We start from the raw sequence: 57,671 nt of genomic DNA on the forward strand, positions 1-57,671 counted from the left end.
GGCCGCGATATCCCGGTCACCGGCTCGGTAACCGGCGAGTATGCTGCCGGCGACATCGTTACCCTGACCGTCGGCGATCAGAGCTACATCGGTGCGGTGAATGCTGATGGCACCTTCTCGATCAACGTGCCCGGCAGTCAGCTGGCACAGAGTGGCGCGATTCGTGCCGACGTCAGCCACACCGATGCCGCGGGCAATACGGGCTCGGCCAACACTGCAGTCAGCTATTCAGTTGATACAACCATTCCCGTCGTCACGATCTCGCTGGATACCATTGCTGGCGACAACATCGTCAACGCCAATGAGGCCGGTCAGACCATTCCGGTCACCGGTTCGGTCAGCGGCGAGTTCGCCGCGGGTGACATCGTCACCCTGACAGTCGGCGAGCAGACGTACACCGGCTCGGTAAACGGTGACGGCGCCTTCTCGATTAACGTGCCCGGCGCTCAGCTGGCGCAGAGTGATTCGATCCGTGTCGACGTCAGCCACACCGATGCGGCGGGCAATACCGGCTCGGCGAATACCGCGGCCAGCTACGCCGTCGACACGACGATCCCCGTGGTGACGATCTCGCTGGACACGATTGCGGGCGATGACGTCATCAACGCGGCGGAAGCGGCGCAGGATGTGACGATTACCGGTCGTGCCGGCGGTGATGCGGTGGTTGGTGATACGGTTACTGTCTCGGTCGGTGGTCAGAACTACACCACGGTTGTAGGGCAGAACGGCGCGTTCAGCGTCGCCGTGCCGGGCTCGATCCTCGCTGCTGCTGGTGCCAGCAGTGTCTCGGCGTCGGTCAGTCATACGGATGCGGCCGGCAACGTCGGCAGTGCCGAGACCGCCCGTGACTACGGGGTCGACACTACGCCGCCAGATCTCGCCATCCAGCTCGACACCATCGCCGGCGACAACATCGTCAATGCCGATGAGGCCAACCAGACTATTCCGGTGACCGGCTCGGTCAGCGGCGAGTTTGCCGCAGGTGATATTGTCACCCTGACGGTCGGCGAGCAGACGTACACCAGCGCGGTAAACGGTGACGGCACCTTCTCGATTAACGTGCCCGGCAGCCAGCTGGCCTCGGGTGATTCAATTCGTGCCGCCGTCAGCCATACCGACGCGGCGGGCAATACCGGCTCGGCCAACACCGCAGTCAGCTATTCAGTCGATACAACCATTCCAGTCGTCACCATCAGTCTCGATACCATCGCGGGCGATGACGTCATCAACGCTGCGGAAGCGGCGCAAGACGTGACCATCACCGGTCGTGCCGGTGGCGATGCCGTACCCGGTGATAATGTCATCGTCTCGGTGGGTGGTCAGAGCTACTCAACGACCGTCGGTCAGAACGGCGCATTCAGCGTCGCGGTGCCGGGTAGTGTGCTGGCAAATGCCAGTGCCGGTTCGATCAATGCCGCTGTTTCGCATACTGATGCCGCCGGTAACACCGGCAGCGTCGAGACCGTTCGCGACTACGCCGTCGACACCACGCCGCCGGAACTGGCTATCCAGCTCGATACCATTGCTGGCGACAACATCGTCAATGCCGAAGAGGCTGGTCGCGATATTCCTGTGACCGGTTCGGTGACGGGCGAATTTGCGGCGGGTGATCTCGTCACGCTGACTGTGGGGCAGCAGACGTATATCGGTGCGGTCAACGGTAACGGCACCTTCTCGATCAATGTGCCGGGTGCTCAGCTGGCACAGAGTGATTCGATCCGCGCCGACGTCAGCCACATCGACGCGGCGGGTAATACCGGCTCGGCCAACACCGCAGCGAGCTACGCCGTCGATACCACCATTCCCGTAGTGACGATCTCGCTGGAGTCGATCGCCGGCGATGACGTCATCAACGCCGCGGAAGCCGAGCAGGACGTGACCATCAGCGGCCGCGCCGGCGGCGATGCCACACCCGGTGATACGGTGACCATCTCGGTGGGCGGTCAGAACTACTCAACCGTTGTGGGTCAGAACGGTGTGTTTAGCGTTGCCGTGCCGGGCTCGATTCTCGCTGCTGCCGGTGCCAATAGTGTGGCAGCTTCGGTAAGTCATACCGATGCCGCCGGCAACACCGGCAGCGCTGAAACTACCCGCGCCTATGCGGTGGATACCACCTCGCCGGAACTGGCTATCCAGTTCGATACCATCGCCGGTGACAATATCGTCAACGCCGATGAGGCCAACCAGACCATTCCAATCACCGGTTCGGTGACGGGCGAATTTGCGGCGGGTGATCTCGTCACGCTGACTGTGGGGCAGCAGACGTATATCGGTGCGGTCAACGGTAACGGCACCTTCTCGATTAACGTGCCCGGCAGCCAGCTGGCCTCGAGCGATTCAATTCGTGCCGGCGTTAGCCATACCGATGCGGCGGGCAATACCGGTTCGGCGAATACCGCGGCCAGCTACGCCGTCGACACGACGATCCCCGTGGTGACGATCTCGCTGGACACGATTGCGGGTGATGACGTCATTAATGCTGCGGAAGCCGCTCAGGATGTGACCATTACCGGTCGCGCCGGTGGTGATGCCGCGCCTGGTGATACTGTCACCGTCTCGGTCGGCGGTCAGAGCTACTCAACAGTTGTGGGTCAGAACGGCGCGTTCAGCGTCGCTGTTCCCGGCAGCGTGCTGGCTGCTGCTGGTGCCAACAGTGTGTCGGCCTCTGTAAGTCACACTGACGCTGCAGGGAATACCGGCAGCGTCGAGACCTCTCGCGACTACGCCGTCGATACGACGCCTCCCGAATTGGCTATTCAGCTCGATACCATTGCCGGCGACAACATCGTTAATGCCGAGGAAGCCGGTCGCGATATCCCGGTAACCGGGTCGGTCACGGGTGAGTTTGCTGCGGGCGATACCGTCATCCTGACAATCGGCGATCAGACCTACACCGGCGCCGTGAGCGCCGACGGCATCTTCTCGATCAACGTGCCGGGCAGCCAGATGGCGCAAAGTGATTCGATTCGCGCCGACGTCAGCCACATCGACGCGGCGGGTAATACCGGCTCGGCCAACACCGCAGCGAGCTACGCCGTCGATACCACCATTCCCGTAGTGACGATCTCGCTGGAGTCGATCGCCGGTGACGACGTTATCAACGCCGTGGAAGCCGCCGAGGATGTGACCATCACCGGTCGCGCCGGCGGTGACGCCGCGCCCGGCGATACGGTGACCGTCTCGATCGGTGGTCAGAACTATTCAACAGTTGTGGGTCAGAACGGCGCATTCAGCGTTGCGGTGCCGGGGGCAATATTGGCCGCCGCTGGTGCCAGCAGCGTCTCGGCATCGGTCAGTCACACGGATACGGCCGGCAACACCGGCAGTGCCGAGACCGCTCGTGACTACGGCGTCGATACCACGCCGCCGGCGCTGTCGATCACGCTGGATACCATCGCCGGCGACAACGTCGTCAACGCTGAAGAAGCTGGTCGCGATATTCCGGTGACCGGCTCTGTCACGGGTGAATATGCCGCGGGCGACATCGTCACCCTGACGATCGGTGAGCAGACCTACACCGGCGCGGTGAATGCCGACGGTACTTTCAGCATTAACGTACCCGGCGCTCAGCTGGTGCAGAATAATTCGATCAGCCTGGAGGTTAGCCACACCGACGCGGCGGGTAATACCGGCTCGGCCAACACCGCAGCGAGCTACGCCGTCGATACCACCATTCCCGTCGTCACGATCTCGCTGGAGTCGATCGCCGGTGACGACGTTATCAACGCCGCGGAAGCCGCGCAGGATGTAAGTATCACCGGCCGTGCCGGCGGCGATGCGGTGCCCGGTGATACGGTCACCGTCTCAATCGCTGGCCAGAACTACACCACGGTCGTAGGGCAGAACGGCACGTTCAGCGTCGCCGTGCCCGGTAGCGCGCTGGCTGCCGCCGGTGCCAGCAGTGTCTCGGCTTCGGTCAGTCATACCGATGCCGCCGGCAACACCAGCAGTGCTGAAATTACTCGCGACTACGGCGTAGATACCACACCGCCGGCGCTGTCGATCGCGCTGGATACCATCGCCGGCGACAACATCGTCAACGCCGACGAGGCCGGTCAGACCATTCCGGTAACCGGTTCAGTTTCGGGCGAGTTTGCAGCTGACGACATCGTCACCCTGACTGTGGGTGGTCAGAGCTACACCGGCGCCGTAAATGCTGACGGTACCTTCTCGATCAACGTCCCCGGCAGCCAGCTGGCACAGAACGGTTCCATCCTTGCTAACGTTAGTCACACCGACGCGGCGGGCAACGTGGGTTCCGCCAATACCGCCGTCAATTATTCGGTCAGCACCGATCTGCCCGTTGTCACGATATCGCTGGATACCATCGCCGGCGATGACGTGATTAACGCCGCGGAAGCCGCACAGGCTGTGGCCATCACCGGTCGCGCCGGCGGTGACGCCGCACCCGGTGATACCGTTACTGTCAGTGTGGGCAACCAGAGTTATACGGCCACCGTCGGCCAGAACGGCGCGTTCAGCATGGCGGTGCCGGGCTCGATTCTCGCTGCTGCCGGTGCCAATAGCGTGTCGGCATCCGTGACCCATACCGATGCCGCGGGTAATACCGGCAGTGCCGAGACCAGTCGTGACTACGGCGTAGATATCACTTCGCCGGAACTGGTTATCCAGCTCGACACCATCGCCGGCGACAATATCGTCAATGCCGATGAGGCCAACCAGACCATTCCGGTGACCGGTTCGATCAGCGGTGAATTCGCTGCGGGCGACACCGTCACCCTGACGTTCGGCGACCAGATCTATACCGGCGCGGTCAACGGCGACGGCACCTTCTCGATCAACGTGCCCGGTAGCCAGCTGGCCTCTAGCGATTCGATTCGTGCTGGCGTCAGCCATACCGACGCGGCGGGCAATACGGGTTCGGCTAATACTGCGGCGAGCTATGCGGTCGACACGACCATTCCCGTCGTCACCATCTCGCTGGACACGATCGCCCGCGACGATGTGATCAATGCGGCGGAAGCCGCGCAGGATGTCACCATCACCGGTCGTGCCGGCGGCGATGCGGTAGCCGGTGACACCGTCACCGTCGTAGTGGGTGGTCAGAGCTACACCGCAAGCGTCGGTCAGAACAGTACGTTCAGCGTCGCGGTGCCCGGTAGTGTACTGGCGAATGCCGGAGCCGGTTCGATCCGTGCAGCTGTCTCGCATACCGATGTGGCTGGCAACGTCGGCAGTGCCGAAACGACCCGCGATTATCAAATCGATGTTCTGCCCCCGGAGGCGCAGGCCGATACCGGCAGCACCGAGCAGGACGTCATTCTGAGCGTGGATGCGGCCAATGGCGTGCTGGCCAACGACACGGACCCGGATAGTGATAATGCAACCCTTCGCGTGGTGGCCATCAACGGCGATGCCGGCAGCGTCGGACAGCCGATAGCGGGCTCCAACGGCGGGCAGTTTACGTTTGCTTCTGACGGCAGCTACCAGTTCCAGCCGGGCAATGCCTTTGACCATCTGCCGGCCGGACAGACAGCAACCACCCAGGTTCGCTATACGGTCAGCGATGCGCATGGCAATGCCAGTATCACGACCCTGACGGTGACCGTGGCCGGCACCAACGATCTGCCGGTGATTACCGGCACGGCGACCGGCAGCGTGACGGAGGCGGCCATTACGCTGTTGCAGGAGACCGAGCAGGTCACGCATGACGAGCTGCATACGGTGACCGGCTCTCTGAGCAGTACGCTCTCCGGGCTTCTCAACTTGAACCTTCTGCCCAATACGGTGATGCCAGGGGTCGGCACGCTGGGGCTTCTGGAGATCAATACCGATGGCAGTTTCAGCTATCATATTGATCGCTCAACCCTTGGCTCACTCGCAGAGGGGCAGGTCAGGGTCGATCTGTTTCAGTTCACGGATACGCTGGGCAACACCCACTCGGTCAGTGTCAGCCTGGTGGGGACCGCGCAGGGCGCGGTGGCCGGTCAGCCCATCATTGATGGCCTGGTGGGCAGCACACTCGAGCTGTCCGGCGAACTGCCACTTGCGGCAGGCGTGACGCTCAACCCCAGCGCGGCCGTACCGGCACTGGGAACACTTGGGACATTGACCGTCGGCCTTGACGGCCGTTTTGCCTACAGCCTGCTCAGTGGCAGTGCGCCGGTACTGGCGAAGGGCGAAATCCGCGCCGAAGTGTTCAATTACGTCGATGCCTCAGGCAACACGCACAGCGTCACGATTAACCTGGTCGGCACCGGTAGGGTACCTGTACTGGCCGGTCCGGGCGATATCGCAGATGGCGTCACGGGCGGCAGCGGCAGTCAGGGTGTGGAGCATCTGCTCACGGCCTCGGGTGTACTACACGTCACCGATGTCGATACCGGTGAAAGTGCCTTTGTACCGGAGAGCACCCAGGCGGCCCCCGGCACCCTGGGGGCGCTGACCATCACGTCTGACGGGCAGTGGCACTATCAGGTCGATAATGACCAGGTGCGCTATCTCAATGCGGGAGAGACCCGAGAAGAAGTCTTTACCGTTTATACCGTGGATGGCACCGCGCAGACCGTCACGGTCACGATCAATGGCATCAACAATCCTGCCGTGATCGGCGGGCAGGACACCGGCGTGGTCACGGAGATTGTGCCCGCCAGCGATACGTCAGTATTGACCAGCACCGTGGCCTCCATCGGCGGGCTGCTGAGCGGAGTGCTCGGCAGTGTCTCACTGCTGCCCACGGCCGTGCTGGCCTCGACGGGCACGCTTGGGAAACTGTCCGTGGATGTCTCGGGCAATATCGGCTATCAACTGGGAAGCCATCTGCTGCCGACGCTGGCCGTGGGCCAGATAAAGGTAGAAACCTTCCAGGTCATGGACGCCAGTGGCCAGCCCCACCAGGTCACGGTCAACCTGGTCGGGACGAGCAATGGCACCACCATCGGACTGCCCATTGTGGATGGCCTGCTCGCTCAGGGCGGGCAGCTCAATGCCGGGCTCAATGTCTCGCTGGACCCGGGCAGCCTGGTGTCCGGTACCGGCAATCTGGGCAGCCTGAGTATCGATGCCGCCGGTCGATGGGGCTATCACGTCAACAACAGTGCCACGCTGTCACTGGGTGCGGGCGTGGTGAAGCACGAGACCTTTATGGTGACGGACGCGCTGGGCAACGTGCATACCATCGTGGTCAACCTGACCGGGGCCGCCGGCGGGGCGCTGGCCACTCTTCCGTCTACGGACAGCGGCGCTACGGATCCGATGCTGGTGACCAGCGGCGCGCTCACCATTCGCGATGCCGATGTCAATGAAGCGACCTTCAATCCGACCAGCGTGACGGCGCCTGCCGGAACGATTGGCCATCTGACGCTGGCCGCCGATGGCCAGTGGGTCTACAGCGTGCCCAACAGCGCCATCGCCTATCTGGGCGCCGGCCAGACGAAGGTGGAAACCTTTACCGTGTCGGCGCTGGATGGCACGACGCACACCATCACGGTCACCGTGATCGGCAAAAACAGCTCGGTCAGTGCCACACCGGATACCGGCCTCATCGATGAAGACCATTCACTGGTCGTCGATGCCACGCACGGTGTTCTGAGCAACGACCGCGATCCGGATGCGACCGCGCACCTGAGCGTCAGCGCCGTGAACGGTTCGTCCAGTGGTGTGGGTCAGACGATTGCCGGCAGCCACGGCGGCAGCTTCATTCTCAATGCCGACGGCAGCTACACCTTTAACCCGGGGCAGGACTTCCAGAAGCTGGCCGAAGGTAGCCAGCAGACCACCTCCGTGACCTATACCGTCAGCGATGGCCAGGGCAGTACCGCTTCGACCACGCTGACCGTGACCGTCACCGGCAATGTCGATGCGCCGACCATCCAGGTGGTTGATCAGAGCATCGGCAGCGGCGGCATACTGGGCGGCTCGCTGGGGCTGATCGCTGATGTGTATCAGGGCGGCGCGGCCACCCTGATGGAAACGCTTGGCGGGGTCATCAGTGGCCTGGGCGGGGTCGTAGGTGGACTTGGCACGGTGCTGGGGGGGGTCGGTACAGCGCTGGGCGGCAGCGGTTCTCTGTTGGGCGGTCTCGTCGGTGGACTGGGCGGAACACTTTCCGGCACCGGTTCCACGGTCAGCAATGTGGGCGTGGGGATAGGCGAGCTGGACCTGCTGGGCTCTCTGCTTCCTACCAGCTCAACGACCGCCGCCACCGGTCTCGATACCACCATTGGTGCCGGCAACGCCTACGCCAGCCAGGGCATGATCTATCTGGAGGCGGGGCATACCTATACCTTCAGCGGCAGTACACAAGGGGCGGCGCTACTTTCGGTGGGCGGGCAGGCGCTGCTGGCCGGTACGGAGCTGGGCGGTACCTACAACGCCGTTGCCTTCAAACCCACGGTCAGCGGCTACTATCCGGTCGAGCTCTATGCGGCCAATACCTCGACGAGCGCTCAGACCTTTTCGATCGGGCTGAGCGTCGATGGCGGGGCACTGCTGCCGCTGTCCTCGCTGAACTTCGGTCTCTACGGCAGCCCGTCCACGCTGATCGGTGCGCAGTTGTCCTTCTCGCCGCTGACCGTCAATGCCGGGATCAGCTGTTACCCGGTCCATGAAAACCAGGGCATGAGTGGCACCCGCATCGAGCTGGGCACGCCGAAAGCGGCGCTGACCGACACGATTGGCAGCGAGACCCTTTCGATCTCGGCCAGCAAGCTGCCGGTCGGCTCGGTACTCAGCGATGGGGCCGGGCACAGTGTCACGATCAGCTCGGCTACCCAGTCGGTGCCTCTTGATGGCTGGTCCCTGCCTGATCTGAAGCTTTTGCCGCCGGCAGGCTTTGTGGGCGTGATTCCGATGGTCTTCACGGCCACGGCTACCGGTATTTACGGCGGTCAGGCGTCGAGTTCGGTGACCCAGAACGTCGCTGTTTTTGCGGTCGACCCCGGTCGCGGCAGCGTCACGGAAGACCAGACTCCCAATACGCTGACCACAACCAACACGCTGCTGCTGGTAGACAGTCAAAACCATCAGATTGCCATCGATCCGGCAAGCGTTACGCCGGCGCAGGGCAATCTGGGCAGTCTTGCCATCAATGCTCAGGGGCAGTGGCAATATAGCGTTGCCAACTCGGTCACCCAGTCGCTGGGCGAGGGCCAGACGAAGATCGACACCTTCACGGTGAAGGCAGCCAACGGCTCGACGCAGACCATTCGCGTCACGGTCAACGGCGTCAATGATACGCCGGTTGCTGTTGCCGACAGCGCAGCCAGCCGTATGGATGCCGCCACCGATGGTGTGCCCACGGCGACCGGTAACGTGTTGGCCAACGATTACGATGTCGATAGCGGCGACAAGCTGACCGTGACCGGCGTCGGCAACACGCTGGCCGGCAGCTCGGCGGCAGTGACCGGCGCCGGCAACGTGGTGATCCATGGCGTCTACGGCACGCTGACGCTGGGAAGCAACGGCAGCTACAGCTATACGCTGGACCCCAATCGGCCTACCAGCCGGGCGCTGCTGGGCGGCAAGACGGCCGATGATACCTTCAGCTACACCATCAGTGATGGCAGGGGCGGCACCGCCACGGCAACGCTTGCCGTGCATGTCACCGGCAGCACGCATGACAGCGCGCCAACGGCGTCGAGCTTCACGGTGATGCTGACCAAGACCAGCATCAAAAACGACGTGGTGTATCTCGACTTTCCGCGACTGGGCAACTTTCACGATGCGGAAAGCGGTTCGAACCCGGGCGTGGTGATTACCTCGATGCCCGTTAACGGCGTGATCTATTCCGGCATGACGGCGGTCACGGCCAATGACGTGCTGTCCGGCAAGGTGTTCGACCCTACCACGCTGACTTACAACCCGACGGATCGGACCACGTCTGTGCTGGGGCTGTTACCGAGTGATGCAGGGCCAAGGGCGGACAGCTTCACCTTTGCCACCGTCGATGGCAGCGGTCAGCACAGCAGCGACCAGACCGTCACGCTTAGCAACAATACGCTGCTGGGACTGGGTAGCGGTACATCCATCAACGTGACCTCTGCCAGCAGCGGTACGGCCGGAGCGGATCTGATGATGGGCACGACCGGCAGTGACATTCTCACCGGCGGTGACGGCAACGACATCCTGTTCGGCTATGACGGCGATGACACGCTGCGCGGCGGTGCCGGCAACGATCGTCTCTATGGCGGTGCCGGCAACGATCGTCTTGAAGGCGGGCTCGGCAACGACTGGCTGGTAGGCGGCACCGGCAACGATATTCTCTCCGGCGGGGAGGGCAGCGATACGTTTGCCTGGATGCGTGGTGACCAGGGCACAAGCGCCGACCCGGCCATTGATCGGGTCACTGACTTCTCGACGGCCAACGTCAAGACGAATGGTGGTGATGTGCTTGATCTCTCCGATCTGCTCGATCTTGGTGGCAGCGGCAGCACTGCGCAGGATGCCAGCCTGGCCTCTCAGTACCTGCACTTCGTCAGGGGCGAGAGCAGCGGGGCACCGGGCACATCGGCCTCCGGCAGCTCGACACTTGAGATCAGGACCGAGGGCCCCGGCGGTGGCGTGACCCAGAAGATCGTCTTCAGCGGGGTGGATATGACCACGCTGGGGAACTCCGATACGGAGATCATCAAGGCGCTGCTGGACAACGGCAACCTCAAGACGAACCTGGATGGCTAGAACGTTTTCGGCGTCACCGCGACCTGTGTTTTGACGCCGGAAATAGGCCCATAAACCATCGCTATTTTTGGCAGGAGGCGAGACAGGAGCACCTCACAATAGGGCCCGGGCATTCATGGAGCAGTGTCCCTGTCACATAGTAAAGACGGGAAGCCCTGTCTATCAGGTCGAACCAGAAAAGGGGCAGTAGCTTGGCAGAAGAACCCACACCACTTCGTCCGGAACCCATTGCCGGGAAGGAGAGCGACCCGCTGCTGCAGTCGCTGGTCTTTCTCTCGCGCTATCACGGCGCGCCCCGTTCGGGTGAGGTCATCAGCGACGGCCTGCCGCTGGATGACGGCCGGCTGACACTGTCACTTCTGCCACGTGCGGCCCAGCGTGCGGGTCTGTCGGCCAAACTGGTCAGTCAGCGGCCCGATCGGGTCGCCGATATCCTGCTGCCCTGCATCGTAATCCTGAAGGGCCGCCGGGCCGCGATCATGCTCTCGCGTGACAGCGACCGGCAACATGCCACCATCTATCTGCCCGAAGCCGACGGCACCCAGGAGATCCTTATGGATAGCCTGCGTGAGGAGGCCACCGGCCAGATGGTCTATATCCGCCGCGAACACCGCTTTGACGAGCGTGCGCCGGAGACTGTCAAACTGGCCGAAGGGCACTGGTTCTGGTCGACGCTGAAGCTTTCAACGCCGATCTATCGTGATGTCCTGATTGCCTCGCTGCTGATCAATCTGTTTGCGCTGGCCGCGCCTCTTTTCACCATGAATGTCTATGACAAGGTGGTGCCCAACATGGCGTTCAGCACGCTCTGGGTGCTGGCCAGCGGCATGGGCATCATCGTGGCGTTTGATCTGCTGGTGCGCCAGGTGCGGGCCTTTTTCCTCGATACGGCCGGGCGCAAGTCAGAGGTACTGCTCTCCTCGAAGATCTTTGCCAAGGTCATGAACCTGCGCATGGAGGCACGCCCCGTGTCGGTTGGCGCCTTCGTCAAGAATCTGCAGGAGTTCGACTCGGTTCGCGACTTTTTCACCTCCATGACCATGACCACCGTGGTCGACATGCCCTTTGCCATCTTCTTTCTGGTGGTGATCTGGATTGTCGGCGGCCCGCTGGTGTGGGTGCCCATCATCGCGCTGTTGATTCTTCTCGGATATAGCATCCTGGTTCAGTGGCCGATGAAGCGCTCGATCGAGCTCGGCTCGCGGCTGGCGACCGAAAAGCATGCGCGGCTGGTCGAGAGCGTGGCGGGGCTCGAGAGCCTGAAGCTGGCCAACGCTCAGGGCGAAACCCAGCGTCGCTACGAGCGCGCCGTCGGCGAGATCGCCAAATGGGGCGTCAAGAGCCGCAACCTGTCCACGTCCGTGTCGTCGCTCACCATGAGCGTCAACCAGCTGGCCACCGTGGCGCTGGTCATTTACGGCGTCTATCTGATCGGCGATGCGCAGCTTTCCATGGGCGCGCTGATTGCCGCCGTCATGCTGACCGGCCGGGCGCTGCAGCCGCTGGCGCAGATGGCGCTTTTGATCACGCGCTTTAGCCAGACCCGCAGCGCCATGGCCGCCATCGATCAGATCATGCAGATGCCCGAGGAGGTGGAAGAGGGCAAGAACTATGTGCACCGTGATCGGCTCAACATGCGCATCGAATTTGATCACGTCGGCTTTCAATACTCGCCCGAGTCTCCCGAGATCCTGCATGACATCTCCCTGGTCATCGAGCCGGGCGAGCGGGTCGGCATCATCGGGCGCATGGGGGCCGGCAAGAGCACCCTGCAGCGCATGATGACCGGCCTTTACCGCGCCACCAGCGGTAGCCTGCGCATCGACGGGCTGGATATCAATCAGCTTCATCCGGCCGATGTGCGGCGCCATATCGGCCATGCCGGCCAGGACAGTGCGCTCTTTTTCGGCTCCATCCGCGACAACATCACCCTGGGGCAGCCCCATGCCAGCGATGAGGCCATACAGCGCGCCGCCGACGTGGCAGGCGTGGCCGAATTCACCCGTCACGATCCCGACGGCCTGGACCGCCAGGTGGGTGAGGGCGGCCGTCTGCTGTCCAGCGGTCAGCGCCAGTCCGTTCTGATGGCTCGGGCGCTGTTGACCCATGCCCCGCTGTTGCTGCTCGACGAGCCCGGCGCGCACCTGGACAACCGCGCCGAGGCCAGACTGCGGCGCGTGCTGATGGAGATGCCGCGCAATCAGAGCGTGGTGCTGGTCACCCACAAGAGCTCGATGCTGGAAGTCGTGGATCGTCTGATCGTGCTCGACAAGGGCCGCATCATTGCCGATGGGCCCAAGGCAAATGTGCTCAAGGCGCTTAACGAAGGGCGAGTGCATGCCCCGGGTACCGGGCCGGGCCCGGGTGCGGCCGGTGCCGATGCGGAGGTGCGCCATGGCACGACGGGCTAGGAAAGGACGCTGGCCGCGCCCCGGCAGCCATGAGCTTGAACTGGCTGACGATGCCAGCGCCGCCATGCTGCTCGCCACGCCCTGGCGCTCGCGCATCCTGCTGTGGGTGCTGGTGGCGGTACTGGGCGCCTTTATCAGCTGGGCGGCGCTGGCGCATGTCGAGATCGTCACCCGCGGCAACGGGCAGGTGGTGCCCTCGACCCGGCTGCAGACCATCCAGAACCTGGAAGGCGGTATCGTGCGCGAGCTCTATGTGCGCCAGGGCGATATCGTCGAGCCCGGTCAGCCACTGGTCCGGATCGACCCGACCCGGGCCAGCTCCGATCTGGCCGAACGCGAATCCACCCTGGCAGGGCTTGTATCGATCATTGCCCAGTACCAGGCCGAGCTTGCGTCGGTGGCCATCAATACCGAGGCCGACGGCTGGCAGGACCAGGTGGTGATTACATCGCAGCCGCCCGAGTTCGAGGAGGCGTTTCGCTCGGTCAATCCGGAGCTGGCCACCACGGCGATTGAAAGCTACCGCGATCGCATCAATGGGCTGCGCACCCAGCTCGATCAATCCCGGGATCAGATTGCCCAGCGCAGCCAGGAACTCAGCGAGCTTCGTTCTCGGGTCGCCAGCCTCTCTCGCAGTCATCAGCTGGCCAGCCAGCAGCTGGCGATTACCACGCCGCTGGTCCAGGAAGGCGTGGTCTCCCGGGTGGATCTGCTCGAACAGCAGCGTCAGGTCAACGATCTGCGCGGGGAGCTTGAGTCGGCGCGATTGTCGATCCCCTCCAAACAGTCCGAGCTGCAGGAAGCCATCAGTCGGCGCCGCGATGTGGCGGCCCAGTTTCGGGTGCGCAGTGTCGATGCCCTGAGCGAGGCCCGCGGCCGGCTGGAGAGCCAGCAGCAGGGGCGGGCCAGCCTGCAGGATCGGCTGGACAGGACGCTGGTGACCTCGCCGGTACAGGGCAGCGTGCGCACCATCAACGTCAACACCGTTGGCGGCGTCATCGAGCCCGGTGCCAGCCTGATGGAGATCGTCCCCCTCGAGGATCAGCTGCAGATCGATGTGCGCATTCCGCCACGCGATATCGGCTTTATTCATCCGGGGCTGCCGGCCACGGTCAAGCTTTCCGCCTATGACTTCACCATCTATGGCGGGCTCAAGGGCACGGTGCAGCGCATCAGCCCCGACACGGTGCAGGACGAGAAGGGCAACAGCTTTTATGAGGTGACCGTGGTGACCGATCAGAACCACCTGGGCGGCGACAGCAATCCGATGACCATTATCCCCGGCATGCAGGCCAGCGTGGATGTGATCACCGGTGATCAGACCATTTTGCAGTATCTGCTCAAGCCGATATTGAGAGCGCAACAGGGTGCCCTGCGTGAGCGTTGATGCGGTCATAAAAAACGAAAAAGGGATCAGGGGGTTCATGATGAGAAAGTGGTGGGCCGGGCTCTATGTGCTCTCACTGGCAGGGGCGGCGCAGGCGCAGTCGCTTGATGAGGCCGTGACGCAGGCCATCATGGAAAACCCCATCACGCGCACGGAAGTCGCGCGTTATGAACAGTTTAGAGAGGATGCCCGCGCACAGCGGGGCGCCTGGCTGCCGTCGGTGGATCTCGAGGCCCGTGCCGGGCGAGGCCGCAACGAGAGCGAGGTCAACGGTATCGACCGCTCGAGCGACGCGCACGACTATCGCCGCGGCTCCATTACGCTGTCGCAGCTGATCTGGGACAACAATCGCACGCTCGAGCGCGTTCGCAACGCCGACAGTCAGATCGACTATCAGCGCTGGGAAGTGGCGGCGGCAGCCAGCCGGGTCGGACTTGCCACGATCGAGACCTACCTGGACGTGTTGCAGACTCAGCGGCTCGTGGCGCTTGCCGAGCGCAATGTGGATACCCATCAACGCATTGCCGCTGATATCCGTCGCCGCAGCGAACTGGGCGCCGGGACAGCCACCGATACCAGTCAGGTGGACGGGCGCCTGGCCCGGGCCCAGTCCAGTCTCGTGGCGGCCTATAACAACCGTGAGGACGCCATCTCCTCCTTTATACGTCTGGTGGGCGAGCCACCTCGCGATCTGGTCCCTCCGGAAGAGGTGGATCTTGCGCCCGTACCCGATGAGCTTGACCAGGCCCTGGCCATGGCCACTGAAAACAATCCCATCCTGATGGCGGCGCGCCATTCGGTGACGGCGGCCGGTCACGAGATCGGCGTCGAGCGCAGTGACTTTTTGCCCGAGCTGCGCTTTCAGGCCAGCCGGATGACCAGTCAGGATTATGACTTCGAGGGCAGTCGGGCCAACGACTGGAACGCCGAGATTGTGATGTCATGGAACCTTTATCGCGGCGGCAGCGACGTGGCTCGGCTGCGTTCGCGCCAGCACTCGCTGGAAGCCGTGCAGTACGACAGCGATCGCGCCCTGCGCGAGGTGCGCGATGAACTGCGGCTGGCCTGGAACGCCCGCGATTACGTGACCAGTCAGCTGCCGTATCTGGCGCGACACGTCAGCGCCAGCGAGCAGACCAGGGTCAACTACCGCAAGCAGTTTGATATCGGCCGGCGCAGCCTGCTGGACGTGCTGGACAGCGAAACCGAACTCTACAGTGCGCAGCAGGATCAGGTGCAGGGGCGTTTTGCCCTGACGCGTGCACGCTATCGCCTGCTGGCCGTGACCGGCCATCTGCTCGATACCCTTCAGATTCGTGTGAATCAGGACGATGTTGACGGGAACCAGCTGCTCGGGATGGGCAGTATTGCGCAGGGAGTCGGGCCATGAGTCTCTTTCATCGTCTTGTGATTGGAGTAGCCGGGCTGTTGCTGCTCTTTTCGATCGGTATCTTTGCCATCAACGTCAATCACGCCCGCCAGTCGCTGCTCGACAGTCAGCGGATGGAAACGGCCAACATGACCCAGGGGCTGAGTCTGGCGCTGGTGCAGTTCATCGAAGAGGAGGACTGGACCAGCGCCCGAACGCTTTTGCAGGCCACCTCGGATGGCAGCTTCGTCAATACGCTCAGGCTTGAGGCAGTGGGTCTGGACGAGCCGCTGGTGGTACAAAACCCCGGCAGTACCCGGGCGCCCGCCTGGTTTCAGGCGCTGGTGGCACTGCCGCAGCTGTCCACCCAGCGTGAAATTTCCGGCGGCTGGTCGCCGCTGGGCGCCATCATGCTCGAAGCCGATAACAGCCTGCCCTATAACCAGCTCTGGAAGCTCGGCCTGAATCTTCTGCTCTGGCTGGCGGTCGGCATGGTACTGACGCTGGCAATTTGCGTTGTCGGTTTCCGGCGGCTTCTGACACCGCTGCACCGCCTTTCCCGATATCTCGAAACCCTGCAGATCGAAGGCTATGCCCAACCGATCGAATCGACCCGCGTTCGGGAGCTCCAGGGCATCACCCTGGCGGTCAATCAGCTCAGCGCCAGGCTCAACGATCAGTTCGAGGCGCAGACCGCACAGGTGATCCGTCTGCAGCGCATGGCCGAGCAGGATGCCGTCTCTCGACTGGGCAATCGCGCCTATCTGACCCGCATTCTGGATGAGTGGCTGGCCGCGCCGGAAAGTGGCGCGTTGGTGATTCTGCGCATCGATCACCTCAGCGAGATCTATCGCCGCGACGGTTTTGAGGAGCGGGACAACGCCATTCGCGCCGTCGGTCATTACCTGTCGGGCATCAGCGTCCAGGGCACACCCATTCAGGCCGCCAGACTCTCGGCTGAAGAGTTTGCCCTGATCGTGCCCGATGACAGTGATGATCACCGTGAAGAGCTGTTGCTGACCCTGCTGGATCGGATCGACGACATCGTGGATATCAATCCGCTCGATGAGTCGCGCGTGCATCATGCTCGGGCCGGCGTTGTACTGCGTGAGCCGGGCCTTCAGCGAGTGCCGATGCTCTCCAAGGCTGACAGCGCGCTGCGTGAAGCCATTGAATCCGATCAACGGTGGGTTACTGCATCGCGCGAGGCGCGCCACAACGAACGCAGCCGCGGTGAATGGCGTATGGTGATCGACCGCGCCCTGGCCGGTCACGCGGCGACGTTCGTGGCGCAGCCGGTGTTGCTCAATGATGGTCAGGAGCTGCATCGAGAACTTTTCATGCGGCTCAGGGAAGGCGACGAGGTGCATATGGCCTCGACCTTTTTGCCCATCGCGCGGCATTTCGGCATCGGTGCGCAGATGGACCGCTACGTGCTGAACTGGCTGAGCCGTCATGGTCATGACACCAATTATCGTCTGGCAGTGAACCTGACTCAGGATCTCATCGGCAACGATGCAGAAGTGGATGGCCTGATCGAGTGGTTGAAAAAGTATCCGACGCTGGCCTGTCGTCTGGACCTGGAAGTTACCGAAGATAGCGTTTTGCGCCATATCGACAACGTACAGCGCCTGTTCCGCGTGGCGTGGAACCTGGATGGGCGGGGCGGTATTGACCGATTTGCCCGTGATCTGAACTCCTTGCCGATTCTGAACAGGCTGCGGCCGGATTACGTCAAGATTGACCAGACCTTTTTCGTGCGTGATGACGTCGATAACGAGTTTCTGCGCAGCCTGTGCATGGCCGCCCATCAGATCGAGGCACTGGTGATCGTCACGCGCGTCGAGTCCGAGGCGCAGCGTGCGCGGGTCAGCGAGATCGGTGCGGACGGTTATCAGGGGTATCTGGCACCGGCCGTGGCATTGCCGCCCGGCATTCATTGAGCTGTCCGTTTGCCGATAAACAGGCATGATCTTCTGACAGGGAAAGTCCGATGATGATGGGGCGATGGTGCCGGTGGGGCGTGACAGTACTGCTGGTGGTCGCCCTGCCGGCCCCGGGCGGCATGCTCTCGAGCGCCTCCATTCCTGCCCCTGCCGCCATTGCGAGCCAGTATGGCGCCGACGGAGCTGCCCGGGTGCAGCGCTGGCAGGCGCTGATCACGCGGCTCAGGGGGCAGCCGGTGGCCGTACAGCTGGCCGGGGTCAACGACTTCTTCAATCAGCTGGCCTTTGTGGATGATATCGACGTCTGGCACATGGAGGACTACTGGGCCACGCCGGTCGAGTTTCTGGGAGTCGGGCGCGGTGACTGCGAGGAGTTTGCGCTGGCCAAGTATCTGACTCTGCGCGAGCTGGGCGTGCCCGATGAGCAGATGCGCCTGCACTACGTCAAGTACGTGCCCTATGACCAGTTCCACATGGTGCTCTCCTGGGCGGCCGATCCGCGACAGATGCCGGTGATTCTGGACAATATCGACAAGCGCATCGTGCCGGCCGCCTCACGTCGGGATCTGGTGCCCATCTACAGCTTCAACGGCAGCAGCCTCTGGACCGCGACCGCTTCGGGCCAGGAGGCGCCGGTAGGCGATGCCAGTCGCCTGAGTCGCTGGGAGAAGTGGCAGATGCGCGTACGCAATGGCGTCACGCATACGCCGTAATCCCGGCGACCGGGGCCCATGAACAATCCCGGCACGGATCCTGTCTGCCCCCTGCCTTTTGCCGGTCTCCTCTGCGTATACTGATACGTCTGTCAGCGACGTCCCTGTCGCTTGATGTGTTTTTCAATGGAGACCCGTCATGAGCTGGACCCCCACCCGCGAAGCCTTTGATCAGTACATGCTGCCCAATTATTCACCCCAGAAGGTGATACCGGTGCGCGGCGAGGGTAGCCGCCTGTGGGACCAGGAGGGTCGCGAATACATCGATTTTGCCGGCGGCATCGCGGTCAACGCCCTGGGGCACTGCCATCCGGCACTGATGGAGGCGCTGAAGGCACAGAGCGAGAAGGTCTGGCACCTCTCCAACGTCTATACCAACGAGCCCGCGCTCAAGCTTGCCCGTACGCTGGTCGAGAAGACCTTCGCCGACAAGGTGTTTCTGTGCTCCTCGGGCGCCGAGGCCAACGAGGCTGCGCTCAAGCTGGCACGGCGCTACGGCCATGACACGGCGGGCGAACACAAGCACCGCATCGTCTCCTTTCGCCAGTCCTTTCACGGCCGCACCCTCTTTACCGTCAGCGTCGGCGGCCAGCCCAAATACTCCCAGGGCTTTGGTCCGGTGCCCGGCGGCATTGTGCACGGCACCTACAACGATCTGGAAAGCGCGCGCGAGCTGATCAACGACGACACCTGCGCGGTCATCGTCGAGCCGATGCAGGGCGAGGGCGGGGTCACCCCGGCCACCCCCGAATTCCTCGAAGGACTGCGCAAGCTCTGTGACGATCACCAGTCGCTGCTGATCTTTGATGAAGTGCAGTGCGGCGTCGGTCGCAGCGGTCAGCTCTATGCCTACATGCACTACGGTATTACGCCCGATATTCTGACCTCGGCCAAGGCGCTGGGCGGCGGTTTCCCGATCGGCGCGATGATGACCACTGACGAGATCGCGCGTGTGTTCGTGGTCGGCACCCATGGTTCGACCTATGGCGGCAACCCATTGGGTGCGGCGGTGGCACTCGCCGCGGTGGAAACCATCGGCTCGCCCGAGGTGCTCAAGGGCGTGGAGACGCGCTCGCAGCGTTTCCGCGAGCATCTGGAAAGGCTTAACGAGAAATACGACTGCTTCAGCGATATCCGTGGCATGGGCCTGCTGCTGGGCGCGGAGTTCAAGCCCACCTTTGGCGAGCGCGGGCGTGAAGTGCTGGCTGCCGCCACCGATGAGGGGCTGATGATGCTGGTGGCCGGCCCCAACGTGCTGCGTTTTGCGCCGTCGCTGGTCATCGAGCCGGAGGTGATTGACGCCGGCATGGCGTGTCTCGATCGCGCTCTGGCACGAGTCGTGGCCAACGACTGACGGAGGCGCTGGCATGTCACTGATTGCACGCAGTGCCACCACCGCTGACATCGACGCCATCATGGCCATGGCCGAGGCGGCCCGGCCGGCGCTGACCAATCTGCCGGCCGATCGTGAGCGTCTGACAGCGCGCCTGGCCGCAAGCGAGGCGGCGCTGGCGCACAGCGTTGATCGCCCCGGCGATGAGCAGTATGTGCTGGTGGTGGAAACCGATGAAGGCGAGGTGATCGCCACGGCCACGATCAAGGCGCTGGCGGGCGCTCGGGAGGCCTATTACACCTACCGCCGCGAGACGCTGATTCATGCCTCCCAGCAGCTCGATGTACGCCGCGAGGTGGCTATTCTCTCCATCTCGCACGAGATGTCGCACGCCTCGCTGCTGTGCGCGCTGGCCACCACCGATCATGCCCGGGTCGATCACGCCCGGCATCTGCTGCGCGCGGCACGTCTGGCCCTGATCGCCCGGTTCCCGGAGCGCTTTGCACCGACGCTTTTTGTGGCGCTGTCCGGCTATCGCGACGCCGGCCGCACGCCGTTCTGGGACGGCGTGGGGCGCCATTTTTTCTCACGGGATTTTGACGAGATCCACCGGGCGGCCAGCACGGGGTCGAGAAGCTTTATCGGTGAGGTCATGCCGCCGTTTCCGCTTTATCTGCCGCTGCTGGACGATCAGACGCGCGAGGCGATTGGTCGGGTCGGGGACAATCATGTCAATGCACTTGGCGCCTGGCAGCAGCAGGGGTTTAGCCTGTCGCGCCACGTCGACCTGCTTGATGGCGGCCCGCTGCTGGAGGCCTCACGTGATTACCTGCCCCGCGGTCAGTGGCTGACCGTGCAGATCGGTAACCCGCCGGGCGACGGGGCGTGTTCTGACGCACTGCTGATCGTTAGTCAGCGCTCGGGGGATTTCAGGGTCCGGGTCGTGACGAAACATATCAACGAGCGCGGACAGTGCGTGCTGGATGACGCCTGTGCCCGATCCCTGTCGGTGGCGGTCGACGAACCCGTGCTGGTGATTCCCTTCGCCGGAACCAATGACGTGGAGGGCCTGTCATGCTGATTCGACCCATCGAGGCCGGCGACATTGATGCCCTGCAGGCGATCGCCGTCGAGACCGGCCCGGGATTTACCTCGCTGCCGAACAGTCGCGATTTTTTGATCGACAAGATTGCCCACGCCCGCGAGAGCTTTCAGCGCTCGCATGATGCTTCAGAGACTGCTCCCGAGGCGGCGCTCTACTTCTTTGTGCTCGAGGACGACAGCCAACCCGTGAATAGCGCCGAGCGGCTGGCGGGCTGCTGTGCCATCGAGTCCCGCGTCGGGCTTGAAGCGCCGTTTTATCACTACCGCATCGGTCAGCTGGCGCACTCGTCCAGCCATCTGGAGCTGCACCGCACGCTGGACACGCTCTTTCTGTGCTCCGATCACACCGGCTCTGCCGAGGTGTGCTCGCTCTATCTGCGTGAGCGCTGGCGCGGTGAGGCCCAGCGCCCGATGCGCAACGGCACACTGCTGTCCCGGGCGCGATGGCTGTTCATGGCCGGCTTTCGCGAGCGTTTCCCGCAGCGCGTACTGGCCGAGATGCGCGGGCGCTTTGACGACGACGGCGAGAGCCCGTTCTGGGAGGCGCTGGGCCAGAAGTTTCTGCCCATCGAGTTTCAGCGCGCCGATCACCTCACCGGCATGGGCGAGAAGGGCTTCATCGGCGAGATGATGCCGCGTCACCCGATCTGCATCTCTTTTCTGCCGGCGGCGGCGCGCGACTGCATCGGTCAGGTGCATACCCGGACCCGCCCGGCGCTGGCGATGCTCAATCGGGACGGGCTGCGCTTTGAAGGCTACATCGACATCTTTGACGGCGGCCCGACCGTGGAGGCCTACATTGATGATGTGCGCTCGATTCGCGACAGCCACACGGCCCGGGTCACCATCGAAACGGCCCTTGAACAGGACGAGCGACCGGGCTGGCTGGCGGCCACGACCGGTGCGGCGATCGACTTTCGTGCCGGCTGGGTCGGGCGCGGCCCGCGTGAGGGTGTGATCGCCCTGAGCCCTGAGGAAGCGCAGCGCCTGAACGTTGAGGAAGGGGACACGCTCAGGCTGCTGGCTACCTGAGCGCACCATGTTCATGGAGGAAGAGATGAGTATCGAGATCACACAGCAGCTGTTGGTGGGTGGGCAATGGACGCCGGGCGAGGGTCAGCGCCTTGAAAAGGACGACCCGGTCAGCGGCGAGCGACTGTGGCAGGGCAGTGGCGCCAGCGCCTCTCAGGTGGATCACGCCGTCGCCGCCGCCCGCGCCGCCTTCCCCGGGTGGGCGCGCTCGCCGATCGAATCACGCATCGCGCTGCTGGAAGCCTTTCGCGAGCGTCTTGAGCATCACCGCAATGTGTTGGCCGATACCATCGCCCGGGAAACCGGCAAACCGCGCTGGGAGGCCGGCACCGAAGTGCAGGCCATGATCGGCAAGATCGCCATCTCGATCGCTGCCTGGCATGAGCGTACGCCGACGAAGGTGCGAGAAAACGCCGGGGTACGCGCGGTGGTCCGCCATCGCCCGCATGGGGTCATGGCGGTCTTCGGCCCTTATAACTTCCCCGGGCATCTGCCCAATGGCCATATCGTGCCGGCGCTTTTGGCCGGCAATACGGTGGTGTTCAAGCCCAGCGAGCTGACCCCGGCCACGGCCGATCTGGTGCTCGCCTGCTGGCAGGAGGCCGGGCTGCCGCCGGGTGTGATCAACCTGGTGCAGGGCGGGGTCGAGACCGGCCAGGCGCTGGCCGGTCACATGGGGATCGACGGGCTGCTCTTTACCGGCAGCGAGGGCACCGGCCGGCGGCTGCACGAGGGCATGGGCGGGCGGTTGGATACGATGCTGGCGCTGGAACTGGGCGGCAACAATCCGCTGCTGGTCCATGACGTGCCGGACGATCTCGAGGCGACGGTGCTGACCATCGTGCAGTCGGCCTATCTGTCCGGCGGGCAGCGCTGCACCTGTGCCCGGCGTCTGCTGGTGCCCGAAGGCGCGCCGGGCGATCGACTGATCGAGGCCCTGCGTCGGAGTCTTTCCACCCTGGTGGTCGGGCCGCAGTTTGACGGTCTGGATGGCTTTGGTGAGCAGGAGCCCTTCTATAGCGGGCTGGTGTCCCCCGCGGCGGCACAGAAGATGCTCGATGCTCAGCAGCAGCTCGAGGCGATGGGCGCGCGGGTGCTGTCGCGCATGACGTGTGTGAAGGAAGGCACCAGCCTGGTCTCGCCGGGGCTGATCGATGTGACCGGACTCGAGGTGCCGGATGAGGAGTATTTCGGCCCGCTGCTGAAAATAACCCGTTATCAGGACTGGGAAGCAGCCATTAATGAGGCCAATAACACCCGCTTTGGCCTCGCCGCCGGGCTGATCGGTGGCACCTCGACGGTCTGGGAAGATTTTGTGCTGCGCATCCGCGCCGGGGTGGTCAACTGGAACCGTCAGACCACCGGGGCCGCCAGCGATGCGCCCTTTGGCGGTGTGGGCGCCAGCGGCAATCATCGCCCCGGCGCCTGGTATGCGGCGGACTACTGCGCCTGGCCGGTGTCCTCGATGGAAAGCGATACGCTGGTGCTGCCCGATCAGCTGCCGCCGGGCATCACGCTGGACGGGCTGGATGGCGAGCAGGCGACATGAGGGGGAAGCAACATGAGTGACGCACTCGAGATCAATTTCGACGGCCTGGTCGGGCCGACACACAACTACGCCGGGCTGGCCCGCGGTAATCTGGCCTCAAAGCGCCACGCCGGGCTGATTTCCAACCCGCGCGAGGCGGCGCTGCAGGGTCTTGAGAAAATGAAGGCCTCCCGCGATGCCGGCTTCCCCCAGGCGGTACTGCCGCCGCAGCAGCGCCCCGACATGCGGCTGTTGCATCAGCTTGGCTATCGCGGTGCACCGGAAGAGGTGCTGCCCCGGGTCGGCAGCGAATCACCGGAGCTTTTGTACGCGGCCTGCTCGGCGGCGGCGATGTGGACGGCCAACGCCGCCACCGTGACGCCATCGCGGGACACGCTGGATTCGCGCGTACATGTCACGCCGGCCAACCTGCAGTCGGCGCTGCACCGCTCGATCGAGTCCGCCCAGACCGCGCGAACGCTCAAGGCCATCTTCGCGGATGATCATTACTTTGCCCATCACCCGGCGCTGCCCGCCACACCCTGGTTTGCCGATGAGGGCGCGGCCAATCATACCCGGCTGTGTGCCGACCATAATGGTCCGGGCGTGCATCTGTTCGTCCACGGTGATCCGGCGCCGGACACCATGGCCGCTCCGCAGCACCATCGCCCGCGCCAGACGCTCAGGGCGTGTCGGGCGCTGGCGCGCCAGCACGGCCTGAGTGATCAGCAGACCGTGTTTGCCCAGCAGCATCCTGAGGCCATCGATGCCGGCGTGTTTCATAACGATGTGATCTGCGTCGGCAACGGTCCGGTGCTGCTCTATCACGAGCGCGCCTTTTTTGATGAACGCGCCGTACTGGAAGCGCTGCGCGACCGGCTGGCGGCGCGCGCCGATGGCCAGCCGCTGATTCCTATCCGGGTGCCCGAGGAGGCCGTGTCGCTGGAGACGGCGGTGGCGAGCTATCTCTTCAACTCCCAGCTTCTGAGTCAGAGTGATGGGAGCATGACGCTGGTGGTGCCGGGGGAGTGCGAGGCCGATGAGTCGGTGTGGATGACGATTCAGAGCCTGCTGCTGGGCGGTAATAACCCGATCGGCGAGGTGGTGGTGCGCGACGTCAAGCAAAGCATGCGCAACGGCGGCGGCCCGGCCTGTCTGCGCCTGCGCGTGGTGCTTGCTGATGCCGAGCGTCAGGCCATGAGCGGCCGGGTCATGCTCGATGACGATCTGTACCAGGATCTTGCCGGCTGGGTCGAGCGCCACTACCGCGACCGCCTGACGCTTGAGGATCTTGCCGATCCGCAACTGGCGCATGAGTCGCTGACGGCGCTGGAGGAACTGACAAGGTTGCTGAAACTGGGGGCGATCTATCCCTTTCAGCGGGAAGGCATGGCGGAATAAATTCAGCTTTATAAGACCATGGTGGTAACGCGCCAGCGTCCGCCAACGCTGACACTGCAGGAAGTCCATCAACGCTGTAGAGAGGTCATGACATGAAGGCGAAGGCACTGGTACTGGAGCGTCAGAACGAGCTGGCCCTGCGCGGGATCGAGCTGCCTGACGAGATCGGCCCGGAGGACGTGCGCATCAGTATGCACACCGTGGGCATCTGCGGCAGCGACGTCCACTTCTATACCCACGGCCGTATCGGCCCCTTTGTGGTCGAGGAACCGATGGTGCTGGGCCACGAGGGTTCGGGCACCGTGACCGAGGTGGGGGCCAACGTCACGACGCTCGCCCCCGGAGACCGGGTCTGCATGGAGCCGGGCATTCCCGACCCGACCTCGCGCGCCTCAAAGCTCGGGATGTATAACGTCGACCCGGCGGTGCGCTTCTGGGCCACGCCGCCGATCCACGGCTGTCTGACGCCCGAGGTGATTCATCCGGCGGCGTTCACCTTCAAGCTGCCGGACAGCGTCTCTTTTGCCGAGGGCGCGATGGTCGAGCCGTTCGCGGTGGGCCTGCAGGCGGTGGTCAAGGCAGGGCTTCAGCCGGGCGATACCTGCGTGGTGACCGGCTGCGGCCCGATCGGGCTGATGGTCGCGCTGGCGGCACTGGCCTCGGGCGCCAGCCGGGTGGTGATCTCTGACGTGGTCGATGACAAGCTCGAGATTGCCGCCGGCTACGAGGGCATGATTCCCGTCAACGTCGCCCGCGAGTCGCTGACCGAGCGTGTCGCCGAGCTGACCGGCGACGGTTGGGGCGCCGATGTGGTGTTTGAGGCCAGCGGCAGCCCGCGCGTGTATGACGATGCCCTGGGCTGCGTGCGTCCGGGCGGTGCCATGGTGCTGGTCGGCATGCCGGTCGAGAAGGTCAGTCTCGATGTGGTGGCGGCCCAGACGAAGGAAGTGCGCATCGAAACGGTCTTTCGCTACGCCAATGTCTATGACCGCGCCATCGAGCTGATCGCCTCCGGCAAGGTCGATCTCAATCCGCTGATTGTCGAAACCTTCGATTTCGAGCAGAGCGTGGCGGCCTTTGACCGCGCCGTGGAGGCGCGCCCGACCGACGTCAAGCTGCAGATTCGCATTGCTCACGACGACCAGCGGTAGGCGGACGCCCGGGGAGGCCGGCCGCTGCGTCGACGGCCACGACGTCCGGGCGCGGGTGCGTTAAGCTTGTGCCCTTTGTGAACTGTTGTGGAGAAACCCGATGTTTCTGGTCTGCGGTGAAGCCCTTTTTGACTTCTTTTCCGACGAGGGGCAGGTGGCCCCGGACGCTTCATCGCTGTCGTTCACGGCCGTGGCCGGCGGCTCCCCCATGAACGTGGCCATTGGTCTGGCACGCCTTGAGCGTTCGTCGGCGTTTTTTACAGGCCTTGCCCCAGATGCGCTGGGCGAGCGCCTGCGTACGGTGCTTGGCAGCGAATCGGTCAATACCGACTTCATGGTCGAGATCCCCGGCAGTGCCACCACCCTTGCCATGGTCACCCTTGATGACAACGGCTCGCCGCGCTACGTCTTCTATAACCAGTGCGGCGCCGATCGCATGCTGGAGACCTCGCATCTGCCGGCAACCCTTGATGACGTGCATGCCATCCACATCGGCTCCTACGCGCTGGCGGTTTCGCCCACCAGTGACACGCTGGAGACGCTGGTCGCGCGTGAACGTGACCGCTGCCTGATCTCGCTGGACCCCAACATCCGCCTCAAGGTCGAGCCCGACGTGGCGCGCTGGCGCGAGCGTATCGACACCTTTGCCGCTCATGCTCATCTGATCAAGATCAGCGACGAGGATCTCGACGCCCTCTATCCGGAGAAAGATCCCGAAGAAGTGATCCGCGGCTGGCTCAGTGAGCGCTGCCCGATGGTGATCATGACCCGGGGCGGCGAGGGCGTGACGCTGTTCACGCAGGGCGGTGCCGAGTCATTCACGCCCGAGGCGATCAGCGTGGTGGACGCCGTGGGCGCCGGCGACAGCTTCATGGCGGCGCTGCTGGCATGGCTCGATGAGCAGGGGCTGGCCACGCCCGAGGGGCCGGGGCAACTGACGCCGGATCAGCGCCGCGAGATGGCTGAATTTGCCATGTGTGCGGCGGCGCACACCTGTCAGCAGCGTGGCCCGGATCTGCCGCGCCGTCATGAGATCGTGACGTAAATAGCGTGCACGGTGATCAAAGAGAAAAGGGAGGTTCTCAATGTCATATCGTGTCATTTTAATTCTCGGACTTTTGTTGCTGTCCACGGCGGCACTGGCGGATGCACCGGCCTCACACGAAACCCATGTCTCAAAAGACGGGGACGCCGACCAGGCGGCGCAGGCCTTTAGTGATGCCAATCAGCGCATGCATCACGACATGGCGATCGACCCCAGCGGCAATGTCGATATGGACTTTGCCCGCGGCATGCTGGCCCACCATCGCGGCGCGGTCGACATGGCACGCATCGAGCTCGAACACGGCAGCGACGAACAGATGCGCACGCTGGCCCGCGAGGTGATCGATGCCCAGCAGGAAGAGATCGAGCAGCTTGAACGCTGGATCGCCGAGCATGACGCCAGGCCGCAGGAGTAAATCACCACCAGGGCGCTGGCCTCTCGATCCCGGCGCCGGAACAGGGCATGATGACAGGACGTTCCGGGTTGCCCTGAGGGGTGCCCGGGATACGGGATCGTCTGCAGGCGACCCGTTACAACGCGACCTATAACAACAATCGCGAGGTGTCGTCATGACACAGGATACGAAGCAGGACAGCGGTGTTCGTCACGACGCCGTGGCGCAGGACTATCTGGACCGACGCCAGCTCAAAAAGGGCGCCGCCGGCTGGGTTCTGCTGGCAACGCTTGGGGTCTCCTATGTGATCTCCGGCGATTTTGCCGGCTGGAACCTGGGCATCGGGGTGGGCGGCTTTGGCGGCATGCTGATTGCCACCGTTTTGATGGCCCTCATGTATACCGCCATGGTGCTCTCGCTGGCGGAACTCTCCTCCTCCCTGCCCACCGCCGGCGGCGGCTACAGCTTCGCCCGCCGCGCCATGGGCCCCTGGGGCGGCTATATCACCGGCACCGCCATTTTGCTGGAGTACGCCATTGCCCCGGCGGCGATCGCGATTTTCATCGGCGGATACATCAACTCCCTGATCGGCCTCGACGGCCCGCTGGTCTACGCGGTCTTTTATATCGCCTTTGTGGGCCTGCATCTGTGGGGTGCCGGCGAGGCGCTTCGCATCATGATGGGCGTCACGGCGCTGGCCGTGGTCGCGATTCTTGTGTTTATCGCCGGCATGCTGCCGCATTTCGACAGTGCTCGCCTTTTCGATATTGCCCCCGGCGATGCGGTGGGGGCCTCTGCCTTTCTGCCCAACGGCTATATGGGCATCTGGGGTGCCATTCCCTTTGCCATGTGGCTTTTTCTGGCGGTTGAGGGCGTGCCGCTGGCCGCGGAAGAGTCCCGCCATCCGGGGCGCGATATGCCGCGCGGCATCATCGCGGCCATGGCCATACTGCTGGTGTTTGCCTTTTGCATGCTGCTGCTGGCGCCCGGCGGGGCCGGTGCCAGCGCCATGAGCACCTCGGCAGCGCCGCTGGTAGACGCACTGGCGGCGGTGTATGGCCCCGGCAGCTGGGCCGCGGGCTTTGTGAACGTGATCGGGCTGTTCGGTCTGATCGCCTCATTTTTCTCGATTATCTTCGGCTATTCGCGTCAGGTCTTTGCGCTCTCCCGAGCCGGCTATATCCCCCGGATACTCTCGATCACCAGCCGTCGCGGGGCACCGGTGATGGCGCTGGTGGTGCCCGGGGTGATCGGGTTTTTGCTGTCGCTGACCGGGCAGGGCGATCTGATGATCACCATGGCGGTGTTCGGCGCCACCATCTCCTATGCCATGATGACGCTGTCGCACTGGCTGCTGCGCGTGCGCGAACCCGACCTTGAGCGGCCCTATAAAACGCCGGGCGGGCGCTGGACCTCGGGGGTGGCGCTGGGGCTTGCGATCATCGCCTTTATCTCGACGTTTGTGGTCAGCCTGCAGGCCGCGCTCTGGGCGGGGCTTTTCTACGCCATCATGCTGGCCTGGTTCGGGTTTTACAGCCGCAAGCGGCTGGTGGCGCAGGCACCGGAAGAGGAGTTCGACGCCATTGCCAGCGCCGAGGCGACACTGAAATGACAGGGTTCAATGACGAGAAGGGGTGAGAGTGCACATGAAAGTCGGTCTGCTGCAGTGTGATGATCTGGCCCCGCACGTGGCCCGCGTGCATGGCAACTATCCGGCCCTGTACGCAGGGCTTTTACAGGCGGTGGATTCAGCCATCGAGTTCGTCACCTGGCGGGTCCACGACGGGGAAGTGCCCACTGATTTCGACGGCGTGGATGCCTGGCTGATCTCCGGCAGCAAGGCCGGCGTGTACGAAAATCATGCGTGGATCACGTCACTGCTTGAGCTGATCCGCCGTCTTCACGCCGACCACCGAACGGTGGTCGGCATCTGCTTTGGTCATCAGGCGATGGCGCAGGCACTCGGCGGTCACGCCGGCAAAAGCGATCGCGGCTGGGGTGTGGGGGTGTCGTTCAATACCGTGGTAGGACGCAAGTCGTGGATGACGCCCTGGCAGGATGGGCTGGATCTGATCGTCAGCCATCAGGATCAGGTGCTGGCACTGCCCGAAGGCGCCGAGGTGCTGGCCGAAAGCCCGTTCTGCCCCTTCTATCTGCTGCAGTACGGCCCGCGTTTCATGAGCGTTCAGGGTCACCCGGAGTTCTCGAAGGCGTGCAGCGCGGACCTGATGGCAGACAAGAGCGAGAAACTGCCGGACCGGCGCCGCCGCGAGGGTATGGCCTCGCATCATGCGCCGGTCGATGATCACCTCATGGCGCGCTGGATCGTCAACTTCATGCGCCAGGCGGGATCGGTCGCGTGACAGCGTGAAAACGCCTGCAGAGGTGGTCCGGTCAGCCGGCGGTGCTTGCCGGCCCGGGCGGTTGTCTGCGTCAGCGCCTCATTTAGCCCTGTTTCTCTCCTTTGCTTTCAGCTTGCCATTGACGCTTTTCTGATATTCTCCCCGGCAAAATCGCGGCGCCCGGTGGGGTACCACCCCGGGCGGTTGCTGCGACGACCTGCAACGAATTGAGCACATGCTGATGTCATTATCAATGCTGGGCAGGACAGCGGCTCCTTTATGTCTCGGGCTGCTGGTATCCGCCTGCACGACGGTGCACCGGCCCGAGCAGACCCCGCTGCCGGTCGAACTGCCGGGCGCCTTTCTGGCCGTGTCCGGGCAGGAGGCCTTTGTGTCGGACACCTGGTGGCGCGAGTTTGACGACACGCAGTTAAACCGTTTTGTCGAGCGCGCTCTGGACCATAACCCGGGGCTTGCACAGGCCATTGCGCGGGCGCGCATTGCCGAGGCGCAGTCCCGGGGTGATCGCGCCGATCTCCTGCCTCAACTCAGCGCCGGACTGAACAGTTCTCGACAGCGTCGCCCCGGCGTGGGGATACCCGGCGGTGAGGGGGAGGGCTACTCCATCACCAACAGCCATAACGCCACGCTGGATGTCAGCTGGGAAGTCGATCTGTGGGGGCGTCTTTCTTCCCTGTCGGCGGCGGGCCAGGCGGATTTCCTCGCTGCCAGCGAGCAGCTCAGGGGGATGCACCAGTCCCTCGTGGCCGATGTCGTGTCGCTGTATCTTGACGTCGTCCAGGCCCGCGCCCAGGTGGATCTCTCCGAGCGTACGGTCAAGGCGCTCAGCGAGTTTGCCCGTCAGGTCGAGAACCGCGTTAACGAAGGGATCGTCTCGCCAACCGATGTCACCCTGGCCTATGCCAACCTCGGCTCTGCCCGGGCAGGGCTTGAACAGCGTCGTGAAAATCTGGCCCGCGTGACGCGTCAGCTGGAAACCCTGATGGGCGACTATCCCGCTGGCGGGCTGGTCACCACCCGCGAACTGCCCGCGGTGCCACCGCTGCCCGCCGCCGGTGTTCCTGCGGAACTGCTGGCCCGTCGGCCCGATGTGCGCAGCGCCGAGTGGTCTTTGCTGGCGGCCGACTATCGTCTGGGGGCGGCCGAGCGCTCCTTTTTGCCGTCGCTGTCACTGACCGGCAGCACGGGCTCGACGGGCAGCGAACTGTCGGAGCTCTTCAGCAGTGGCTCCTTCATCTGGACGATTGCGGGCAACCTCGTACAGCCGATATTCCAGGGCGGGCGGCTGCGTGCCCAGGCCGATGTGGCGGAAGGCCAGCTCGATGAATCGTTTTATGCCTATGTCGAGGTGGCGCTTACCGCCCTGTCGGAAGTCGAAACGGCGCTTGCCGTGGACAACCTGCTGGCACAGCGCGTCACCCAAACCGATGAATCGGCCGGCTACGCCGAGGAAGCGGTACGTGTCTCGTTTAACCGCTACAGGCAGGGCATTGAGCCTTTTTTGAACGTACTGGAGAGCCAGCAGCGTGCACTGGACAGCCGCAGTGCGTATATCACCGCCCAATATGATCGGCTGGAAAATCGTATTGCCCTGCATCTTGCTCTGGGAGGCGGTTTCGACACCGTCTCGGCGCTTGATCCGTCTGTTACAGGAACTTCTGCGTTATGAAAATGATCCTCATGGCCCCGGGCTTGGCCCTGTTGCTGATGTTAAGCGCCTGCGGCGGTGGCGAAGACGAAAAGGCGCCGGCACAGGAGGCGCCAGCGGTCAGCGTGCGCGTACAGCCCGCCGAAATGACGTCCCTGCAGGGGTGGGTCTACAGCCAGGGTACCGCCCGCTCCATGCAGCGTGAATACCTGAGTTTTACCGAACAGGGCCGGGTCTCTTACGTGGATCAGGACCTGCGCGTGGGTGCGCCGGTCAGCAAGGGGCAGCTGATTGCCCATCAGGCCCCGGAGCGACTGGAGGCGGAACTGGCTTCCGCGCGTGCGGCCATGAGTGAGGCAAAAGCCAATCTGTCGCTGGCGCAGGTCACCGAGAAACGGTATGAGCGACTGATCGAGCAGCGCTCGGCGTCTGCCCAGGAACTGGATCAGGCGCGAGTGGAGGTCGAGCAGGCGCGGGCGACGCAGGGCAGTGCCCGGGCGCAGATCGCCCAGGCCGAGGTCATGCTCGATGAATCCCGGCTCGTCTCGCCCATCGATGGGGTTCTGGCCCGCCTGAACATCGAGCAGGGACGCTACTTCATGCCCAGCACCGTGGATTCCACCTCCGAACAGAGTGCCCTGCAGACAGTGCCGGCGCTGGTGATCGATCCCACCCGGTTCGAGGTGCGTGTGGATCTGCCCGCCTATAATTTTGACCAGATCGAGGTGGGGGCGCGCGCGATCATTGGCGGGCGGCCACCGCAGCGCATGGAGGGTGTCGACCCCGAAGGACTGGAAAACCAGGTGTCAGGCGAGATACATGCCATCAGTCCGTCACTGGACCCGCAAACGCGGACCTTTGAAATCATCATTCACACCACCGAGGATCATCCGCGCCTGCAGGATGGCGCCTTCGTGGCCACCTGGATGGCCGAGCCCGAGAAAAGGGATGTACTGACCGTGCCGGTGGATGCCCTGCGCTTTTTAAACGATCAGGCCTTCGTTTACGTGTATGACGAGGCCGAGGGCCGCGTTCACGAGCGCAGCGTGCAGCTCGGCCAGCAGGCCAGCCAGCGTCGGGAAGTGGTGGAGGGCCTATCACCGGGAGAGCGGGTGGTTACCGATGGACGGGCCAGACTGGCCGACGGTGAGCGCGTCAGACTCATCGAGGCGCAGCCATGACCACACCGACGCCACCGCCGGCCAAACCGGAACGCAAAAGCGAAACGCCCGAGGTGCGAAGCGCCCACCCGCTGATGCGCTTTTTCTTTCTCAAGCCGATCTTCGCGGTCCTTTTGACCCTGACCCTGCTGATGGGCGGGCTCTTCGCCTACTCGGCACTGGTGCAGGAGGCGCTGCCCGATCTGGACATTCCCCAGGCCAGTATCACCACGGCCTGGCCCGGTGCCGACCCGCGCTCGGTGGAAGGGCAGATCACCGATCCCATCGAGGACGAAATCACTACGCTCAGCGGCGTCAAATCGGTCAACAGTGCCTCGTTTGATTCGCTGTCTACCATCTCCATCGAGTTTGAGGCATCAAGCGATACCGTGGATGCCATGACGCGGCTGCGCGCCGCCGTGGCCGATGCCGAATCTTCCTTTCCTTCGGATGTCGAGAGCCCTCGGATCCGTCAGAGTTCGGTGGATGACCGCCCGATCATGAGTCTGGCGCTTCACGGCAATGCCGGCGCCGCCACGCTCAATCAGACCGCCCGTCAGATTCGCGATGCGCTGGAGCGCGTTCAGGGCGTCAACGAGGTCAATATCGGCGGGGAGCGGGAGGATATCGTCCAGATCCTGCTCAACCCCGAGCGATTGCTGGCGCTGGGGGTGTCGCCTACCGCGATACGCGACGCCGTACAGCAGGCCAATATCGAGCAGCCCTTTGGTGAAGTGCGCAGCCAGGAGATTGGCGCCGTTGTGCGCCTTGAAGGGCGTTTTTCGGATATCGAGGATCTGCGCGCGCTGCCCATCTCCCGATTGGAGAACAGCAATAGCTCCCGGGCACTGACCCTGGGCGAGGTCGCCACCGTCAAGCGCATGCAGGAAGCCGAGACCTCGCGGGCGTTTTTCAGCGAACGCGGCGATGACTATCAGCCCTCGCTGGATATTTCCATCACCAAGTCACCGGGGGCGGATACGGTGCAGCTGGTGGCGCGTATCCGCGCCGCACTTGCCGATCTCGAGGCGTCCAACGCCTGGTCCGACCAGGTGCACTACTCCATTTTGCAGGATGGCGGCGTTCAGATTCAGGACTCGCTGTCGGAGGTGTTCGGCAGCGCCCTGCAGACCATGCTGGTGGTCTTCGCCATCCTGTTCATCACGATTTCGTGGCGCGAGGCGATCGTGGCCGGTCTGGCGGTGCCCGTGACCTTTGCCGGTGTGCTGCTGGTCATCCTGATGTTTGGCTACTCGCTCAACGAGCTGGTGATTATCGGTATGGTGATCGCGCTGGTGATGATCATCGATATCTTCATCATTCTGATGGAGGGCCTGCACGATGAAATCCACCGTAACGGGCGCACCTTCGGCCAGGCGGCGCTGATCACCGTCAGGCGCTACGCGGTACCCGTGTTTGCAGCCCAGATCACGACCCTGCTGGCGCTGGCGCCCCTGATGTCGATCGGCGGCACCATGGGGGCCTTCGTCCGGGTACTGCCCACCACCATCATCATCTGTCTGGTGCTCTCGTTTATCGTGGCGATGCTCTGTGCGGTGCCCCTGTCCCGGGTGCTGCTCGGCAGGCAGACCCGATCAAGCGGAGAGAAAAAGCCGGGGATGGCGGATCGGGTGACCCAGCGGGCCGTGGACGGGCTGGAGCGCTGGAGCAGTCGCTATATTCTGGCCAGCCGCCGGCAGTCCTGGCTCTGGGTAGCGGGCGCGGCCGCCCTGTTTTTAGTGTCGATCGTGGCGTTTAGCCAGGCGCGCCTTGAGCTTTTCCCGGCGTCGGATGGCGAGCGGCTGGGGATCAATATCGAGCTGCCGCCCACTGTGCCGCTGGAAACCTCTCAGCTGATTGCCGATGAAGTGGGAGACAGACTCCGCGAGAAACCTTTCTTCGAGAGCGTGACCAAGCTGGTCGGACTCAAGAGCCCCTTCGCGGGTGGCTCGGCGGCTTCCTCGCTGCAGCCCAGTGAGGCCGAGAACTTCATCGGCTTCTCGGTGATGTTCAAATCCCGCGATCAGCGCGATGAAGATTCCTGGGTGCTGGCGGACACCCTGCGGACCGAGCTGGCCGACTATCTGAGAGATAACGTGGCGGGGGCGGAACTGCTGGTCGTGCCCGAAAGCAGCGGTCCTTCTGCCGGCGATCCGATCGAGATGCAGCTCATCGGCGGCAGCATGGACACCCTGAAAGCGCTGTCGCTTCAGGTACAGGAGGTGCTCTCCGAAACGAACGGCGTGGTGGATGTGCGTGACAATCTGGGCGCACCGCAGCCGCAGCTGGCGCTGCAGCCCAATCGGGAGGCGCTCAGTTTCTTTGGCATCACGCATGACGAGCTGGCCGCTCAGGTCCGTATTGCGTTCAGCTCCGATATCATCGGCACCTTTGCCACTTCGGATGACCAGGATGATATCGATATTCGCCTGGGCACGGAGTGGCCCAGCCAGCAGGGCGAGGCGGGCGGTCCCGGCAGTGTCGAGGAGTTTTCCCGCGTGCGCGCCTACCAGCAGGATGGCCGCTCCATTGCCATGTTCCAGCTCATGACGCCGGTACAGTCGGAGGGGGCAATTGCCATTTCCCATGTTAACGGCGAGCGCGCCCTGACCGTGATGGCCAAGAACCAGGGCCGCACCGTGACCGAAATCATGAATGATGTGGCGCCACGGCTTGAAGCATTACAGCGTGACTGGCCGCCGGGCTATCGGGTGGCGATCGGCGGTGAATCCGCCGAGACCTCCGACACCGTCGGCTCGATCGGCATTGCGATGCTGGTGGCCATTACCCTGGTGGTGGGCGTGCTGGTGATCGTATTCAGCAGCTTTCGCCAGGCGCTGATCATCTTTGCCACCATGCCGCTGGCGATTATCGGCACTGCCATCGGCTTCTGGGCGTTCGGCATCTCGTTTTCGTTCTTTGCCATGATCGGGCTGGTGTCGCTGATCGGGATTGCGATCAACAACGGCATCATCATGGTCGACACCATGAACGGCTTCCTTCGGGAGGGCATGAGCGTGGCCGAGGCCGCCGCCGCAGGAGCCGCGCGCCGATTGCGCCCGCTTTTGACCACCGCCTTGACCACTATTGTCGGGCTGATTCCGCTGGCCATAAGCAGCGCCAGCTATCGGCCGCTGACGCTGGTGATCATCTTCGGACTGGTCTCGGCCACGCTGCTGGCGCTGTTCGTGGTGCCGGCGCTCTATTACCTGCTGACCCCGGCCGATGCCAGCGAGGCCGAGGTGCTGGACTAGGAAACGAAAAACCGCCAGCCTGGAGAGGGCTGGCGGCTTGATCCGGCCATGGGTTGATCCGTACGTGAGTTGATTAATAGACGCCGCGAGGGCCCAAAGCCCCCGCGGCGTATTAACGTCTCCGGTACTTAGCCGGCCATCAGCCAGTCACCGGGTTCTGTCACGCCGGCAAGCGTGGCGCCGGCCTGCTCGCCGAGAAGGCCAAGGGCCTGAGCGCCGCCGGGCAGTGCGGCGATATCGCCCAGCAGCGAGGCCAAGATGGTGGCGGGGTGGAGCGCTGCTGGCAGCAGGCTGAACGTCTCGTCGAATGCCGGTGGGGTGGGTTCGTCAGCGCCCGCTTCATCAAACGCCAGCGCAAGCGCAATGAATTGAGTGCTCTGGGTGTCGCTGAAGTTGTCATCCGAGGTCAAAATCAGGCTCTGGCGGCCATCGGCCAGTGCCGGGCCAAACGTCATGCCTTCGACGTTGTCCGGCTCGAACCCGTAGTCGTTGAGACTGGTCAGCAGCGTTTTCTGCACCGGACGAATCATGCCGGTGGCCTCTTCAAGGCTATCGAGGTGGCTGATGTCGGTGGCCCGTGAGAGATCGATCTCGTAGAGGCGAATATCGTTGCCGGCGCCTTCGGCAAAGCCGCGCTCCAGCGTCAGCAAGTGGTGCTCATCAAGGGCGAGCATTTCAACCAGCCCGTTCGTCGAGAACCCATCTTCCTCGACAGGCGCCTGCGGCGTGGGCTCGACCGGATAGAGATACTGTCCCAGCGCCTCGCCGCTGTCAGGGTCAAAACTCAGAATGCGCGACGGACTGCCGGTATCCAGCGCTGCGGCCGGGCTGTCCTGGGCCAGGGCGTTTTCGGTGGCGGTGAACAGGTGCTCGCCGTCGGGCGTCAGGGTGACGCTTTCCAGCGCCAGGTTGTTGCGCACGCCCCAGCTGCCGTCGCCATCGGGACTCAGAATCTCCGGCAGGTCGATGGCATCGATCTGCTCGCCGTCGCGGGCAAACAGATTAACGAAAGGATCGATGCGCTGGTTGCTGTCGCCCTCGGAGGCGATATAGAGCGTGCCGTCCGCTGTGATGGCGATCGCTTCGGGATCGATCTCGCCGGCCGCCCAGGGCTCTCCGCCGGGCTGGCGCAGGGTGGTGACATCGGTCAGGCGCACATCGCCATCATTGAGCGCGCCGTCGTCCAGATCGATGCGCAGGCTGTAAAAGCGGGCATCGTCGTACTCGCTGCGATCATCGGAGATGGCCAGGTATTCGCCGCTGACCGGATCGCGGGTCAGTCCCGACAGCCCGCCCAGGGTGGTGTTCTGGAATTCGGTGCCGCTGTCAAAGGCGGTCTGGCCGATGAACTCGATGTCCTGTACCTGTGTGTCATTGTCATCAATGGCGAGATCGGCCCACACCAGACGGTGATCGGAAGCCTCGACGCGCTCGCTTCCGGTATCACCCTCAACCGGCCAGAACACGCCGCCATCCAGCCGGGTCAGGCCCTGGTCCGAGGGCAGCACGTAATCCACACGCAGGTTGCCGGGGGCCTCGTCGTTGAAGTCGGCGGTATCAAAGCGCGGGTCGCCGCGGTGGGTGGCATTCGCGCCGCCCTGTTCAAGTGCGGCAACCACGCCGCCCTCACTGTCCGGTGTGAGACCGGCGGCAATCAGCGGATGCCCCAGCAGCTGCTGGGCGGCGCCCGGCAGGCTGTCGCCATCCAGCGGGTCGACGTTCTGATCGCCGGCAATCACGAAGCGCGCGTTGGCCTCCAGGCCACCACTGCGCCCCTGGTCGTCCACGAGGTAGTCACCCTTGCCGGGCGTGACGTAGTCGGCCCACAGGCGGATCTCGTCGGCGTTGCGCAGGCCGTTGCGATTCTCCGGGCCGTCAAAGCTGGGCGGTGTGGGGTGCGAGGCAAGCAGGTGCATGATCTCGCCGTCGACGTTGACCGGGATGTCCCAGTGGCTCTTGGAGGAGAGCGGCAGCACGTCCAGCGCGGCATCCGAGTAGTAGTCGCCCGTGTCAGCGGTCTCCGGGTTGTCCGGCAGTCGCGCCCCCGGCATGTCCTTCCAGAGAAAATCACCGAAGGTGCGGATGTCCTCGGTCTCAAGCGGGTAGCGCGACAGCACCAGCATGCCGTACTGCCCGGTGAACTGACCAAACCCCAGCGCATCGTCGGCGTAGCCCGGTGCCCCGGGGGTGGCCTCGCCACTGCCGTCCAGATCCACGCCGGAGGCGACGCCGGTGTTGACCGGCGCGCTGAAGGCGTAGGGGTAATCGATCCCCGGCGCGTCACCCTGAGACGTGCTCAGGTAGTGCTCGCGAAAGAGCTCGGCCGCAGCGGGGTCGTAATCCAACTCGTTGATCAACAGCACATCGGGGCGGGACTGCTGGATGACAGCGGCGATGTCGCGTGCCTGGCTGTCACCGTTGATCAGGTCGTCACGCAGCGCACCGGCGCTGTCACGGTTGAGCGAGGCATTATAGGTGGCAACGCGGATATCCGGGGTCGAGGCGGTCATGAGAGCTCCTGGCAGTGGCGGGGCAGAAGGACACCGCTCGAGTATTGGCAGGCCTCATGACAGTGCGATGGCGATCCGGTTATCGGTGGGTAACGCGATGCGGCGTTTGCGTTACCCACTGATCGGCTCTGGTGCTATTCCAGCGTGAGTTGTTGGCTCTGCTCAAGGGCGGCCGTGCGGCTGTCGGTGAAGTCGTTGTCGCCGTGGCGTTCAATGAGATAGACCGGCAGCCCTTCGCGGTTGGCCACCAGGGTGCCTTCCTCGCGCCCCAGGCACAGCATGGTGGTGGCCCAGGCATCACTGACGGCGGCCTCGGTGCCAAAGACGGTGGCCGAGACCAGATCATGCGTGGCGGGGGTGCCGCTGCGCGGGTCGAGAATGTGGCCGTAGGCGTGGCCGCTGTCATCGAAGTAGCGGCGATAGGTGCCGGAGGTATTGAGAGAGAGCCCCTCGCGGTCGTTGACGGTGACGATATTGCCGGCCCGGCGCTCGCCCGGGGTGGGCGCCTCGATCCCCACGCGCCAGGGCTCGTCGTCGGGTTTGGCGCCGCGGATGCGCATGTCACCGCCCAGCTCGGCCAGATAGTTGTCGATGCCGTGGGATTCCAGCATCGCGGCGATACGGTCCACGCTGTGGCCTTCGCCCATCGAGGAGAGATCCAGCGACAGCTCGGGAATCGTCTTGCGAATCCGCCCCTGGTCGGCATCGATGTCGAGATGTTCAAGGCCCGTGTGGGCCATCACCTCGCCAATCTCATGTTCTGACGGCACCCGGAAGTTTTCATCCTGAAAGCCCCACAGGGTGAAAAGCGGTGCCAAGGTCGGGTCGTAACAGCCCTCCGAGCGCTCATGCACCTGTCGGGCAACCTGCAGCAGATGAATGACCTCCGGCGGGGCGTCCTGCCAGTCGGTGCTGCGGCTGGCGTTGAAGCGCGAAATCCAGGAGTCGTCGCGATAGGTCGAGATCTCTTCATCGATCCGTGTCAGAACGCCGGCCAGATCTGCTTCGATGTCGTCATGGGCCGGGGCATCCTCGGCCCACCATTTGACGTGATAGGTGGTGCCCTGCGCCTCGCCCTGGGCCAGTTCAATCTCGGGAATGCGGTCGCAGCCGACCAGCACCAGGGCAGCAATAATGGAGGTGGCGGGGAGAAGCGCGCGTGTGTTCATGAGCAACCATTGACAGAAATGAGTCCGTATTCACCCTCAGGGCGATGGTGAACAAATCATCCATTGTGCGTCATCGCGACGCGCAGCTCCATTCAGGTTACGCTGAGGGCTTGTTGCCACGTCATGGGAGGGGAATATGCCACTGGATTCGCAGTTTGGACGCTGGCTGCAGGAGGCGGCCGACAGGGCGCCGGATGTCAGCGCCATGAGTGTGGCCCAGCGTCGCGCCGCCGCCGACCAGGCCAACCTGAAAATCCAGCGCCCGCCGCTGGCCTATCCGGTGGCGGAAATCCGGGATATCAATATTCCCGGACCGGCCGGGGCCATGACGCTGCGGCTCTATTATCCCATCGTGCATGGTTCGAGCGGGCCACGACCGGTGACGGTGTTCTTCCACGGCGGCGGGTTCGTGACCGGCTCGCTGGCCACCTATGACGTGATCTGTCGCGCACTGTGTCGCGCCTCAAAAACCATTGTGGCCTTTGTCGACTATCGCCTGGCGCCCGAGCACCCCTTTCCGGCCGCACCGGACGATGCGCTGGCGGCGGTGCGCTATATCGGGCGTCATGCCGGCAACTTCGGCGGTGACAGCGAGCGCCTGGCGCTGGCCGGTGACAGCGCCGGCGGGCTGCTGGCGGCGCTGACGGCCCTGCGGGTGCGTGATGAGGGCGGCCCGGCGCTGCGCGGGCAGTGTCTGCTCTATCCCATGCTGGATCTGCAGCGCGAGGGCGTGGCGTCGCTGGCGCGCCATGCCAGCGGTTACGGCTTCACCCGCGATGCGCGTGACTGGTACATCGAGCAGTACCTGCCGGATGAGGCGGCACGCGCCCACCCCTTTAATATGCTGCTTGAGCGTCGTGATCTGGCCGAACTGCCGCCGGCGCTGGTCATGACGGCGGAGTTCGACCCGGTCTGTGACGAGGGCGTGCGCTACGCCGCGCTTTTGGCCGAGCAGGGCGTACTGACGCGCCACAGTCACTACTACGGCATGATCCACGCCTTTATCCGCCGGCTCGGCCAGCACGTTCAGGCCGACCAGGCCATCGATGAATGTGGCGCCTGGCTGCGTCGGGTGCTGGTCTCTCCTGCCGCCTGAGTTCGTTTTCGCCTCTTGCCTGCCGACAGCGCGCCTGGCTTTTATTTTATACAATGCCAGGCGTGCTTCGTTACGCACTTCAGCGTCCATGAAAGGCTGAGCAGAGTGTCGTTAGCGTCTACGACCTTTGTTTATTCCACCAAGGTCCATCTGTCGACCTCTCCGGCAGGTGAATAAGCTCTGCGGGTTACAAAAACCTCACAGGCGACCGTGGCCGCACTCACCGGATCGGATCGATCCGGGATGTCGCGTGCGCAAGGGTCAAGGAGCATATCGATATGGTGACCTTTCTGGCAGGAATCGTGCTGCTGGTAGTGGGGTATTTCACCTACGGCAAGTTTGTGGAACGCGTTTTCGAATCCAATCACCGCCGTCCCACGCCGGCACACACGCTGCGCGATGACGTCGACTATCTGCCCATGGGCACCAAGCGCAATGCGCTGATCCAGCTGTTGAATATTGCCGGCGTCGGGCCAATCTTCGGGCCGATTCTGGGCGCACTGTATGGGCCGGTGGCCTTTATCTGGATCGTGGTGGGCTGCATCTTCGCCGGCGCCGTGCATGACTATCTCACCGGCATGATCTCGATTCGCAATCATGGCGCGCATCTGCCGCAGCTGGCCGGCAAGTTTCTGGGCCGGGTGATGAAGCACGTGGTCAACTTCTTCGCACTGCTGCTGTTGCTGCTGGTAGCCACCGTGTTCGTCACGGCGCCGGCGACGCTTTTGGCCAACATGCTGCCGGTGTCGCTGACCGTCATTACGCTGGCGATCTTTGCCTACTATCTGCTGGCCACGCTGTTGCCCATCGACAAGGTGATCGGGCGAATTTATCCGTGGTTCGGGGCGCTTTTGGTGTTCAGCGCCGCCGGGATCGGCCTCATGATGATCGTGCGCGGCGCCCCGATTCCGGAGCTCAATTTCTCCAATATGCATCCGGAAGGCGCGCCGATCTTCCCGCTGTTGTTCCTGACCATCTCCTGCGGGGCGCTGTCGGGCTTTCATGCGACGCAAACGCCGATCATTTCGCGCACCACCGGCAATGAGAACAACGGTCGCAAGATCTTCTACGGCATGATGATTACCGAAGGCGTGATCGCCATGATCTGGGCGGCGGCGGCCATGAGCCTGTTCCACGGTGACAGCAGCCTCTCCCAGGTGCTGGCGCAGGGCGGGCCGGCAGCCGTGGTGCAGAGCGTGTCGGTCAATCTGCTGGGCGCCGTGGGCGGCACGCTGGCGGTGCTGGGCGTGATTGTACTGCCGATCACCTCGGGCGATACCGCCTTTCGCAGCGCGCGCATGATCATTGCCGACTATCTCCACATCGGTCAGCGTCCGCTCGCCAAACGCATCATGGTCGCCGCACCGCTGTTCGTGATCTCCTATGGTTTGACCCATATGGATTTCACGCTGCTGTGGCGCTATTTCTCGTGGGCCAATCAGACCACGGCGGTCATCGCGCTTTGGGTCGCGACCATGTATCTGATTCTGGCCAAAAAAACCTACTGGCTGACGCTGTTGCCGGCGCTGTTCATGACCATGGCGACGTTTACCTACATCGCCTGGGCACCGATCGGCTTTGGGCTGCCCTTGAGCGTGGCCTATATCGTGGCCGCACTCGGCACCGCCGTGGCGCTGGCGCTGTTCATCAAGCGGGTGCGCCGGCTTTCGGGCGGCATCTTTGCCGTCGATGAACCTGCAGAGCCCGGTGCACAAGGCGCAACGCTTGCCGGCGCGGTCTGATCGGCAGTACAACATGCTGTAAAGGCGCATAAAAAAGGCCCCGTCACCGACGGGGGCTTGTTCGTTCAATACACAATATACACGATGGCCGCGGGGCGCAGGTTACTCCTGATCCGGCTGCGGGGCGTTGGTGCCGTCTTCGTTGAAGTATTTATCGTGAATCTCGTCATAGGTGCCGTTGGACTTCAGCGTGGCAAGTGCCTCGTTGAATTTCTCGGCCAGCGCCTCGTCGCGCTGGCGGAAGGCCATGCCGAAGCCGTCACCGAAGTACTCCTTCGGCTCGGTCATCATCTCGCCCAGGGTCTTGTACTCGCCGCCTTCAAGCAGCGCGGCCTGACCGGTGGGGTAGTCCAGAAAGGCGATGTCCAGACGGCCGGTTTCCATATCCACGGCCACGTCATCGGCGCTGGCGTAGCGCTGGATATTGGCCACGTCGCCAAACTCATCGGTCACGTAGTTGTCCTGGACGGTGCCGCGCTGCACGCCGATGCTGCGATCCTTGAGATCATTTGAGTCAACGCCTGCCAGATCCGTCGAGGCAGGCGCAAACCAGGCAGAGGGCGGTACCAGATAAGGATCGGAGAACAGTACCTGCTGGCGGCGCTCATCGTTGATGGTCATCGAAGACATGATGGCGTCGAACTTGCGCGACATGAGTCCGGGGATGATGCCGTCCCAGCCCTGTTCGACCCAGTTGCACTTGAGCTCGGCCTGCTCACACAGCGCATTGCCCAGCTCGATGTCAAAGCCTGCCAGCTCGCCGGACGGCGTGCGGTACTCCATCGGGACGTAGGGAATATCCACGCCGATACGGACCGTATCGTAATCACGCGCCTGCGCCGAGCCGGCAGCGATCGCTGCCCCCAGCAGTGAAACCGTCAGTAGTCTTTTCATCATTGTCTCTCTTTTAAAAGGACCGCCCGGTGACCCGGGTCGACGCTGGATTATCACCATGATCCCCCCTTTGGATGCAAGCGCTGTAACAGCGTGTAAGGGGGTCATGGTGGTCTCGGAGCGCCTCAGCGCGGCTTTAAATGGGCCAGCATGCGCTTTTCCAGCAGCCTGAAGATGCCCTGGATGGCAAAGCTCAGCACCATGTAGCACAGCGCCACGAAGATGAACGCCGAGAAGGGGGCGTAATAGCGCGAGTAGATGTTGTAGGCCACGCCGGTAAGATCGGCAATGGTCACAACGCTTGCGATCGCGCTGGCGTGCAGCATGAAGATGACCTCATTGCCGTAGGCCGGCAGGGCGCGACGCAGGGCGCTGGGCAGGATGATGCGGCGATAGGCCAGCATGGGTGACATGCCGTAGGCGCGCGCGGCTTCCAGCTCGCCCCGCGGCATGGCCTTGATGGCGCCATAAAAGATCTCGGTGGTATAGGCCGCCGTGTTGAGCGTGAACGCCAGCAGGGCCGGATAGAGTGGGTCCTTGATCAGTGGCCAGACAATGCTGCCCTGCACGCCCGGAATAAAGGCCAGGCCGTAGTAGGCAATATAGAGCTGGATCAGCAGTGGCGTCCCGCGAAAGACCCAGGTAAACAGCCAGATCATTCTGCTGATGACCCGGATCGGGCTGGCACGGCCAATGGCCAGCGGCACGGCCAGAAACAGCCCGAGCAACAGCGAGATAAAGACCAGCTGGACGGTGTTGACGAAGCCGTCCCAGTACTGCGCCAGCGTTGAGGCTGTAAAGATGGCATTGTCATCAAGCCAGGGGGCGAGGGACTGCAGCAGTTCCTGCATTACGGCGTCTCCTCGAATCCGGCGTTATAGCGCTTTTTGAGCCACTGCATGACAATTTCCGACACGGACGTGATGGCGAGATAGCCCAGCGCCACCGGAATCATGAACAAAAAGGTCTGGTGGGTCGCCCGCGTGGCTTCTGCCGCCACGCGCACCATGTCGGACAGTCCGATGATCGACACCAGCGCGGTGGTTTTCAAAAGCACCATCCAGTTGTTGCCAAGCCCCGGCAGGGCGTGGCGCATCATCAGCGGAAAGCGGATGCGGCGAAACAGCAGCCAGCTGCTCATGCCAAAGGACTCGGCCGCCTCGACCTGACCCTGATCAACCGCCAGAAAGGCGCCGCGAAAGGTTTCGGCCATGTAGGCGCCAAAGATCAGTCCGATGGTGATGACGCCGGCCACAAAGGGGTCAACGTTGATGAAAATGTCCCAGCCCCAGCGGTCGTAGATCATGTCGGTGACCGCATTGATACCGATCTGGGCGCCGTAAAACAGCAGCATCATCAGCACCAGGTCGGGCACGCCGCGAATGATGACGGTGTAGACAATCGCCGGCAGACGCAAAACGGCCAGCCGCGACAGGCGGGCGCTGGCGGTCAAAAGCCCCAGCACGACCGCCAGCAACAGCGACAGTACGGCCAGTTCAAGGGTCAGCAGGGCGCCCTCGAGAAGACGGGGGCCATAGCCCTGAAAATCGATCATGGCAGTCTCCCTGGGGTTAACGTCCGCGCGGGGCGAGGAACTGGCGCAGGCGAGGCGAGCGCGGGTGGGTCAGCACCTCCGCCGGGTTGCCCTGCTCCTCGACCATGCCCTGGTGGAGATAGACCACCTGATTGGAAACGTCGCGGGCAAAGTCCATCTCGTGGGTGACCACGATCATGGTGCGGCCCTCGTCGGCGAGCTCGCGCATGACCCTGAGCACATCGCCGACCAGCTCCGGGTCAAGTGCCGAGGTGGGCTCGTCAAAGAGCATGACTTCGGGTTCCATCGCCAGCGCCCGCGCGATGGCGCCGCGCTGCTGCTGACCGCCGGAGAGCTGGGCCGGATAGTAATGGGCCCGATCGGCAAGGCCGACTCGCTCCAGCAGCGCCATGCCCTGTTCCCGGGCGCGAGCCTTTGGAACACCGCGCACGTGGATGGGCGCCTCGATGACGTTGGCGATCAGTGTCATGTGGGCCCAGAGGTTGAAGCTCTGAAAGACCATCGACAGCCGCGTGCGGATACGCTCGAGCTGGCCCCGGTCAGCCGGTTCGCGCCCGTGGCGGGTCTGGCGAAAGCTGATCGGCTCGCCGTGGACGGTAATCTCGCCGCTGTCCGGGCGCTCGAGCAGGTTCATGCAGCGCAAAAAGGTGCTCTTGCCCGAACCGGAGGCACCAATGAGGGTGATGACATCGCCCTTTCTGGCTTCCAGCGAGATGCCCTTGAGTACTTCATTGTCGCCAAAGCGTTTATGGATGTCGCTGACGATCAGCGGAATGGAGGCGTCGGCCAAGGCACTCTCCTGAAGGTTGTCATTCGTGGTATGAAATCATGCGACAGGCCGTTTTTGATGCGGCGACCCGAGGTGTTTGGCGGCGCATGTTAACAGGCCCGACCGGCGTGCGCCCGTCCGATGGGATCATTGGCTTTCGGGCAAGGCCTGCGTCACGGGCCGGGCCAGCAAAAGGGCACGCGCCCCACGTTCGACACGGGCATTGGGGAACACGATATGGGCCGGAGTCCCTTCCACGATCCACTCGCCGTGCGCGCCATCAATCGCCAGACGGCTGCCCGGGGCGAATTCAGTAAAGTTGGCGATATCCTCGGCAAAACAGAGGCGGAAGTCATCGCTTTCGCGCATGATTTCATCGGTGACCTCAAAGCGCACCAGCGTGGCACTGCCCGGGGCGCTGACCGTGGCGCCGGCGATGCGCGCGCGCAGCAGGTCCAGCATCGGCGCGAGCGGTTCCAGGTCGTTGCCGCCAAAGGGGGCCACGCGCCCCAGTTCCAGCGTAAAGCTCATGGCGCCGTGATAGTGGCGCGTGTAGTGCGAAAAGGTCCAGCTGTGCTGATGCTGGGAGAGCCCTGCCTGAATGCCGGCATCGGCCAGCTGCCGCCAGAGGTTATCCGGCGTGGGTGTGTCGCTGAAGGGCTCGACGGCAAAGCGGGGATAGCGACTGTCGCGGATGGCGGTATGCATGTCCAGATGCAGCACCGGCCCGGAGACCTCTGCCATGAACTGATCGACGGCCTGCATCAGCTCCCGGGCGCGCTGGCACTCGAAGCGCTCGTCATCGCGCAGCAGGGTGTCACGGCGAAAGAGCCGATTGAGGTTGGTATCGACATGGCGCTTGCCGGCCATGATGGCGCGCCGATTGCCCAGCATCAGCAGGGTCGGGGCGCCCACGCGCAGCTGTCCGGCATCAAGTGCCGCCACAAGCTCACCGAGGAGCTCGATCGGGGCGGTCTCGTTGCCGTGGATGCCGGCGGAAATGATGGTGGCCTCGGCGTCGGGCGCGGTCGCCCCGGGCATCAGCGCCAGCACCCCCGGGGCATGCTCGGTCACCGAGATCCCTGGCAATGCGTCACGATTCGACCAGACTGTCAGCTCATCGGCCTCAATGAAATCAGCAAAGTAATCGCTCAGCGACATGTTCGCCCCCCGTCTTTTGTGGTCTGCATCGTGTAGTGTACGTCAAAGGCGCCGTCTCAATGCGTGACACCGGGGGTGGTGGCGACAATTTCGGAGAATGACCATGGATGCCCGGCTGGAGCAGCAGACCCTTAAACGCTCGATCTTGGCGACCCTGTGTGTGTCGCTGCTGGGGATCGTTTTTGGTCTGATCTCGGGGTCGGAGTCCATCCTGTTTGATGGCATGTTCTCGGCGATCGATTCGGTCATGTCGGCGCTGTCGCTTTTTGTGGCCCGTCTGGCCATGCGCGAGAGCAGCGACCGGTTTCAGCACGGCTTCTGGCATCTGGAGCCGCTGGTGGCGGCGCTCAACGGCGCCATCCTGACGCTGTTGTGTCTCTACGCCTTTCTCAACGCCGTGCAGGGCATCATCAAGGGCGGTCATGCGCTCGATTTTGGCCCGGCGCTGGGCTATGCCGTGGTGGTGACCGTGATCTGTCTTGCCATGTATCGCATGGAGCGGCGCGTCAACGCCCGTATCGATTCGGTCTTCATTCGCATCGATGCCCAGAGCTGGCTGATGGCCGGGCTGATCACCTCGACGCTGATCGTGGCCTTCACGCTGTCGCTGATCATCGAGCAGACGGTCTGGGCCTTCTACACGCCCTATGTGGATGTGGTGTTGCTGGCGATCCTGACCCTGTGCTTTCTGCCCGTGCCCATCGGCATCGTGGTGCGGGCGATGAAGGAGGTGCTCTTGATCGCCCCACGCGAGCTGGATCAGCAGGTCCATGAGGTGATGGCAACGATCATGCAGCGTGAGGGGTTTCGGCACTACTACAGTCATGTGGCCCGCACCGGACGCGGCCACTTTATCGAGATTCACATCCTGACCACGCCCGAATTTGCCGCACGCGAAGGCGTGGCGAGTCTGGATGAAATACGCGCCCGGATTGGCGCGGCGCTGGACATTGATCCGCAGAATCGCTGGTTCACGGTCTGCTTTACGGCCGATGAGCGCTGGATGTAATCCGGATACTCAGGCACGGCGTGGCCTTCACGTCACAACGAAGGCGTCAGACACGAACGCCTGAAAGGAGTCACGTTGATGAGAGAACGAGGCAGAACGCGCCGAATGCTGGGCATGGGCGCTCGCACCGGGGGCGCCGTGTTGCGCTCGCGCATGGGCCGTGACGCCGGCTGGGACGTGCTCGGCGAGCAGCTCTTCAACGAGTTGTCCGAGCTCAAGGGGCCGGCCATGAAGCTGGCCCAGATCATGGCGCAATGGGATGACCTGCTGCCGCCGGCGCTGGCCGAACAGCTGGCCCGGCTGCAGCGCCAGGCCCAGCCCATGCCGTGGGACGAGATCCGCCGCACCCTGGTGGAGCAGTTCGGCGACCTTGAGGTCGCCTTCGCCGAGATCGAGACCATCCCCTTTGCCAGCGCCTCCATGGGCCAGGTACACCGCGCCACCACCCATGACGGCGAGACCCTGGTGCTCAAGGTGCAGTATCCGGGCCTGGATCGCGTGCTGGAGCAGGACCTGGTACAGGTACGCCGCATGATGCGTCTGATGCGCTGGATGAAGGTGCCCCAGGCGCGCCTGGATGCCATGTTCGACGAGTTTGCCGACAGCCTGCGCAAGGAGCTCGACTACCAGGCCGAGTTCGAGGCACTTACGCGCTACCGGGAACGCTACGCCGATAATGACGGCCTGCGCTTTCCCGAGCCGCTGGCGGCGTATTCCGGTGATCGGGTGCTGGCCATGCGCTATCTGCCGGGCATTCCCATGCGCGAGGCCGAAACGCTGGACGATACCGTGCGACAAAGGCTGGCGGCCAATCTGGGCGACTGGCTCACCGAGGAGCTCTTTACCCATCGGGAGCTGCACGCCGACCCCCATGCCGGCAACTTCGCCACTGATGATGAAGGGCGGCTGATCGTCTATGACCTGGGGGCGGTGATCAGCGTGCCCGAAGCGCGGCTGCGCTCGATGATGCGACTGCTGGGCGCGGCGATCGAGGATGACCCGATGGGCATGGACGAGGCGCTGCGCTCGATGGGCGGACGTCAGGGGGAGGGCGCGCCGCTGGCGCTGTATCGCGAATCTGCCGCGGCCATGCGACCGCTGTTCGAACCCGGCGAACAGGATTTCAGCGACGCGCGCATTCACTATCGTCTGCGCGAAATCAGCCCGAAGGTCTGGTCGGCGATGGACCGGCTGCAGCCGCCGGCCGACACCATGCTGCTGTCACGCACGCTCAACGGCCACTACTGGAACATGGTGCGGCTCAAGGCGCGGCTGGACATGCATGCCCGCACCCGGCCGCTGCTGGCCTGGGCGCGAGAGGGAAAGTGACGCCCGGGTCGCGTCATTAACCGCCCGATACCAGCTTGAGCCCGACCACCGAGGCAATGATCAGGGCAATAAAGCCCAGTCGGATCGGGCTTTTCGACTCACCCCAGAAGAACATGCCCAGCAGGGCACTGGCGACCGTACCGATGGCGGTGAAGACGGCGTAGGCGATCCCCAGGCTGATCTCGCGCATGGCAAAGGAGATAAACCCCAGCGACAGCCCGAAGCCGACCACCAGCATGGCAAGGCCCCGCTGGCGCGAACCGCGGTTGAATTTTTCGATGCCGGTCACGCCGACCACTTCGAAAAGCCCCGAGACGATCAATGCGAGCCAGTACATGTTGCCTCCTTGTCGCTGTCGCTGGAAGAACCGCTGGAGGGGCCGCTGGAAGAGTAGAGCTTGAGCCCGATCACGCCCACCAGCAGGGTAATGACCAGCATCAGCGTCAGGATATTGAACGGCGCGCCCAGAAAGAGGATGTCCACCGCCACGGTACCCATGGCGCCCAGACCCACAAACACGGTGTAGACCGTGGTGGTCGGCAGGGTACGGGCCATCCACGTGGCCAGTCCCAGACTCAGGGTGACCAGCGCCAGGGTGGCCAGCCACTCCACAGCGCCCTGGGCGTACTTGGCGCCCAGCGCCCAGCCAATCTCACAAAGCGTGGCCGGCAGCATCAGCCACCATTTTGATGCCATTGAAAACCTCTCTTCTGCGAGGGAGTAACCTGCAGGGTTGTTAAGCTAACGATCGTTAGTTAGTCTAGTCCTGTCCGCACGTTGCAGCAACCCCCGGACACATCACTTAAAGGGGCATTGTCATTAATACCGAAACGCGTATCAGGGAAGCCGGCCTCAGGCTTTTTGCCGAACAGGGCTACGAGGCCACGCCGCTGTCGGCCATTGCGCGGGAAGTGGGCATTCGAACGCCGTCGCTGTATAACCACTTCGTCAGCAAGGAGGCGCTCTTTCTGACGCTGGTGGAAGAGGTCGAGGCGCAGATGCTCGAGGTCATTGAGCACAGTCTTGCCGGTGAGGAAAGCGTCGAGCATCGCCTTCAGGCCTTATTGCACGCCTGTAGCGACTTCATCTTTGATTCGGGCAAGGGGGTGTTCTACAAGCGCTTTTTGCTGTTTCCGCCGCCCTCGCTTGCCACATCGCTCAAGCAGATCAGCCGCGACAGCGAGACCGCCATCGACGCGCTGCTGAAACGGGCCTTTCAGGAGGGCATCGCGCAGGGTGTGCTACGCGATGATCTTGCTGAAGCCGATTTTATTGCCATGACCTACTGCGTTATTGACGGGCTTTTCAGCGAGAGCTTCCTTTATGATCGCCAGACCTTTGACCAGCGTCTGAACAGTATCTGGCGCGTCTTTCGGGTCGGTATTCTCGCCAACCGATGAGCAACGCCAGCATCGGGAACGGTTTACGAGACCGAGTGCGAGACCGTCATCAGCGCCTGCGTATCGAAGCCGTTGGCCTGAGCGATCTGATACATTCGGTCCAGCATGACCTGGCCCACGTCAGGGGTGCGCGCCAGCAGCCACAGATAGTGATGATTGGGGCCGGCCACGATGGCATGCTCATACGCATCATCAAGCCAGAGGATGTTGTAGCCGGCGTAAAACGGGCCGAAAAAGGCCACGCGCAGCCGGCCGATTTCCGGGCCCTCTTCAAAGTACGCCTTGCCTTCGGCCTCATCCCACTCGTTGTCATCCGGGTTGAAGCCACGATTGGTGACCGCCACGCCGCCATCATCGCGCATCGCGTAGTGCGCCGTGACCTGTGTCAGGCCCCGCTCGAAGCTGTGATCCAGTCGCGCGATTTCATGCCACAGGCCCAGGTAGCGATCCAGCTCGAAACCTTCCACGGCCCGGCATCCCGTCGGGACGCCCGTTTCACCGCCCATGGCGCTCGCCAGACTTCCCAGTAACCCCTTCAGATCGGCCATATCAGGCATGTCATGCTCCCGCCGGTAAAATTGATGTGGCATTGGTTCGAATCACCTCAAGTCTAGCCATTACCGGCCGATGTTGTGCATGAGTCGCGCCGTTACGGTGCAAGGAAATGGGCACGAGGCCCGCAGGGAGAGAGACATGGCGTCGCAGGCAGGCTGGACGGATATGACACCGGAGGAGCACACCGCTTCTCAACATAACGTGAAAGCGACACAGCGTGGTCGTGCCGGGTTCAGTCTTGGCAACTGGACGCTGAAAAAGAAGATGTTCGCCATTCTGGCCCTGATGTGGGTCGGGCTGCTGGTGCTGGTGACCAGCATGGCATGGAACGCCCGCAACATGATGTTTGACGAGCGCGAACGGGGGCTGGAGGCGACCGTCGGAATTGCCGAAACCGTGTTTCATCGGTATCAGGAGCGGGCCAGTGCGGGCGAATTTACCCAGCTCGAGGCCCGGTCACGCGCGCTGGATGCGCTGGGCGGCATGCGCTTTGGCGATGACCGTCAGAACTATATCTTTGCCTTTGATGACAGTGCTCGGGTGCTTTATCACCCCCGTCGTGAGAAGGGTGAAGACATGTCTGGTTATACCGATCCCAATGGCGTTGCTGTCTATGGTGAGCTTTTGAAAAAGGCGCTGGCCAGCGGTAGCGGGTTTGTGAACTACGACTCCCGTGCTGCCAACGGTGAAGAGCTGTTGCCCAAGCTGGGCTATGTCGAGCGCTTTGCGCCCTGGCAGATCAACCTGGCCGCCGGAGTCTATACCGACGATATCCGAAGCGCCTTCATGGTCAAGCTCCTGCAGTACATCGGTCTGCTGGCGGCCGTCGGTGCGGCCCTGACCGTGGCGTTTTTGCTGGTCATTCGCAGCATCTACCGCGGTCTGGGCGGCGAGCCTGCCTATGCCATCGAGTGTGTGCGTGAAATCTCGGACGGCCGGCTGGGCACACGTCTTGACCTGCGCAGCGGTGATCAGAACAGCCTTCTCTACCATATCGAGCACATGCGCGCCGAGCTTGGCGACACGATTGCCAACATCCGCCAGGCCAGCGAGTCGATCGATGTCGGTGCGCGTGAAATTGCCGCCGGCAACAATGACCTGTCTGCCCGTACCGAGCAGCAGGCGGCGTCGCTTGAAGAAACGGCCGCCAGCATGGAAGAGCTGACGGCCACCGTACGTCAGAACGCCGACAACGCCGCCCAGGCCACCCGTCTTTCCCAGACGGCCTGCAGCGAGATGGACGGCGGCCGTGAGGTCATCAAGCGTGTGGTGTCGACCATGGGCGAGATTCGCGAAAGCTCCAGCAAGATCAGCGAAATCATCACCATGATCGACAGCATCGCCTTTCAGACCAATCTGTTGGCACTCAACGCTGCCGTTGAAGCGGCGCGTGCCGGTGAGCAGGGTCGTGGCTTTGCGGTGGTGGCCGGTGAGGTTCGCCAGCTCGCCAGTCGCTCGGCGACCGCTGCCAGCGATATCAAGGCACTGATCGAGCGCTCGGTGACCCAGGTTGCCAGCGGTACCACCCTGGTGGATGAAGCCGATAACACCATGGCGACCATTACCCAGAGCTCGCGTCGGGTCAACGACCTGATGGCCGAGATCGCCGCGGCCTCCAAGGAGCAGACCAGCGGTATCGAGCAGGTCAATCAGGCCGTCAGCCAGATGGATCAGGTGACCCAGCAAAATGCGGCGCTGGTCGAGGAAGCCGCGGCGGCTGCCTCGTCGCTGGAAGAGCAGTCCGGGCGCCTGTATCAGTCGGTGGTTCGCTTCAGGATCTGACCCGTACGGGCATGACAGCAGGGCCGCATCACTGTCGTGATGCGGCCCTGCTTTTTATGGCACCTTTTCATGGCGTCATGACAGCGGTGGCGCTGTTATGACGGCAGCCGATCAGCCGGCCTTGATCGCCTCGGCGATGGCCTCACCCAGCTCACTGGTGGTGCCCTTGCCGCCCAGATCCGGCGTCAGTGGCGTATTCTCCGGGCCCGCTGCCAGCACGCGCTCGATGGCATCCACCACCGCCTTGCCGGCATCGATATGGCCCAGATGCTCCAGCATCATCGCCGCCGACCAGATCTGACCGATCGGGTTGGCAATGCCCTGGCCTGCGATATCCGGTGCGCTGCCGTGGACCGGCTCGAAAAGACTCGGGAAGTGACCTTCGGGGTTGATGTTGGCCGACGGCGCCACGCCGATGGTGCCGGTGCAGGCCGGGCCCAGATCGGAGAGGATATCGCCAAAGAGGTTGCTGGCCACGACCACGTCAAACCAGTCCGGGTGCAGCACGAAATTGGCCGTCAGGATATCGATGTGAAACTTGTCCACGCTGATGTCCGAATAACCTTTGGCCATCTCCGCCACGCGCTCGTCCCAGTAGGGCATGGTGATCGAGATGCCGTTGGACTTGGTGGCAGACGTCAGCTTTTTGCGCGGGCGGGTCATGGCGAGATCAAAGGCAAACTTCAGCACGCGATCGATGCCGGTGCGGGTCATGACCGTGTCCTGAATCACCACCTCGCGGTCGGTGCCTTCAAACATCCTGCCGCCAACGCTTGAGTACTCGCCTTCGGTATTTTCCCGCACCACGTAGAAATCGATATCGCCGGGCTTGCGATTTGCCAGCGGGCTTTTGATGCCGGGCATCAGCTTGCATGGGCGCAGATTGACGTACTGATCAAAGGAGCGGCGAAACTGCAATAGCGAGCCCCACAGCGAAATGTGGTCCGGTACGCGCTCGGGCATGCCGACGGCGCCGAAAAAGATCGCATCCATGCCGCCCAGCTGGTCACGCCAGTCATCGGGCATCATTTTGCCGTGGCGATCAAAATAGTCGCAGCTGGCAAAGTCGAAATCGGTGAACTTGAGATCCAGATCAAAGCGCCGGGCGGCGGCTTCCAGGGCGCGTACGCCCTCGGGCATGACTTCATTGCCGATACCGTCGCCGGGGATGACTGCAATGTGATGGCTCATGAGATTCTCCTTGTGATATTCAGCTTGTGAGGTTCAGGCAGCGCCCGCAGGGGCGTTAAAAAAGGTCAGCGTCTCGTCGATGATCTCGTCGGGACACTCTTCGGGCAGGTAGTGACCGCAGGGCAGGGCGCGACCGCTGACGTCACTGGCGCACGCCTGCCACAGCGCCATCGGGTCAAACAGTTTTTCGATCACGCCATGCTGGCCCCAGAGCACCCTGAGGGGACAGTGAATGCGCCGGCCGGCGTCACGATCAAGACGATCATGTTCCAGATCGATGGTGCTGGAGGCGCGGTAGTCCTCGCACATGCCATGGGCCGTGCCCGGCAGCATCATCGCCTCGCGATAGGCCGCCAGGGCCTCGGCAGCAAAGGGCGCCAGCCCCGCATGGCGATTGCCCATCACTCCGTCGATCCAGGCGCGCGGATTGTTCTCGATCAGCCGCTCGGGCAGCGGTGCGGGCTGGATCAGCATGAACCAGTGAAAATAGGCGCTGGCGAAGGCGCGGTCGGTGCGCTCGTACATGTCCAGCGTCGGGGCAATATCGAGAAACATGGCGCGCTCGACCCGCTCCGGGTGATCCAGACACAGGCGATGCGCCACGCGGGCGCCGCGGTCATGGGCCAGCACGGCGAAACGTTCGAACCCCAGCGAACGCATCAGTGCCACCATGTCTTCGGCCATGACACGTTTGCTGTAGGCGACATGCTCGGCATCGCCCGGCGGCTTCGAGGAGTGACCGTAGCCGCGCAGATCCACCATGACGACATGGAAATGATCCTTCAGCGCCGGGGCGACCCGATGCCAGATCACATGCGTCTGCGGATGACCGTGCAGCAGCAGAAGCGGCGGGCCCTCGCCGCCGGCGCGTCCGTGGAGGGTGATGCCATTCACGTCCAGATCGAAGGTCTTGAACATCTCGAGCATGGAAAGCCCCTGCGTGGTGTCCGTCATGTTCATTACTCTAGAGGATCATCTGGCGTTTATAATCGCTCCATCACGCAATTGATTATTGAACACAGGTAGATAATCGACAGGGAGGGGGTCATGAAGGCCATCAGCGATCTGCACTTTTTTCAGGTACTGGCCCGTCACGAGTCGATGACGCAGGCCGCGCAGGCGCTGGGGCTGTCGCTGTCGGCGGTGAGCAAGCGGCTGGCGCAGCTGGAGAAACGCCTGGGCGTCCAGCTCATGCGACGTACCACGCGGCGCCTGGCGCTGACCGGCGAAGGCGAACGCTATCTACAGCGGGGCGCCTTTCTGTTGCAGGAGCTTGATGATCTGGAAGCGTCACTGGGTGCGCAGCGCCATGCCCTGTCCGGACAGCTGCGGGTCAATGCCACCTTCGGGTTTGGCCGCGCTCACGTGGCGCCGATGATCGAGCAGTTCACCCGCGAGCATCCGGAGGTGGAGGTGCTGCTGGATCTGAGCGACTATCCGCGTGATCTGCTGGCCCATGATCTGGATATCGGCATCATCGTGGGGCCACCGCCCGATTCCCGGCTGCGGGCCAGGCGGCTGCTGGCCAGTCAGCGCATTGCGTGTGCCGCGCCGGACTATCTTGAACGCGCGGGCTGGCCGACCACACCGGAGGCGCTGGCCCAGCACAACTGTCTGGTTGTGCGCGAGCGCGAAGCCGGCTTTGAGGACTGGCGCTTTATCAGGGACGGGCAGGAGCGACGTGTGCGGGTCAGCGGCACGATGAGCAGCAATGACGGGGAGAGCGTGACGCGCTGGGCCATGGCCGGCCACGGCATCATCTATCGCTCCTGGTGGCAGGTACAAAAGCCGCTGGCGCAGGGCACGCTCAAGAGAGTGTTGCCCGGGTTTGAGACGCCACGCATGGATTTCATGGCGGTACATCGCCAGCAGCGCTTTATTCCGGAACGGATCGCCCGGTTTATCGATGCCATGACCACCGGGCTTGCCGAGCGACTCCCGCCGCTGCCCGGGCGGGAGGCGGACTAGAAGTGCGGATACCCGCATGAATCAGCTGTTCAGACGCTCCATCTCGCTGCGGTACTCCTGCCCCAGACGCGTTTTCTCGTCGTCTTCAAACTTCTGGCCGGCGGAGATGAAAAACTGCTGCTCTTCATCTTCAAAGTGATGCAGCGCCATGTCCTGAAGCTTTTTGGCATAGCCCAGCCAGGCCGGCGAGCTGAAATCGGTGCTTTCCATCTGCTCGATGACTTCATCCATTTCGTGGTGCTCGGCAATGCCGTGGCGAGATTTGCCGATGCCGTTGTCATAAGCCATCAGCGGGTTGTAGAAATAGCGCTCCTCGGCGGTTTCATGCGTTTGCAGGGCTTTTTTGACGCGCTCGAAAAGCTCTTCGCGGCCGTCGCTGTCACCGTGGGTCTTGACCAGCAGATCCAGCAGCGTGCGCTGGGTGTCGTGGTCCTTGCGGATCTCTTCAAAAATGGTGCTCATGGGGTGACTCCTCAGTCAAACGGTCGGCATGTCAGGTCGTTATCGCGGCAGTCAGGGTGCCGGGCATCGTGTTTTATAATCCATATTATCCGCTGTCAGCGATGCCGCCTGCAGTGTAGTTCCCGGCGCTTCGGAATGCCCGCCCCCGTGCAGCTCTGATAAACTTCGTCGGCTATAATGCGCGCATGGTGTCGAGTCCTTCGACACGTTTGCGTAACCAGGTTTGTCAGGTGCAGCTGTCGGCCCTTTTGCAGGCCAGCACCAGGAGGAATGGCTTGAACATTTTGATGTTCACCAACACCTATAGCCCGATCGTGGGGGGTGTCAGCGAATCCGTGCAGCGATTCGTTGAATGTTTCAGGGCGTCCGGTCACCGGGTACTGGTCGTGGCGCCCACGCTCAATGGCCAGCCCGAGACGGAGACCGATGTCATCCGCGTGCCTGCCATGCAGCGCTTTAACGGCAGTGATTTTTCCCTGCCGGTGACGATACCCGGCTCGCTCGATGACGCCATCCGGGCGTTCGCACCCGATATCGTGCACTCCAATCACCCCTTTCTGCTGGGGGATACGGCGGTGCGCGTCGCCCAGGGGCGCGGGCTGCCGCTGGTGTTTACCCATCACACGCTCTATGAGCACTACACCCATTATGTACCGGGCAACTCGCCGGTCATGCAGCGCTTTGCGCTGGCACTGTCCAACGGCTACTCCGAACTCTGTGACACCGTGATCGCGCCCAGTGACAGCATCCGCACCATTTTGCGCGAACGCGGGGTTCAGACCGCGCTGGAGGTAGTGCCCAGCGGCGTGGATATCGAGCGTTTTGCCGAGGGTAACCGCGCGCACTGGCGCGAGCACTTTGGCATTGCCGAGCATGCCCATATCGTTGGTCATATCGGGCGACTGGCGCAGGAGAAAAATCTGCCGTTTCTTACCCGCAGCGTCTGTCGGGCGTTGAGCGAGCATCCCGACATGCACTTCATGGTGGTCGGCGACGGCGATGAGCGTGATGCGATACTGACCCAGGCCCATCAGATGGGCGTGGGTGATCGGGTCCATCTGACCGGTGTGCTCAAGGAGCAATCGCTGATCGATGCCTATCACGCCATGGACAGTTTCGCCTTTGCCTCCTTCAGTGAAACCCAGGGTATGGTCGTGGTCGAGGCGATGGCGGCCGGGCTGCCGGTGGTGGCCCTCGATGCC

The 57,671-nt window shown here is 63.2% G+C and carries 40 protein-coding genes (1 of these 40 running past the window's edge); 27 read left to right on the top strand and 13 right to left on the bottom strand.

Translation table 11 applies throughout. The features are described from left to right. Positions 1–9 precede the first annotated feature (9 nt). The 19 genes from C8D72_RS00095 to C8D72_RS00185 all read left to right on the top strand — a co-directional run bounded on the left by C8D72_RS00095 (position 10) and on the right by C8D72_RS00185 (position 35,877). Complete coding sequence (locus C8D72_RS00095; protein ID WP_281271603.1) at positions 10–10,638, top strand: beta strand repeat-containing protein; 10,629 nt, start codon at positions 10–12, stop codon at positions 10,636–10,638. A gap of 191 nt (positions 10,639–10,829) precedes the next feature. Beyond that, positions 10,830–13,049: a type I secretion system permease/ATPase gene (locus C8D72_RS00100; protein WP_211308738.1), complete on the top strand. Its 2,220-nt coding sequence runs from the start codon at positions 10,830–10,832 to the stop codon at positions 13,047–13,049. After that, complete coding sequence (locus C8D72_RS00105) at positions 13,033–14,436, top strand: HlyD family type I secretion periplasmic adaptor subunit (protein WP_115852409.1); 1,404 nt, start codon at positions 13,033–13,035, stop codon at positions 14,434–14,436. Before C8D72_RS00100 ends, C8D72_RS00105 begins: the two co-directional genes overlap by 17 nt. A 37-nt stretch (positions 14,437–14,473) precedes the next feature. After that, positions 14,474–15,826 carry a TolC family outer membrane protein gene (locus C8D72_RS00110; RefSeq protein WP_147301482.1) on the top strand — a complete coding sequence of 451 codons (1,353 nt, stop codon included), beginning with the start codon at positions 14,474–14,476 and terminating at the stop codon, positions 15,824–15,826. Further along, positions 15,823–17,748 (top strand): bifunctional diguanylate cyclase/phosphodiesterase, encoded by a 1,926-nt coding sequence (locus C8D72_RS00115; protein WP_115852411.1) that lies wholly within the window; start codon positions 15,823–15,825, stop codon positions 17,746–17,748. The genes C8D72_RS00110 and C8D72_RS00115 overlap by 4 nt, the downstream gene beginning before the upstream one ends. Before the next feature lie 50 nt (positions 17,749–17,798). Continuing rightward, entirely contained in the window at positions 17,799–18,464 is a 666-nt protein-coding gene (locus C8D72_RS00120; RefSeq protein ID WP_211308739.1) for a transglutaminase-like cysteine peptidase, read from the top strand. Positions 18,465–18,603: 139 nt separating this feature from the next. After that, a complete protein-coding gene (locus C8D72_RS00125; protein ID WP_115852412.1) occupies positions 18,604–19,818 on the top strand; it encodes an aspartate aminotransferase family protein in 1,215 nt (404 codons plus the stop codon). Between the two features lie 13 nt (positions 19,819–19,831). Further along, entirely contained in the window at positions 19,832–20,878 is a 1,047-nt protein-coding gene (locus tag C8D72_RS00130) for an arginine N-succinyltransferase (protein WP_115852413.1), read from the top strand. Next, positions 20,872–21,933: an arginine N-succinyltransferase gene (gene astA, locus C8D72_RS00135; RefSeq protein ID WP_115852414.1), complete on the top strand. Its 1,062-nt coding sequence runs from the start codon at positions 20,872–20,874 to the stop codon at positions 21,931–21,933. The genes C8D72_RS00130 and astA overlap by 7 nt, the downstream gene beginning before the upstream one ends. Positions 21,934–21,964: 31 nt before the next feature. After that, positions 21,965–23,482: a succinylglutamate-semialdehyde dehydrogenase gene (astD, locus tag C8D72_RS00140; protein ID WP_115853546.1), complete on the top strand. Its 1,518-nt coding sequence runs from the start codon at positions 21,965–21,967 to the stop codon at positions 23,480–23,482. A 12-nt stretch (positions 23,483–23,494) separates the two neighbouring features. After that, a complete protein-coding gene (gene astB, locus C8D72_RS00145) occupies positions 23,495–24,862 on the top strand; it encodes an N-succinylarginine dihydrolase (RefSeq protein WP_115852415.1) in 1,368 nt (455 codons plus the stop codon). Between the two features lie 92 nt (positions 24,863–24,954). After that, positions 24,955–26,013 (top strand): NAD(P)-dependent alcohol dehydrogenase, encoded by a 1,059-nt coding sequence (locus C8D72_RS00150; RefSeq protein WP_115852416.1) that lies wholly within the window; start codon positions 24,955–24,957, stop codon positions 26,011–26,013. 100 nt (positions 26,014–26,113) lie between these two features. After that, positions 26,114–27,058: a carbohydrate kinase family protein gene (locus C8D72_RS00155; protein WP_115852417.1), complete on the top strand. Its 945-nt coding sequence runs from the start codon at positions 26,114–26,116 to the stop codon at positions 27,056–27,058. Between the two features lie 40 nt (positions 27,059–27,098). After that, positions 27,099–27,473: a CopM family metallochaperone gene (copM, locus tag C8D72_RS00160; RefSeq protein WP_115852418.1), complete on the top strand. Its 375-nt coding sequence runs from the start codon at positions 27,099–27,101 to the stop codon at positions 27,471–27,473. Between the two features lie 154 nt (positions 27,474–27,627). Continuing rightward, complete coding sequence (gene eat / locus C8D72_RS00165) at positions 27,628–29,064, top strand: ethanolamine permease (protein ID WP_115852419.1); 1,437 nt, start codon at positions 27,628–27,630, stop codon at positions 29,062–29,064. Between the two features lie 34 nt (positions 29,065–29,098). Then, a complete protein-coding gene (locus C8D72_RS00170; protein ID WP_115852420.1) occupies positions 29,099–29,815 on the top strand; it encodes a type 1 glutamine amidotransferase in 717 nt (238 codons plus the stop codon). 214 nt (positions 29,816–30,029) lie between these two features. Beyond that, the gene (locus C8D72_RS00175) at positions 30,030–31,484 is read left to right on the top strand and encodes an efflux transporter outer membrane subunit (RefSeq protein ID WP_115852421.1); all 1,455 of its coding nucleotides are present in this window, start codon (positions 30,030–30,032) and stop codon (positions 31,482–31,484) included. Next, positions 31,481–32,644: an efflux RND transporter periplasmic adaptor subunit gene (locus C8D72_RS00180; RefSeq protein ID WP_115852422.1), complete on the top strand. Its 1,164-nt coding sequence runs from the start codon at positions 31,481–31,483 to the stop codon at positions 32,642–32,644. The genes C8D72_RS00175 and C8D72_RS00180 overlap by 4 nt, the downstream gene beginning before the upstream one ends. Next, a complete protein-coding gene (locus C8D72_RS00185) occupies positions 32,641–35,877 on the top strand; it encodes an efflux RND transporter permease subunit (protein WP_115852423.1) in 3,237 nt (1,078 codons plus the stop codon). Before C8D72_RS00180 ends, C8D72_RS00185 begins: the two co-directional genes overlap by 4 nt. Before the next feature lie 128 nt (positions 35,878–36,005). On the opposite strand, the gene C8D72_RS00190 is transcribed toward C8D72_RS00185, so the two are convergent. Next, on the bottom strand, positions 36,006–38,387 hold the full coding sequence (locus C8D72_RS00190) for an esterase-like activity of phytase family protein (RefSeq protein ID WP_115852424.1): 2,382 nt from the start codon (positions 38,385–38,387) through the stop codon (positions 36,006–36,008). Between the two features lie 134 nt (positions 38,388–38,521). Beyond that, positions 38,522–39,556: an FAD:protein FMN transferase gene (locus C8D72_RS00195; RefSeq protein ID WP_115852425.1), complete on the bottom strand. Its 1,035-nt coding sequence runs from the start codon at positions 39,554–39,556 to the stop codon at positions 38,522–38,524. Positions 39,557–39,692: 136 nt separating this feature from the next. Here C8D72_RS00195 and C8D72_RS00200 point away from each other — a divergent pair, with 136 nt between their 5' ends. Continuing rightward, a complete protein-coding gene (locus C8D72_RS00200; protein WP_115852426.1) occupies positions 39,693–40,652 on the top strand; it encodes an alpha/beta hydrolase in 960 nt (319 codons plus the stop codon). A 278-nt stretch (positions 40,653–40,930) separates the two neighbouring features. Next, positions 40,931–42,394, top strand: a complete 1,464-nt coding sequence (locus C8D72_RS00205) for a carbon starvation CstA family protein (RefSeq protein WP_115852427.1) — start codon at positions 40,931–40,933, stop codon at positions 42,392–42,394. A 102-nt stretch (positions 42,395–42,496) separates the two neighbouring features. Here the strand turns inward: C8D72_RS00205 and C8D72_RS00210 are convergent, their stop codons facing one another. From C8D72_RS00210 to C8D72_RS00230, 5 genes are all read right to left on the bottom strand, one after another. Continuing rightward, a complete protein-coding gene (locus tag C8D72_RS00210) occupies positions 42,497–43,288 on the bottom strand; it encodes a transporter substrate-binding domain-containing protein (protein ID WP_115853547.1) in 792 nt (263 codons plus the stop codon). A gap of 125 nt (positions 43,289–43,413) precedes the next feature. Further along, on the bottom strand, positions 43,414–44,139 hold the full coding sequence (locus C8D72_RS00215) for an ABC transporter permease (RefSeq protein ID WP_115852428.1): 726 nt from the start codon (positions 44,137–44,139) through the stop codon (positions 43,414–43,416). Further along, complete coding sequence (locus C8D72_RS00220; RefSeq protein ID WP_115852429.1) at positions 44,139–44,843, bottom strand: ABC transporter permease; 705 nt, start codon at positions 44,841–44,843, stop codon at positions 44,139–44,141. Before C8D72_RS00220 ends, C8D72_RS00215 begins: the two co-directional genes overlap by 1 nt. Before the next feature lie 16 nt (positions 44,844–44,859). After that, positions 44,860–45,633 carry an ABC transporter ATP-binding protein gene (locus C8D72_RS00225; protein WP_115852430.1) on the bottom strand — a complete coding sequence of 258 codons (774 nt, stop codon included), beginning with the start codon at positions 45,631–45,633 and terminating at the stop codon, positions 44,860–44,862. Positions 45,634–45,759: 126 nt separating this feature from the next. After that, the gene (locus C8D72_RS00230) at positions 45,760–46,773 is read right to left on the bottom strand and encodes a succinylglutamate desuccinylase (RefSeq protein WP_115852431.1); all 1,014 of its coding nucleotides are present in this window, start codon (positions 46,771–46,773) and stop codon (positions 45,760–45,762) included. Positions 46,774–46,876: 103 nt separating this feature from the next. Here C8D72_RS00230 and C8D72_RS00235 point away from each other — a divergent pair, with 103 nt between their 5' ends. Further along, positions 46,877–47,782 carry a cation diffusion facilitator family transporter gene (locus C8D72_RS00235; protein WP_115853548.1) on the top strand — a complete coding sequence of 302 codons (906 nt, stop codon included), beginning with the start codon at positions 46,877–46,879 and terminating at the stop codon, positions 47,780–47,782. 78 nt (positions 47,783–47,860) lie between these two features. Then, positions 47,861–49,111, top strand: a complete 1,251-nt coding sequence (locus tag C8D72_RS00240; protein ID WP_115852432.1) for an ABC1 kinase family protein — start codon at positions 47,861–47,863, stop codon at positions 49,109–49,111. Between the two features lie 16 nt (positions 49,112–49,127). On the opposite strand, the gene C8D72_RS00245 is transcribed toward C8D72_RS00240, so the two are convergent. Then, positions 49,128–49,448 carry a DMT family transporter gene (locus C8D72_RS00245; RefSeq protein ID WP_115852433.1) on the bottom strand — a complete coding sequence of 107 codons (321 nt, stop codon included), beginning with the start codon at positions 49,446–49,448 and terminating at the stop codon, positions 49,128–49,130. Further along, positions 49,430–49,807, bottom strand: a complete 378-nt coding sequence (locus C8D72_RS00250; protein ID WP_115852434.1) for a DMT family transporter — start codon at positions 49,805–49,807, stop codon at positions 49,430–49,432. The genes C8D72_RS00245 and C8D72_RS00250 overlap by 19 nt, the downstream gene beginning before the upstream one ends. A 140-nt stretch (positions 49,808–49,947) precedes the next feature. Between C8D72_RS00250 and C8D72_RS00255 the strand changes: the two genes are divergently transcribed. Further along, entirely contained in the window at positions 49,948–50,511 is a 564-nt protein-coding gene (locus tag C8D72_RS00255) for a TetR/AcrR family transcriptional regulator (protein WP_281271604.1), read from the top strand. 23 nt (positions 50,512–50,534) lie between these two features. Here C8D72_RS00255 and C8D72_RS00260 read toward each other — a convergent pair whose 3' ends face one another. Then, on the bottom strand, positions 50,535–51,068 hold the full coding sequence (locus tag C8D72_RS00260; protein ID WP_245955098.1) for a lipocalin family protein: 534 nt from the start codon (positions 51,066–51,068) through the stop codon (positions 50,535–50,537). A 136-nt stretch (positions 51,069–51,204) separates the two neighbouring features. Between C8D72_RS00260 and C8D72_RS00265 the strand changes: the two genes are divergently transcribed. Beyond that, complete coding sequence (locus tag C8D72_RS00265; RefSeq protein WP_281271594.1) at positions 51,205–52,848, top strand: methyl-accepting chemotaxis protein; 1,644 nt, start codon at positions 51,205–51,207, stop codon at positions 52,846–52,848. A gap of 111 nt (positions 52,849–52,959) precedes the next feature. On the opposite strand, the gene C8D72_RS00270 is transcribed toward C8D72_RS00265, so the two are convergent. After that, on the bottom strand, positions 52,960–54,039 hold the full coding sequence (locus C8D72_RS00270; protein WP_115852436.1) for a tartrate dehydrogenase: 1,080 nt from the start codon (positions 54,037–54,039) through the stop codon (positions 52,960–52,962). Positions 54,040–54,072: 33 nt separating this feature from the next. Next, a complete protein-coding gene (locus C8D72_RS00275) occupies positions 54,073–54,993 on the bottom strand; it encodes an alpha/beta fold hydrolase (protein WP_245955099.1) in 921 nt (306 codons plus the stop codon). Positions 54,994–55,086: 93 nt separating this feature from the next. Between C8D72_RS00275 and C8D72_RS00280 the strand changes: the two genes are divergently transcribed. Further along, positions 55,087–56,007, top strand: a complete 921-nt coding sequence (locus C8D72_RS00280) for a LysR family transcriptional regulator (RefSeq protein WP_115852437.1) — start codon at positions 55,087–55,089, stop codon at positions 56,005–56,007. A 21-nt stretch (positions 56,008–56,028) separates the two neighbouring features. Here the strand turns inward: C8D72_RS00280 and C8D72_RS00285 are convergent, their stop codons facing one another. Next, complete coding sequence (locus C8D72_RS00285; protein ID WP_115852438.1) at positions 56,029–56,469, bottom strand: hemerythrin domain-containing protein; 441 nt, start codon at positions 56,467–56,469, stop codon at positions 56,029–56,031. Positions 56,470–56,744: 275 nt separating this feature from the next. Between C8D72_RS00285 and C8D72_RS00290 the strand changes: the two genes are divergently transcribed. After that, positions 56,745–57,671 carry the 5' portion of a glycosyltransferase gene (locus C8D72_RS00290; RefSeq protein ID WP_115852439.1) on the top strand. It continues 543 nt past the right edge of the window, so the window shows 927 of its 1,470 coding nt (coding positions 1–927); its start codon is at positions 56,745–56,747; its stop codon lies beyond the right edge, outside the window.

The sequence above is a fragment of the Kushneria indalinina DSM 14324 genome (assembly GCF_003385845.1).
Taxonomy (GTDB): Bacteria; Pseudomonadota; Gammaproteobacteria; order Pseudomonadales; family Halomonadaceae; genus Kushneria; species Kushneria indalinina.

What these genes read in the sequence shown, in the direction of transcription:
- C8D72_RS00130 (WP_115852413.1), top strand. Translation starts at nt 19,832, where the DNA reads ATGTCACTGATTGCACGCAGTGCCACCACCGCTGACATCGACGCCATC.
- C8D72_RS00240 (WP_115852432.1), top strand. Translation starts at nt 47,861, where the DNA reads ATGAGAGAACGAGGCAGAACGCGCCGAATGCTGGGCATGGGCGCTCGC.
- C8D72_RS00265 (WP_281271594.1), top strand. Translation starts at nt 51,205, where the DNA reads ATGGCGTCGCAGGCAGGCTGGACGGATATGACACCGGAGGAGCACACC.
- C8D72_RS00190 (WP_115852424.1), bottom strand. Translation starts at nt 38,387, where the DNA reads ATGACCGCCTCGACCCCGGATATCCGCGTTGCCACCTATAATGCCTCG.
- C8D72_RS00210 (WP_115853547.1), bottom strand. Translation starts at nt 43,288, where the DNA reads ATGAAAAGACTACTGACGGTTTCACTGCTGGGGGCAGCGATCGCTGCC.
- C8D72_RS00115 (WP_115852411.1), top strand. Translation starts at nt 15,823, where the DNA reads ATGAGTCTCTTTCATCGTCTTGTGATTGGAGTAGCCGGGCTGTTGCTG.
- C8D72_RS00245 (WP_115852433.1), bottom strand. Translation starts at nt 49,448, where the DNA reads ATGTACTGGCTCGCATTGATCGTCTCGGGGCTTTTCGAAGTGGTCGGC.
- C8D72_RS00285 (WP_115852438.1), bottom strand. Translation starts at nt 56,469, where the DNA reads ATGAGCACCATTTTTGAAGAGATCCGCAAGGACCACGACACCCAGCGC.
- C8D72_RS00180 (WP_115852422.1), top strand. Translation starts at nt 31,481, where the DNA reads ATGAAAATGATCCTCATGGCCCCGGGCTTGGCCCTGTTGCTGATGTTA.
- C8D72_RS00110 (WP_147301482.1), top strand. Translation starts at nt 14,474, where the DNA reads ATGATGAGAAAGTGGTGGGCCGGGCTCTATGTGCTCTCACTGGCAGGG.
- C8D72_RS00260 (WP_245955098.1), bottom strand. Translation starts at nt 51,068, where the DNA reads ATGCCTGATATGGCCGATCTGAAGGGGTTACTGGGAAGTCTGGCGAGC.
- C8D72_RS00125 (WP_115852412.1), top strand. Translation starts at nt 18,604, where the DNA reads ATGAGCTGGACCCCCACCCGCGAAGCCTTTGATCAGTACATGCTGCCC.
- C8D72_RS00205 (WP_115852427.1), top strand. Translation starts at nt 40,931, where the DNA reads ATGGTGACCTTTCTGGCAGGAATCGTGCTGCTGGTAGTGGGGTATTTC.
- astB (WP_115852415.1), top strand. Translation starts at nt 23,495, where the DNA reads ATGAGTGACGCACTCGAGATCAATTTCGACGGCCTGGTCGGGCCGACA.
- C8D72_RS00235 (WP_115853548.1), top strand. Translation starts at nt 46,877, where the DNA reads ATGGATGCCCGGCTGGAGCAGCAGACCCTTAAACGCTCGATCTTGGCG.
- astA (WP_115852414.1), top strand. Translation starts at nt 20,872, where the DNA reads ATGCTGATTCGACCCATCGAGGCCGGCGACATTGATGCCCTGCAGGCG.
- C8D72_RS00175 (WP_115852421.1), top strand. Translation starts at nt 30,030, where the DNA reads ATGCTGATGTCATTATCAATGCTGGGCAGGACAGCGGCTCCTTTATGT.
- C8D72_RS00155 (WP_115852417.1), top strand. Translation starts at nt 26,114, where the DNA reads ATGTTTCTGGTCTGCGGTGAAGCCCTTTTTGACTTCTTTTCCGACGAG.
- C8D72_RS00105 (WP_115852409.1), top strand. Translation starts at nt 13,033, where the DNA reads ATGGCACGACGGGCTAGGAAAGGACGCTGGCCGCGCCCCGGCAGCCAT.
- C8D72_RS00170 (WP_115852420.1), top strand. Translation starts at nt 29,099, where the DNA reads ATGAAAGTCGGTCTGCTGCAGTGTGATGATCTGGCCCCGCACGTGGCC.
- C8D72_RS00195 (WP_115852425.1), bottom strand. Translation starts at nt 39,556, where the DNA reads ATGAACACACGCGCGCTTCTCCCCGCCACCTCCATTATTGCTGCCCTG.
- C8D72_RS00230 (WP_115852431.1), bottom strand. Translation starts at nt 46,773, where the DNA reads ATGTCGCTGAGCGATTACTTTGCTGATTTCATTGAGGCCGATGAGCTG.
- C8D72_RS00215 (WP_115852428.1), bottom strand. Translation starts at nt 44,139, where the DNA reads ATGCAGGAACTGCTGCAGTCCCTCGCCCCCTGGCTTGATGACAATGCC.
- C8D72_RS00200 (WP_115852426.1), top strand. Translation starts at nt 39,693, where the DNA reads ATGCCACTGGATTCGCAGTTTGGACGCTGGCTGCAGGAGGCGGCCGAC.
- C8D72_RS00280 (WP_115852437.1), top strand. Translation starts at nt 55,087, where the DNA reads ATGAAGGCCATCAGCGATCTGCACTTTTTTCAGGTACTGGCCCGTCAC.
- C8D72_RS00275 (WP_245955099.1), bottom strand. Translation starts at nt 54,993, where the DNA reads ATGACGGACACCACGCAGGGGCTTTCCATGCTCGAGATGTTCAAGACC.
- C8D72_RS00185 (WP_115852423.1), top strand. Translation starts at nt 32,641, where the DNA reads ATGACCACACCGACGCCACCGCCGGCCAAACCGGAACGCAAAAGCGAA.
- eat (WP_115852419.1), top strand. Translation starts at nt 27,628, where the DNA reads ATGACACAGGATACGAAGCAGGACAGCGGTGTTCGTCACGACGCCGTG.
- C8D72_RS00120 (WP_211308739.1), top strand. Translation starts at nt 17,799, where the DNA reads ATGATGATGGGGCGATGGTGCCGGTGGGGCGTGACAGTACTGCTGGTG.
- copM (WP_115852418.1), top strand. Translation starts at nt 27,099, where the DNA reads ATGTCATATCGTGTCATTTTAATTCTCGGACTTTTGTTGCTGTCCACG.
- C8D72_RS00270 (WP_115852436.1), bottom strand. Translation starts at nt 54,039, where the DNA reads ATGAGCCATCACATTGCAGTCATCCCCGGCGACGGTATCGGCAATGAA.
- C8D72_RS00150 (WP_115852416.1), top strand. Translation starts at nt 24,955, where the DNA reads ATGAAGGCGAAGGCACTGGTACTGGAGCGTCAGAACGAGCTGGCCCTG.
- C8D72_RS00250 (WP_115852434.1), bottom strand. Translation starts at nt 49,807, where the DNA reads ATGGCATCAAAATGGTGGCTGATGCTGCCGGCCACGCTTTGTGAGATT.
- C8D72_RS00220 (WP_115852429.1), bottom strand. Translation starts at nt 44,843, where the DNA reads ATGATCGATTTTCAGGGCTATGGCCCCCGTCTTCTCGAGGGCGCCCTG.